49 protein-coding genes and 3 pseudogenes (2 of these 52 cut by a window edge) are annotated in these 57429 nt (G+C 59.3%); 24 read left to right on the top strand and 28 right to left on the bottom strand.

What is annotated here, in order from left to right; translation table 11 throughout:
- The 3 genes from ACXHXG_RS14475 to ACXHXG_RS14465 form a co-directional block, all read right to left on the bottom strand.
- On the bottom strand, positions 1-363 hold the start of the coding sequence (locus tag ACXHXG_RS14475) for a HAMP domain-containing methyl-accepting chemotaxis protein (protein ID WP_457899695.1). 1641 nt of this gene lie to the left of the window's left edge; 363 of the gene's 2004 nt are visible here — the first part of the coding sequence; it begins with the start codon at positions 361-363; the stop codon falls past the left edge of the window.
- A gap of 474 nt (positions 364-837) precedes the next feature.
- Positions 838-2265, bottom strand: coding sequence for a sensor domain-containing diguanylate cyclase (locus ACXHXG_RS14470; RefSeq protein WP_457899694.1), 1428 nt, complete (start codon positions 2263-2265; stop codon positions 838-840).
- Positions 2266-2328: 63 nt separating this feature from the next.
- Positions 2329-5994 (bottom strand): putative Ig domain-containing protein, encoded by a 3666-nt coding sequence (locus ACXHXG_RS14465; RefSeq protein WP_457899693.1) that lies wholly within the window; start codon positions 5992-5994, stop codon positions 2329-2331.
- 526 nt (positions 5995-6520) lie between these two features.
- Between ACXHXG_RS14465 and ACXHXG_RS14460 the strand changes: the two genes are divergently transcribed.
- Positions 6521-8617 (top strand): sensor histidine kinase, encoded by a 2097-nt coding sequence (locus ACXHXG_RS14460; protein ID WP_457899692.1) that lies wholly within the window; start codon positions 6521-6523, stop codon positions 8615-8617.
- A 118-nt stretch (positions 8618-8735) separates the two neighbouring features.
- Positions 8736-9473: a response regulator transcription factor gene (locus tag ACXHXG_RS14455; protein ID WP_457899691.1), complete on the top strand. Its 738-nt coding sequence runs from the start codon at positions 8736-8738 to the stop codon at positions 9471-9473.
- Positions 9474-10074: 601 nt separating this feature from the next.
- On the opposite strand, the gene ACXHXG_RS14450 is transcribed toward ACXHXG_RS14455, so the two are convergent.
- Positions 10075-10572 (bottom strand): nuclear transport factor 2 family protein, encoded by a 498-nt coding sequence (locus ACXHXG_RS14450; protein ID WP_457899690.1) that lies wholly within the window; start codon positions 10570-10572, stop codon positions 10075-10077.
- Positions 10573-10868: 296 nt separating this feature from the next.
- Here ACXHXG_RS14450 and ACXHXG_RS14445 point away from each other — a divergent pair.
- The 10 genes and pseudogenes from ACXHXG_RS14445 to gabT all read left to right on the top strand — a co-directional run.
- A pseudogene (locus tag ACXHXG_RS14445) lies at positions 10869-10970 on the top strand (IS110 family transposase); the annotation flags it as partial.
- Between the two features lie 359 nt (positions 10971-11329).
- Positions 11330-12643, top strand: a complete 1314-nt coding sequence (locus ACXHXG_RS14440) for an O-acetylhomoserine aminocarboxypropyltransferase/cysteine synthase family protein (RefSeq protein ID WP_457899689.1) — start codon at positions 11330-11332, stop codon at positions 12641-12643.
- A 554-nt stretch (positions 12644-13197) separates the two neighbouring features.
- Positions 13198-14382, top strand: a complete 1185-nt coding sequence (locus ACXHXG_RS14435) for a PAS domain-containing protein (protein ID WP_457899688.1) — start codon at positions 13198-13200, stop codon at positions 14380-14382.
- Complete coding sequence (locus tag ACXHXG_RS14430; RefSeq protein WP_457899687.1) at positions 14382-15785, top strand: sigma 54-interacting transcriptional regulator; 1404 nt, start codon at positions 14382-14384, stop codon at positions 15783-15785. Before ACXHXG_RS14435 ends, ACXHXG_RS14430 begins: the two co-directional genes overlap by 1 nt.
- Before the next feature lie 23 nt (positions 15786-15808).
- A complete protein-coding gene (locus ACXHXG_RS14425; RefSeq protein WP_457899686.1) occupies positions 15809-16867 on the top strand; it encodes an ABC transporter substrate-binding protein in 1059 nt (352 codons plus the stop codon).
- A gap of 69 nt (positions 16868-16936) precedes the next feature.
- A complete protein-coding gene (locus tag ACXHXG_RS14420) occupies positions 16937-18040 on the top strand; it encodes an ABC transporter ATP-binding protein (protein WP_457899685.1) in 1104 nt (367 codons plus the stop codon).
- A complete protein-coding gene (locus ACXHXG_RS14415) occupies positions 18037-18906 on the top strand; it encodes an ABC transporter permease (protein WP_457899684.1) in 870 nt (289 codons plus the stop codon). Before ACXHXG_RS14420 ends, ACXHXG_RS14415 begins: the two co-directional genes overlap by 4 nt.
- A 9-nt stretch (positions 18907-18915) precedes the next feature.
- Positions 18916-19710 carry an ABC transporter permease gene (locus tag ACXHXG_RS14410; RefSeq protein ID WP_457899683.1) on the top strand — a complete coding sequence of 265 codons (795 nt, stop codon included), beginning with the start codon at positions 18916-18918 and terminating at the stop codon, positions 19708-19710.
- Positions 19711-19725: 15 nt separating this feature from the next.
- Entirely contained in the window at positions 19726-21231 is a 1506-nt protein-coding gene (locus ACXHXG_RS14405; protein ID WP_457899682.1) for an aldehyde dehydrogenase, read from the top strand.
- Between the two features lie 102 nt (positions 21232-21333).
- On the top strand, positions 21334-22641 hold the full coding sequence (gene gabT / locus ACXHXG_RS14400) for a 4-aminobutyrate--2-oxoglutarate transaminase (protein WP_457899681.1): 1308 nt from the start codon (positions 21334-21336) through the stop codon (positions 22639-22641).
- A 59-nt stretch (positions 22642-22700) separates the two neighbouring features.
- Here the strand turns inward: gabT and ACXHXG_RS14395 are convergent.
- Positions 22701-22988: pseudogene (locus ACXHXG_RS14395) on the bottom strand (LysR substrate-binding domain-containing protein); the annotation flags it as partial.
- Between the two features lie 100 nt (positions 22989-23088).
- Between ACXHXG_RS14395 and ACXHXG_RS14390 the strand changes: the two are divergent.
- Positions 23089-23292 (top strand): hypothetical protein, encoded by a 204-nt coding sequence (locus tag ACXHXG_RS14390; protein ID WP_457899680.1) that lies wholly within the window; start codon positions 23089-23091, stop codon positions 23290-23292.
- A 60-nt stretch (positions 23293-23352) separates the two neighbouring features.
- Here the strand turns inward: ACXHXG_RS14390 and ACXHXG_RS14385 are convergent, their stop codons facing one another.
- The 4 genes from ACXHXG_RS14385 to madL all read right to left on the bottom strand — a co-directional run bounded on the left by ACXHXG_RS14385 (position 23353) and on the right by madL (position 27499).
- The gene (locus ACXHXG_RS14385; protein WP_285170104.1) at positions 23353-24021 is read right to left on the bottom strand and encodes a GntR family transcriptional regulator; all 669 of its coding nucleotides are present in this window, start codon (positions 24019-24021) and stop codon (positions 23353-23355) included.
- Positions 24022-24095: 74 nt separating this feature from the next.
- Positions 24096-26054, bottom strand: coding sequence for an acetate--CoA ligase (acs, locus tag ACXHXG_RS14380; RefSeq protein WP_260303245.1), 1959 nt, complete (start codon positions 26052-26054; stop codon positions 24096-24098).
- Positions 26055-26300: 246 nt separating this feature from the next.
- Positions 26301-27065 carry a malonate transporter subunit MadM gene (gene madM / locus ACXHXG_RS14375; RefSeq protein ID WP_285169755.1) on the bottom strand — a complete coding sequence of 255 codons (765 nt, stop codon included), beginning with the start codon at positions 27063-27065 and terminating at the stop codon, positions 26301-26303.
- A gap of 11 nt (positions 27066-27076) precedes the next feature.
- Positions 27077-27499 (bottom strand): malonate transporter subunit MadL, encoded by a 423-nt coding sequence (madL, locus tag ACXHXG_RS14370; RefSeq protein ID WP_457899679.1) that lies wholly within the window; start codon positions 27497-27499, stop codon positions 27077-27079.
- 175 nt (positions 27500-27674) lie between these two features.
- On the opposite strand from madL, the gene mdcA reads away from it, so the two are divergent.
- Genes mdcA through ACXHXG_RS14335 form a run of 7 tightly spaced genes read left to right on the top strand, consistent with a single transcriptional unit; the run spans position 27675 to position 33665 of the window.
- Positions 27675-29324 carry a malonate decarboxylase subunit alpha gene (gene mdcA / locus ACXHXG_RS14365; protein WP_457899678.1) on the top strand — a complete coding sequence of 550 codons (1650 nt, stop codon included), beginning with the start codon at positions 27675-27677 and terminating at the stop codon, positions 29322-29324.
- A 10-nt stretch (positions 29325-29334) separates the two neighbouring features.
- Complete coding sequence (gene mdcC / locus ACXHXG_RS14360; protein ID WP_457899677.1) at positions 29335-29646, top strand: malonate decarboxylase acyl carrier protein; 312 nt, start codon at positions 29335-29337, stop codon at positions 29644-29646.
- A complete protein-coding gene (locus ACXHXG_RS14355) occupies positions 29643-30554 on the top strand; it encodes a biotin-independent malonate decarboxylase subunit beta (RefSeq protein ID WP_457899676.1) in 912 nt (303 codons plus the stop codon). The genes mdcC and ACXHXG_RS14355 overlap by 4 nt, the downstream gene beginning before the upstream one ends.
- Positions 30541-31263 (top strand): biotin-independent malonate decarboxylase subunit gamma, encoded by a 723-nt coding sequence (locus ACXHXG_RS14350; protein ID WP_457899675.1) that lies wholly within the window; start codon positions 30541-30543, stop codon positions 31261-31263. The genes ACXHXG_RS14355 and ACXHXG_RS14350 overlap by 14 nt, the downstream gene beginning before the upstream one ends.
- Positions 31256-31897 (top strand): malonate decarboxylase holo-[acyl-carrier-protein] synthase, encoded by a 642-nt coding sequence (gene mdcG, locus ACXHXG_RS14345; RefSeq protein ID WP_457899674.1) that lies wholly within the window; start codon positions 31256-31258, stop codon positions 31895-31897. Before ACXHXG_RS14350 ends, mdcG begins: the two co-directional genes overlap by 8 nt.
- Positions 31894-32748 carry a triphosphoribosyl-dephospho-CoA synthase MdcB gene (gene mdcB, locus ACXHXG_RS14340; RefSeq protein ID WP_457899673.1) on the top strand — a complete coding sequence of 285 codons (855 nt, stop codon included), beginning with the start codon at positions 31894-31896 and terminating at the stop codon, positions 32746-32748. Before mdcG ends, mdcB begins: the two co-directional genes overlap by 4 nt.
- Positions 32697-33665 (top strand): ACP S-malonyltransferase, encoded by a 969-nt coding sequence (locus ACXHXG_RS14335; RefSeq protein WP_457899672.1) that lies wholly within the window; start codon positions 32697-32699, stop codon positions 33663-33665. The genes mdcB and ACXHXG_RS14335 overlap by 52 nt, the downstream gene beginning before the upstream one ends.
- A 126-nt stretch (positions 33666-33791) precedes the next feature.
- On the opposite strand, the gene ACXHXG_RS14330 is transcribed toward ACXHXG_RS14335, so the two are convergent.
- From ACXHXG_RS14330 to ACXHXG_RS14305, 6 genes are all read right to left on the bottom strand, one after another.
- Complete coding sequence (locus ACXHXG_RS14330; RefSeq protein WP_457899671.1) at positions 33792-35759, bottom strand: glycoside hydrolase family 3 protein; 1968 nt, start codon at positions 35757-35759, stop codon at positions 33792-33794.
- A gap of 96 nt (positions 35760-35855) precedes the next feature.
- On the bottom strand, positions 35856-36704 hold the full coding sequence (locus ACXHXG_RS14325; RefSeq protein ID WP_457899670.1) for a fumarylacetoacetate hydrolase family protein: 849 nt from the start codon (positions 36702-36704) through the stop codon (positions 35856-35858).
- Between the two features lie 44 nt (positions 36705-36748).
- Positions 36749-38059, bottom strand: a complete 1311-nt coding sequence (locus ACXHXG_RS14320) for an MFS transporter (RefSeq protein WP_260304443.1) — start codon at positions 38057-38059, stop codon at positions 36749-36751.
- A 52-nt stretch (positions 38060-38111) separates the two neighbouring features.
- Positions 38112-39695 carry a bifunctional 3-(3-hydroxy-phenyl)propionate/3-hydroxycinnamic acid hydroxylase gene (locus tag ACXHXG_RS14315; RefSeq protein ID WP_457899669.1) on the bottom strand — a complete coding sequence of 528 codons (1584 nt, stop codon included), beginning with the start codon at positions 39693-39695 and terminating at the stop codon, positions 38112-38114.
- Between the two features lie 26 nt (positions 39696-39721).
- Positions 39722-40615 (bottom strand): VOC family protein, encoded by an 894-nt coding sequence (locus ACXHXG_RS14310; RefSeq protein ID WP_457899668.1) that lies wholly within the window; start codon positions 40613-40615, stop codon positions 39722-39724.
- A 4-nt stretch (positions 40616-40619) separates the two neighbouring features.
- Positions 40620-41672, bottom strand: coding sequence for an amidohydrolase family protein (locus ACXHXG_RS14305; protein ID WP_457899667.1), 1053 nt, complete (start codon positions 41670-41672; stop codon positions 40620-40622).
- A gap of 124 nt (positions 41673-41796) precedes the next feature.
- Here ACXHXG_RS14305 and ACXHXG_RS14300 point away from each other — a divergent pair, with 124 nt between their 5' ends.
- Positions 41797-42522, top strand: coding sequence for a GntR family transcriptional regulator (locus ACXHXG_RS14300; RefSeq protein ID WP_104827762.1), 726 nt, complete (start codon positions 41797-41799; stop codon positions 42520-42522).
- 82 nt (positions 42523-42604) lie between these two features.
- Here the strand turns inward: ACXHXG_RS14300 and ACXHXG_RS14295 are convergent.
- A pseudogene (locus tag ACXHXG_RS14295) lies at positions 42605-42817 on the bottom strand (acetyl-CoA hydrolase/transferase C-terminal domain-containing protein); the annotation flags it as partial.
- Positions 42818-42976: 159 nt separating this feature from the next.
- Here ACXHXG_RS14295 and nuoH point away from each other — a divergent pair.
- The 3 genes from nuoH to ACXHXG_RS14280 are packed head-to-tail and all read left to right on the top strand — an operon-like array spanning position 42977 to position 45044.
- Entirely contained in the window at positions 42977-43963 is a 987-nt protein-coding gene (gene nuoH, locus ACXHXG_RS14290) for an NADH-quinone oxidoreductase subunit NuoH (protein WP_457899666.1), read from the top strand.
- A 30-nt stretch (positions 43964-43993) separates the two neighbouring features.
- Positions 43994-44560: an NADH-quinone oxidoreductase subunit I gene (locus ACXHXG_RS14285; protein ID WP_457899665.1), complete on the top strand. Its 567-nt coding sequence runs from the start codon at positions 43994-43996 to the stop codon at positions 44558-44560.
- A 43-nt stretch (positions 44561-44603) separates the two neighbouring features.
- Positions 44604-45044, top strand: coding sequence for a CBS domain-containing protein (locus ACXHXG_RS14280; protein ID WP_104827765.1), 441 nt, complete (start codon positions 44604-44606; stop codon positions 45042-45044).
- Positions 45045-45095: 51 nt separating this feature from the next.
- Here ACXHXG_RS14280 and nuoG read toward each other — a convergent pair whose 3' ends face one another.
- The 12 genes from nuoG to ACXHXG_RS14220 all read right to left on the bottom strand — a co-directional run.
- Complete coding sequence (nuoG, locus tag ACXHXG_RS14275) at positions 45096-47687, bottom strand: NADH-quinone oxidoreductase subunit NuoG (protein ID WP_457900007.1); 2592 nt, start codon at positions 47685-47687, stop codon at positions 45096-45098.
- 32 nt (positions 47688-47719) lie between these two features.
- On the bottom strand, positions 47720-48985 hold the full coding sequence (gene nuoF / locus ACXHXG_RS14270; RefSeq protein WP_457899664.1) for an NADH-quinone oxidoreductase subunit NuoF: 1266 nt from the start codon (positions 48983-48985) through the stop codon (positions 47720-47722).
- Between the two features lie 2 nt (positions 48986-48987).
- Positions 48988-49500: an NADH-quinone oxidoreductase subunit NuoE gene (nuoE, locus tag ACXHXG_RS14265; RefSeq protein WP_457899663.1), complete on the bottom strand. Its 513-nt coding sequence runs from the start codon at positions 49498-49500 to the stop codon at positions 48988-48990.
- A 16-nt stretch (positions 49501-49516) separates the two neighbouring features.
- Entirely contained in the window at positions 49517-50731 is a 1215-nt protein-coding gene (gene nuoD / locus ACXHXG_RS14260; protein WP_457899662.1) for an NADH dehydrogenase (quinone) subunit D, read from the bottom strand.
- 1 nt (position 50732) lies between these two features.
- Positions 50733-51296 carry an NADH-quinone oxidoreductase subunit C gene (locus ACXHXG_RS14255; protein ID WP_104827770.1) on the bottom strand — a complete coding sequence of 188 codons (564 nt, stop codon included), beginning with the start codon at positions 51294-51296 and terminating at the stop codon, positions 50733-50735.
- On the bottom strand, positions 51293-51796 hold the full coding sequence (locus ACXHXG_RS14250) for a NuoB/complex I 20 kDa subunit family protein (protein ID WP_104827771.1): 504 nt from the start codon (positions 51794-51796) through the stop codon (positions 51293-51295). Before ACXHXG_RS14250 ends, ACXHXG_RS14255 begins: the two co-directional genes overlap by 4 nt.
- Positions 51784-52149, bottom strand: coding sequence for an NADH-quinone oxidoreductase subunit A (locus ACXHXG_RS14245; protein WP_104827772.1), 366 nt, complete (start codon positions 52147-52149; stop codon positions 51784-51786). The genes ACXHXG_RS14250 and ACXHXG_RS14245 overlap by 13 nt, the downstream gene beginning before the upstream one ends.
- Positions 52150-52299: 150 nt before the next feature.
- On the bottom strand, positions 52300-53739 hold the full coding sequence (locus ACXHXG_RS14240) for an NADH-quinone oxidoreductase subunit N (RefSeq protein ID WP_457899661.1): 1440 nt from the start codon (positions 53737-53739) through the stop codon (positions 52300-52302).
- Entirely contained in the window at positions 53736-55211 is a 1476-nt protein-coding gene (locus ACXHXG_RS14235) for an NADH-quinone oxidoreductase subunit M (protein ID WP_457899660.1), read from the bottom strand. The genes ACXHXG_RS14240 and ACXHXG_RS14235 overlap by 4 nt, the downstream gene beginning before the upstream one ends.
- Positions 55212-55219: 8 nt before the next feature.
- On the bottom strand, positions 55220-56995 hold the full coding sequence (locus tag ACXHXG_RS14230) for a Na(+)/H(+) antiporter subunit D (RefSeq protein ID WP_457899659.1): 1776 nt from the start codon (positions 56993-56995) through the stop codon (positions 55220-55222).
- A complete protein-coding gene (locus ACXHXG_RS14225; protein ID WP_283052964.1) occupies positions 56988-57242 on the bottom strand; it encodes a hypothetical protein in 255 nt (84 codons plus the stop codon). Before ACXHXG_RS14225 ends, ACXHXG_RS14230 begins: the two co-directional genes overlap by 8 nt.
- Positions 57239-57429, bottom strand: partial view of a monovalent cation/H+ antiporter subunit D family protein gene (locus tag ACXHXG_RS14220; RefSeq protein WP_457899658.1) — the end only. The gene runs 1273 nt beyond the window's last position; the window shows 191 of its 1464 coding nt (coding positions 1274-1464); its start codon lies beyond the right edge, outside the window — the gene reads right to left on this strand; it ends in the stop codon at positions 57239-57241. Before ACXHXG_RS14220 ends, ACXHXG_RS14225 begins: the two co-directional genes overlap by 4 nt.

Here is a 57429-nt window from a genome sequence, read left to right as displayed (position 1 = left end):
AAGAGTATCCAGATCCGTTTTAAGCGCGTCCAAATCAGCCTTCCGATCAGGAATGTATTCAGCGGCTTGGCGAATGAGATTCATCGTTTCTTCGGACGTCTGCCGCAGTTCCTCTTGGGATTTGCGCATACTGGGCTCGTCCGGCTCCGCGATCAATCTGTAGACGAGATGAGCAATCGCATCGGAGTTACCAGCAATTTCTCCCAGCTTGAGTGTTCCAGTGACGTCGCGATCGATCACCGCGCTGTAAGTATCATCTATAGACCGAAGCTTCGTCGCCTCGTAGATGCTAACACTGGCGCCAATCGCGACCGTCACGATGGTTAGGGCCAGCAGTTTGGTGCCGATCTTCAAGGAGTTCATCGAATTCTGGAACATAAAAAGTGAGGCCTTTTCTGCTCAGCAAAACACAATCAAAGTGTTGCTGAGGTGGGGTCGGACGATCAATTTGTTCGCCCCCAATTTTCGGATGCCGCTTCAATTCATTCGAACGACAGGACCGATATTGCGTGTTCAATGACGCGATGTCGGTCTGAGATGACCTATTCGATTGCGGTAGTTAATGAATCTTTTCTTCCCTTGCTGCGATGCACAAAGACTGCGCCCTTGGGATAGTGAAGTCGCTAAACGGATTTGACCGGCGGCGTCTGCGTCGTCGCCCTTGAGCCAGCGCGCAAACAGGGGGCAGCAATATCGCAGCGAAGATAAGCGTTCGGACAATGCCATGAAATTTGGCTTCAATCGACAGATACATCACACGTGTCTCCGCCGACAGTTTGGACCGATTAATTAATCCGCCGTACGCAACGGCGTCGACACTCTAGTATCTGGTTAACTTCAATGCCTCATCGCCGCTTTAAGAGCATGCGTGTCGAATTGGAGCTGCCCCATGCTTGATCCCATGACGACGCTTCCACGTCCGGCTGATTTCGCGCAATAAAGTGCCGCATCCGCGCCTTTAAGGGCAGCCTCACAGCTGGTTTCGTTCGTCGCAACCTCACAAACCCCAAACGAAGCACCGATGGAAATCTCGCATCCTGGCAGTTGCATTTTGTTTGAAATAGAGACCGATAGGCGTCGGCAGATTTCTGCCGCTTCTGTTGCCGATAGGCCCGGTATCATAATAGCGAACTCATCGCCACCCAGCCGAAAAAGCCTGTCTTCTGCGCGGATGCCTGCTCGCAGCCTCTCAGCTACGACCTTCAGGAGTTCGTCACCCATGGCATGGCCGCGCGTATCGTTTACGGCCTTGAAGCCATCCAGATCGAGGCAGACGACCATCAACGGTCCTTTCTCAACCAAAGCCGTAAATTCCGGCTGCAGAAGCGAGCGGTTGGCAAGACCCGTCAGGAAGTCATGGGTCGCAGCATGCCGCATCTGCCGTTCTCTGCTGACCAGCATCTGCGCTGTCGTCCGGGTGATGCGGATCATGAAGACAGCGCCTGCCACAAGAACAATGCCGACAGCCAGAATTAGGGGCAGCGACTGCCAAAGGATGTCAGAAGCAGGCGTTGGCGGAAGCCAGGACAGAACCTCGACTTCGCCCTCTGTTCCCAGAGCGATTTCAGCGCGGGCGCGGTCGGGCGAAACGGCTGGCAGGGGACTGATCTGCGCGTCGTTGAGCAGCAAGCGCTTTCCGAAAAAATCCTGCAGGGTGCCGCCGATCGGCATGGCAGTGATGAGGATGGGTGCGCGATCGCCCTTCGGCTTGGATGTCCCAAAATCCGGCTGGAACAGGCTGGCCGAAAGGAGGACGGCTTCGTCCCCAATGACCTCAATCCGACTGATCGCGAGCGGTGACGGAATGCCAGCTTTTATCGGCTGATGCTCCCGAGAGCGGACATTTGCCAGAAGTTCGGAGGCATCCTTCACCATCGCCGCCGGACCACGCACGAAAAAGGGCATGTCCTTCACGGTATCGTCCGTCCGGGTGTAGATGATCGCGTCATGTGAATCCAGGACGGCCACAGAACGGGTCCTTGATGTGCCGATCAAAGAAGCGCCTATGTTTCTATCGGCCCACTCTGCGTCGAAGGAATTGTCCAGCTTTGCAATCGCCTCGTCCCAGATGGTCCAGGCTGTTAGAGAAAATTCGACGTCGGAAATCCACAACGAGATATTGCGCTCGACAAGCATCTCCTGGCTTCGCCGTGCCTCCGCGTCGATCCGCTTCACACCGTAGTAGGGAAAGGTGGCCATTCCAGCGATGAATAATGCTACGCCGACAATCGCTGGGCCGACCAGCCTAAAATGTAAGAAGCGCATCGCCGTGAACCGCCGTGCTGGTGGGAGGACTGAGGACCGTTCATCCTCAAAATGGTTTATTGGTTAGAACTTCTTTGCGGCGGCGACCTTTGCACCGACGGACTTCTGGCCGTCGCCCTCGATATTGAAGAGGAGGCTGGTGTCGAGAATCCAGAAATCGGCCGTTTGCAGCGTCAGACGAACCGTGACGGCACCGAAGGCGCCGGAGCCGTCAAGGCCTGAGAAGCCGCCAGTGAGCCCGAGCTTCGGCGTCAGCTTCGCTCCGCTCTCGAGCGCGAAAGACCGAGCGATTTCGGCACCCAGACTGACGCGAAACTGATTCTCATCGAACCCCTCAATGGTGATCGCATCGCCGGAGCTGTTCTTGACTGTGTAGTCGTCGACCTTTTCCGAGAAGTAGATCGCTCGTAGTTTGGGCGAGAGCGTCGTCGCTTCATTGAGATCCCATTGTCCCTCGATCGAAGTATCCGCCATCCAGCGCTTTGTCTTGAATGTGCCGTCCCAGAACTGGGTGTCGATGCTGTTGCTGGATCCGCCATAACGCAGGCTGCCGTTCCAGAATACGCCCTTGCCGAGTTCCAGCGAAGCATAGGGACCGGAAAGCCAGCCATTGCCCGTCAGCTCGGCGTCTTCATCGGTCGGGTCCGTCATGCGATCATAGTGGAATGAAAGCCCGACCAATGCCTTGTCGGCGAGCAGATAGTCCGCACCCAGACTGACCATGGCGAAATTGCCCCACTTGCTGGTGTCGTCGTTTTTGCTCTTATCGTCATGGGCAAGGAATGCGCCGTCGATCCAGACGTTGAAAGGAGCCGAGGCCGCATCCGCATCGCCGCCGACTGCCCGCATCTGCGACAAACTGGTAGAGAAGCCGAGCGTCATGCCCTGTTCGGACGGTGTCATGCGCGCGGTGACAGGATCGGTCGCCCTCTGCATCTGTCGACGTTGTAGTAGGCCCGGCACCTCGATCGTATTGGCGATCATGTTCTGCCTCGACTGCACAAAATCATGCACGAGATTACTGACATCCTCGGCAACCTTACCCGCGTCATAGCGGATATTGTAGGTGACGGTGCCGGTATTGGAGATGCCAAGTGCGCTTGTGAGCTTGTAGCCGACGCGGACCTGACCAGAATAGGCCGAGTTCGGCGTATAGTGCAGATACCAGCCAACCGGGGTCGTGACCGGCCCCGCTTGCGCCAGCTGACCCTGGATGATCGTCGCCGTACCGGCATTGGCAGGCTCGACGAAGGTCATGTCGGCCGAGCTGAACGGACCGCCAGTCGCATCGTTGTTCAGGTAGACGTCGCTGGGCGTCGACCCCTCGGGCACATCGACCACCTTGTCAGTGACCGTGACCGCGCGCGTCTTGACCTTCAGCGTGAAGGCTGCCGTTCCGATGGACCCGTTACCATCGCGAACCTGGATCGAGAAGCTGTAGTCGCCCTCCGTGCCGGTCGCCAGCGGCCCGGTGAGCTGGCCAGTCGAGATATTGAGTACTATGCCGTCCGGCAGGCTGCCTGAGGCTAGACTATAAATCTTCGTTCCGGTGCCGCCGGTTGATGAGATTTGATGGCTGTAGGCCTCGCCTGCCATGGCTTCGGTCAGCGCCCCGCCGGCCGGCGAGAAGACGAAGGTGGCGGACGGCGCTGCAATTGCGAGCGTATAGGCGGCCGACGTCATGGCGCTGTTGGCATCAGTGGCGGTTACGGAGAAGCCATAGTTGCCTGAGATCGTCGGCGTACCGGAGATCGCACCCGTGGAGTGGTTGAGCGTCAGCCCGGCCGGCAGCGTGCCAGTGAGGTCGTAGCTGTAAGGGTTGGCGCCTCCAGATACGGCGAGCGTCTGGCTGTAGGCCGCGCCGACAATGCCGGCAGTCAAGGCGCCGCTTGGCGGCGAGAAGCCAAGCGTCGGGGCGGTAACCGTCAGGCTGACGGCTGCAGATACCGAGGTGCCGGTAGCATTGGTAGCTGTATAGGTGAAGCCGTCCGCCCCGCTATAGCCGGATGCCGGCGTATAGGTGATCGCTGTACCCGAGGCACTTGCGGTGCCATGGCTTGGCGCAGTTGCGACGGTCACGGAAGTGGCCGTGCCACCGGTGATGGCAAGCGTGATCGGGTTGGCGGTGGAGTTGGCAGCGACTGATGCCGCTACATTGCCGGCGATCGGCGCCTCAACGTTGGTCGTCAGGGTATAGGCCCTGGAACCGGTGAACGGTCCCGAACCTGCCGAACTGTCGGTTGCGGTGATGGTGAGGTTGAAGGTGCCTGCGGCCGTCGCGGTACCGGAGAGGACACCGGTAGACGAGAGCGTCAGGCCGGCAGGCAGGGATCCTGCCGTGACCGCATAAGTATAGGGCGCAGTACCGCCCGAGGCCGTGATCGTCTGGCTATAGGCCGTCGCGATCGTGCCCGAGGGCAACGACGTCGGGCTGACCGAGACCGTCGGGACCGAGACCGTCACGCTGACGATGGCTGGCTCAGAAGAGCCGTCGGCATTGGCGGCGGTATAGGCGAAGCTGTCCGAGCCGGCATAGCCTGCCGTCGGCGTATAGGTGATTGAGGTACCTGTGGCGGTTGCGCTTCCATGTGTGGCCTGGGTCGAGACCGTGACCGAGGTCGCAGTCCCGCCCGTGAGCGCAAGTGTGACCGGATTGTTGGTCGAGTTAGTCGCAACCGTCGCCGTCGCATTGCCTGCGATCGGCGGATTGGCCGTCACAGTCAGGCTGTATGCCTGCGTACTACTGAACGGTCCAGTTCCCGTTGAACTGTCCGTCGCGCGCACCGTGAAATTGGACGCTCCTGCTGCCGCCGGCGTACCCGAGATAACGCCACTCGTCGAAAGCGTCAGACCGGAAGGCAATGCGCCGGACACTAGCGAATAGGTATAGGGGGCGGTGCCGCCGGACGCTGTGATGGTCTGACTGTAAGCCCTCCCCACCGTCCCTGAAGAAAGCGCGCCGGCAGAGGGCGAAAGAGCGAGCGTTGGGGCGCTGACGGTGATTGTCACGGTCGCTGGCGCAGAAGTGCCGCCTTGATTGGTGGCCGTGTATGTGAAGCTGTCGGAACCGGAATAGCCTGATATCGGCGTGTAGCTAATAGCCGTGCCAGATGCACTAGCCGTTCCATGCGCCGGATTCGATGCGACGGCAACCGAGCTTGCCGTGCCTGAGATCGACAGTGTCACCGCATTGTTAGAGCTGTTAGCGGAGACTGTGGTGGATGTGTTGCCAACGCTCGGAATGGTAGCTGAGCCAGTACATCTAATGGATACCGTGCCGATATGGGTTCCAGTTTGGACAATAAGGCTGAGGCCAGTGGAGGTTAGTTGACTTGAAGTAACCGCCACGGAGTGGAGACCGATCACCTTCAAGCTGCTGTAATAGTTATAGCCATATGCATTTGTAGGCGGGGAGTTCTGCACCAATACGTGATCAGTCGCGAAAGCCGGCAGACTGGCGCTGTCCTCGCCATCATCGGTATACGATACCGTGACCAATTCACCACTGCCAAATGCACTCGCAAGAAAACTATTGCTATAGGAGGTGGTATCAACCGAGCTGAGCGTCGTGCATGCGGCCGATAACGCATATGCAGTCGGAGCACCTATCGTCACCGCGAGGGCGGTGAATAGTAGTAGACGAAATCCGCTCAGATACGAAGGAATTGCCCGCAACCACGCCTGCCTATTCCCCGACGCTACCTGAAAGCCCTTTATAACGCCTGCCATGATCTGCCTTATGAATTGCAGGCGAATACCCCCGATGGCGGCCTGCATTGCAGCCATAGGTCTCAAACAAAATGTCGGATAGGACGCAACTGGAACGGTTTGGAACGGTTTGGAACGGAAAGCGTGCCTGCCGAGCAACACCCCTCTTGCAAACGACAATCGCCTCGTTCGCCTGCGCCTGCTGAGCCCGGCTGCCCGATGCAATTTATCTCGTCGGCGCTAAAAGTGAATCATTGGGGATACGGGTGTAAGGTCGCATCCCTGAGGAGAAATTCAGATGGCGCGAGGCACCTTCGTTCCGTTTGTTGGCGCAATCGCGAAAATACGCTGGGGCCGTCGGTAACTTCAGTGGCAAGTGATTGACCGACTTGGAAGGAATAGAATCGCCTCAGCGATCACGACCAAGCTTGACAACGTCACCGTGGGAAGCCACGGGCAAACGGCTGTGTCTAGGATTAAGGTGAGTTGAAGAATTGGTCACCCGTCCCTTGGTTGCGGGTATTTTAGCCTCTGGCGGGTATAGCGTATGTCGATATTTAAGCGCTTTTCGTTTGTGGTAATCGCTCTGCTTTTCAGCGCTGCGGTGATCCGCGCCGAAGAAAGAGGGCCTAAGATGTTGGTTCGAGAGGTGCCACTCGGTCTATCCGGGTCCCTGCCTCTCGATGGCTTCATCGAAGTTGCACTTGTCAAGGATGAGGCCGTGACCCTGCAGGATATGCTTGCGAAACAGCCACTATTCTCGCCAATTGCCGGGCACGACATCAATCTTGGCTTTGTCCGAACGTCCGCGTGGATGAGATTCGCGCTCGCTCTTCCTCCCCAAGCCAGTCAACCGCGGAAGCTCGTCTTGTCGATTATGCCCAACTTCACGGATGAACTCGAAGCCTATGTGGGCGTGCAGACGGGCGCTGCAAACGCAGCGAATTTTGATCGCTACGAAATGGGTGATCATTCTCCGCGTTCGCAGGCAAACCTCGATACGTCGGCGAATATCCTGCCTCTGGAACTGTTACCTGGGCAAACGACGCTCGTTTATCTCCGCGCGCGAAATCAAGATGCCAGCCTCAATGTGTCTGCGGAATTGTTGTCTCCGGACTTCTATCAACATCGGTCGATCACCCAAAACATCCTAAGAGGCATGTGGTTCGGTGGCATGGGCGTATTGCTCGTGATCCAACTATTCTTTTTCTATTTCGATCGTCACAGGCTGTATCTCGTAATCGCGGCGGACATTTTGGCCGTTAGCTCGACGTACTTCGGGAGCCTTGGCTTGGCGCGGCTGCTTTTTTTCAACGAAGGCGGATTTGGCAATGACTATCTGACCAGCACGTCATCATGGTTCGGCCTGACTGCTGGCGCTTTATCGATTGCAGCGGTTCTTGAACTTCGGCGGCGCTACCCCAGAGTTAATCTCTTCTTCCGTTTCGCAGCACTTGTCGGCATTGTTGGTGTGATTTGCGTATTTTCGGGCGTAAACCGCTACTTCGTGCTTGTAGCGGGGCCGGTGATCTTGGTTCTCACCACATCCGCTATGATCGTTGCGCTGTTGGATTTCATCCGCTCGCGTGATGCACAGAATAGTCTGAATCTCGCGGCTTTTGTCTTGCTCTGGGCCGGTCTGATCGCCACCAATAGCCAGCGCTATGGTGTCTTTTCCCTGCCAACTTGGGTTGCCGGATCTTATGCCGCCGCGAGTATCATGCATCTGACCTTGCTTACAGGCTCGCTGGCCGTGCGACTGAGAAATGCAGAGGCCTCAGCCAGAAAGGCGGATCATCGTGCTCTTGAGGCGGCAAATGCCGCCGAGCTGCAGGCCAATCTCCTTGTGCTGGAAAGAACGCGCGAGCTGGAAGAAGCCAAGCGTGTAGCGGAAAATGCATTGCGCGCCGAACTGCATGCACAGGAACAACAAGTCCAGTTCATGGAAGTCATTTCCCACCAATATCGAACACCTCTCGGCGTTATCCGAACCAATCTGCAGAGTATCGGCCTTACGTTGCCGAAGAACGACAAATCAAATCGAGAAAGACTGGATCGTGCGCACAACGGAATCGCGCGGTTGGTGGAGGTGCTTGAGGTTAACCTGACGCGAAGCAAGCTTCAGGGAGCTTCATACCGGCCGTCGTTTAGCGACATCACCATCTCTGATGTCGTCAGTGGTGCCATCACGAGTGCGCGTGATCTGCTCCATGGGGCAAATTTGAATGTTGCCGTGGTAAAGGAAGTTGAACAGACACGAATTCGCGCAGATAGCGAAATGCTTCGGCTCGCCATCGTGAATCTGCTTGAAAATGCATTCAAGTTCTCAATCCCCATTGGATCGACATCGGTATGGTTGGACGTGTTTCGCGAGATGGATGAAGTCCATTTGCGGATCCGAGACCAAGGCATCGGAATTAAGGGAGAGCAGGTCGAAAATCTCATTGAAAACACCGTCCGAGGCGCCAACGCCTCTCACATCGAAGGGACCGGAGTAGGTTTGTCCCTTGTCAAAAGAGCCACCGATGCACATGGGGGGCGCTTCGTGCTCTCAGGGCGCGCCGAGGGGGGCACCGAGGCCATCATTGCTTTGCCCATTCGGAGTGAACATTTTAACGGGGAGAGAGTGGAAATCGGCGACTGAGTGACTGCATTCAAGGATCAGCCCGGTTTTCCCATCATTTGTCCATCCTGTGATCGAGACTTTGGCGAGCAAGGTGCTTTAGGATAAACGAGCGCATGTTATTTCTTAAGTTGATTCAATGATTCAAAAGCTTTCGGCAAATAGCAACGTTCAAGCGCGTGTTAGGGTCATCCTCGTTGAAGATGATTTCGATCTTCGGCAGGGATTGACCGATTTTCTTCGCCTCAACTCTTTGGCTGTGACATCCGTCGGAAATGGAGCCGAATTCAATCGGGCACTGGGAACTGAGACATTCGATATTGCTGTCATTGATCTCAACTTGCCCGACACAAGTGGCTTCGAAATCGCGCGGTTCCTAACGAGAACGACAAATATAGGGATCATTATTTTGACTGCCCGGACGCTGCGGGACGATAAGGTACGAGGCTATGCCGAGGGAGCAAATCTATATCTGACGAAGCCAGTTGACGGTGAGGAGCTTGTCTTTGCGATCAGGAATCTCGCCGCTCGGCTTAAGCAAGCTGGCGAAATTTCAAAGGCCTCCGTTCAACCGACGACGAGTTGGATTGTGGATCGCGTAGCGCAAAGCCTCATCTCTCCGCCAGGGGCTGCGGTTAAACTATCTGGACGCGAAGCCAAATTTCTTGTGAGACTGGCCGAAGAGAAGGGGCGAACTGTCTCGCGCGCTGAACTTTTCCGGGCAATGGGATATCAAGAGTGGACCGCGCAGACACGGGGTCTCGACGCCGTGCTGCGGCGATTGCGAGTAAAGGTGAGAGACGCGGGTATGGATTTGCCAGTACACGCAGTTCATGCGGCAGGGTTTCACTTTGCTGGCGAGATAATTGTGAAATAGAAATTATAGAACCTTTCCTATAGTGAAGCTTTGCCGTACCCGCCTCCGAGATTCAGACGACAAATCATTCGTCTCGGGTGAAAAATCCGTCGGGAGGAAAACTCGTCAACATCCGAGAGCGGTGACTTAGGACCATCCCTGCTGGCAGTGGAGCTGTCTTGTTTACGAGTTCGGATAATCTTCTTCACCGACCAACCTTGGACATGGAAGGCTCGTCGAACGCGGGCAATGGTGTCCACTCTCTTCAACTCCCCATTCCATCCGCTGCCAAAAGCCGGATGGTCGGATGAAACCGTAAAGGGGTCAAAATTGGATAAGTATCACCCCACTGGAGGGGTCAACATTCCATGCTTAATCACACCTCTCGCTGTGCGAGGGTGCAAACACTGCCGTATAGGCTCGCAACCGATTGGCTATCTCCTCATACTGATCCTATGCTGGAGGGGCGATGTGCCGATTTCGAAGAGTAGCGATAGCTTGCGAGAAACCTCAGGCTACCGAGAAGCCAAAGCGCTTGACCAAAACGCGCCGAATAGAGAAGCCGCAAAGAGCGCCTACGTTTGACCCGCCATCCGGCCGGGGGCGCTCGTTGGCTTTCATACTAGAACTTGGGCGATGAATCCCAATGTTCGTCCGCCTTGCCATCCACGATACGCCAGGTGTCGTACCATGTCTGCGTATAGGTCTTGGATGCGTCGTGCGGGTCTTTCTCCGTGTGAATAGTCGCGACTGTCACAAGATCACCTTCGGCGCTCACGAACACGACCGGCAGGCCAATTTTATCCGGAATTGGCTTCTGCGGGAGCTTCAGGATTTTCGTGAAGAAATAGACGACGCCGTCCCGGCCGGATTTGGCGTTGGGATTGTGCTGGATATATCGCTCGCTCAGATATTTGTCCGCAAGTTCCCAATGATTTGCTTCAATCAGGTCGCGTACGATATGGTAGACGATCTGCTTGTTTGCGTTCAGAATCGGGTCTTTGCTCGTAAACAGCGCCTCCTTGTCGCTTGCCGGGACAACTGCCTCCTGCGAATGCGCAATTCCGGAAAAGCAGAGCAAGGTCGCCGCGACAAGCAGCAGGCTCTTTTTCAAAAACATCTATGTCTCCTTTCAAAGCTCGTCACATTATTCGCCTGGGTCGACGGAGAGGGCGGAACGGCAAGATAAGATTTCAAGAATGCAAGGCAAGTAGGCATCTATTTGTAACCAGGGCAGATTTTTCTTCCGCTGAATTCGTATCCTGCTTGCGTCCTTTGCCTGCGCATCCGCGCCGAATTTCCGCGGCATCAAAGGGCTGCCGGAGAATCGATGGTCAGAAAGTCGATGAATATGCGGACCTTGGCGGACAGATATTTCGCGCTTCTGGCGGAGTAAGTGTCCTTCCCAAAGGTTCTGATGCCAAGCGCGTCGTCTTCAAGACAGGCCCGCTGTCGACGTGGTTCTACCATGTGCTGACGACCGAGTGGGTGCCCGCGATCTGCTTCGAGGCGCGGCACATCTCGCTCTTCAAGGGGGATCGGCTGGTCAATTTCGGCCAGATGGCGGCCGCCTCGTTCGCCGGAATCGTACCGGTCCGTCTGGTGGCTCTTTTCCTGCAGCGCCATCGCGTGGCCGGTCGCGCCCATGGCGGCCTCAAATGATCACCAGAGACGGTTCAAGCGGGAGAACCCTGCGGAAAGAGAAGGATTTTTCTTCCGAGCTGTCACCCTCAGAACCTTTATTGTCCATAAAATTTGTTATCTACTCTATCGTCAGGGTCATGGGATCGGGGTCACCGCATGGGTCGACCGCGAATCCCAAATCCGCTGCGGATCGCGAAACATCCCGACGGCAGCCATAGCGAGGAGTAAGGACAATGACGAAGAGCACTAATAACGAAACGCTTGCTCTGCATGCCGGCTGGCGTGCCGATCCGACGACGGGAGCTGTCCAGCCCCCGATCTACCAGACAACCTCCTTCCAGTTCCAAAACGCCGACCACGCTTCGCGCCTGTTTGCGCTGGAGGAACTCGGACCCATCTATACCCGCATCGGCAACCCGACCAACGACGTTCTCGAACAGCGGCTCGCGGCGCTGGAAGGTGGCGCCGCGGCTCTCGTACTCGCCTCCGGCCAGGCGGCCTCCGCTTTTGCCGTACAGAACCTGGCAAAGGCCGGCGACAACATTGTGAGCTCCACCGACCTCTATGGCGGCACCTGGAACCTCTTCGCCAACACGCTGAAGGACCAGGGCATCGAAGTCCGCTTCGTCGACCCGCAGGATCCGGAAGCCTTTGCTCGCGCCACCGACGGCCGGACGCGCGCCTACTATGCCGAGACGCTGCCCAATCCGAAGCTGCAGGTCTTCCCGATAGCCGAGGTCGCCGCCATCGGCCGCAAGCTGGGCATCCCGCTGATTGTCGACAACACGGCGGCTCCCCTGCTCGCCCGTCCCTTCGACCATGGCGCGGCCGTAGTGGTCTATTCGACGACGAAGTACATCGGTGGGCACGGCAGCTCGATCGGTGGCGCTATCATCGACGGTGGCAATTTCGACTGGGAAGCAGCCGGCAGCCGGCAGCCCGCGCTGAACACACCAGACCCGAGCTATCATGGCGCCGTCTGGGTCGAGGCCACCAAGCCGCTCGGACCGGTCGCCTACATCGTCAAGGCGCGCACGACGCTGCTACGTGACCTGGGGTCGGCGCTGTCGCCCTTCAACGCCTTTCTGACACTGCAGGGGATCGAGACCCTGCCGCTCAGGATCGAGCGCCATAGCAGCAATGCCCAGAAAGTTGCAGAATACCTCTCGAAGCGCTCGGAAGTCAGCCGTGTCATCTATCCGGGCCTGCAGAGCGGCACTGCTCGTGATCGGGCAGACACGTATCTGCGCGGCGGCTATGGCGGCCTGGTCGGCTTCGAGCTGGCGGCCGGCCGTGAGGCAGGTCGGCGCTTTATCGACGCACTCGAACTGCACTACCACGTCGCCAATATCGGGGACGCCCGAAGCCTCGCGATCCACCCGGCCTCGACAACCCATTCGCAGCTGACGGCAGAAGACCAGTTGAAGACGGGTGTCACCCCTGGTTATGTCCGCCTCTCGGTCGGCATCGAGCACATCGATGACATCCTTGCAGATCTCGATCGCGGTCTTGCGGCATCACAAGGCTTCAAGGCTGCCGCGGAATAAAAACACTGTTGCCAAGACGATACGGCGCTTCCCGAGCGTGGCGCCGTACGTCAGTTTTGAGCGCTCGGCATGTCGATCTGCCGGTATCCCGAACTCGACCATCAGCGACAGGGGCAATGCTTTCGCACAACAGGTCGTCGCCCATGTAGTCTGAATCTAGATGCAGACCAGCATTCGCTTCTTTGTGCATCGTGCCCATTCAGCTCTTTTGTCCGATTTGCGGACTCCACCCGAACAAGACAGTTGGCGATGCAGCAAAGAAGGACGGCCACGCTCGAGGTGATGGTTCATCCGGCGGCACATTTACTGTTTGGCACACGCGGATATACGCGGCGCAAGTTCTTCGTGCTCGCAGACATCGGCGATAACCTTGCCTCCCGGCTTAAATGTGGAATCGCTGCAAAATGGCAGCACTTTGCTGCGATTGTGCGCATTATTTCCCTGAAAAGTTAGAATTTTTGCGGCCGATCCATTAGCTCATTGCAATTGCCACCGTCTCTGGCTGGATTGCTGCGTTTTCGCTGTCAGTCCACCAGCAAATTTGGAGTGACCGCATGAATGAGACCGAAGACGTGAACCAACGAATGAACATTGCTTTCGATATGGATAGTCTTCTGATCGATTGGATCGATATTGAAGGCCGTATCCGCCGCATCAGCGATCGGGAGGTCAAGGAGTTGGCCCTCGACCCGCGAACGGTGATCGGTATGCCGCTCGAGAGTGTCTATAGCGCCGTATCCGCTTCGCTTATTCGCGCTGTCGTCCGCGGAGAGCGGACCGCCGATCAAAGCTTTCCAGTGTGGATGAACTCCGGTCCATATGGCGAGATAGCGATGGTGGCGAGCGTCTTCGCGGATGGCCAGAACGGTCTTGCGATCCTCAAGCAGCCGCTGACACCGCCGACCCTCGGTATCGGTGCGGAGCTGGTCGAGCGGGTGGAAATCCTGTCCCAGATGATCGGAGCTGCAACAGATGCGTGCTGGTGCATCGAGTTTCTCGAGCCGGTCGACACGTCGCTGGCCGAAGAGGAAATAGTCGAGCAGATCTTCCGCAACCGGAGTCGCTGGCGAGCCTGTAACGAAGCGATGTCTCGCCTCTATCGGGTACCGGAGGATCAGGATTTCAACACGCAGCCTGTTTCCCGTTACTTCCCGGCGACTGAGATCAATCGACAGATGGTGCGGGACCTCGTCCGGTCCAACTACCGCCTCGACCGAGCGCAAGCCGTGGACAGGCGGCACGACAACAGCGAGATGCTGGTCGAGAATGACTTCCGTGCGGCCGTCAAGGATGGCTTTCTGATCCGGCTCTGGGGCACGACGCGCGATATCGGGATGCACAGAAAGCGCGAGCAGCAGCTTTACGATCGTGCTGAGACCATGCTCGACATCCTGAGCGCCACACCCGACCCCATCCTCGTCATATCGGACGACGGTTTGCTGCAGGCAGCAAACCCCGCCGCCGAGATTGCGTGGGGCCGTCCGGTCGATCAGATGCTCGGCCGACCGCTCCAGCATTTCGTAGAGACGAAGAATGCCCTGGAAAAACTGCTTCAGACAGCGATCGAGGAAGAGCCCGGGGAAACTGAATGCGATCTCATCATCATCTCGGCCAGCGACAGCAAGGACAGTTGGCGCTTCAGAGCCGCGCCCATTGAGGGAGAGACGTGCCGATATGTGCTGACGGCACGGAAAAAACCGAGAAGAAAGTCGCGCCTCGTTGTTCAGGAGCTGCTGTGATGAAGTTCTATGCCAACGACATCACCGCGTCCGCACCGCGGGGGCTCCGTCCCGGCTTCATCGACGATCCGCAATTCCGTAGTCTGCTCGAGGCCCTCCCCGATGGAGTCGCCTTTCTGGAAATCGACGGCACGATCAAGCTCGTCAACAGCAAGTTGGAGCTCATCCTCAACCTCGCGCGAGCGGACCTCGTCGGAACCGAGCTGGCGAAGCATGCCAAGACGGCCGGCCCCATTGTCCAGAAGCTGGCGGTAGCTCTTCATCAACTCAAACGGACCGAAATCTCGGGCGTACTCAACTCCCAGCGGAACGTATTCGCGTCGCTGAGTATCCTGCGCAACCCGGAGGGTGGCGCTTACGGCGCGCTGATCACCATGCGTGAATCGAGCCGGCAATACCGGACAAGCGAAGGCCTCGAGCGGTTTCGTTTCGAGGCGGAAACAGGAGAACTCGCAAGACCGTCCTACCATATGACGCCACGGCTCCAGAGTCTGGCTCGCAAGGCCGAGGTTGCTTTGGAACGCGGCAGCGCAATCCTGCTGACGGGGGAAACAGGAACGGGCAAGACCGAGTTCGCCACGCGTGTGGGCGGTTCGGGCGAAGCGGGAGCTGGGCCATTCGTCCATGTTAACTGCGGCTTGCTGTCGGACGAGCAGTTCGATGCAGAGATGTTCGGCATCGAACCAGGGTCGCCGCTCGATAAATCCACGCGCGGGAAGCTCGGCTTCATCGAAGCGGCGGACGGTGGGATCCTGTTTTTGGATCAGATCACCGATCTGTCCGTCACCGCTCAAATGAAACTCGTATCCTTTCTGGAGACCCAGACTTTTAGCAGGTTGGGATCGATGCAGCGGCGTCGCGCGCGCCTGCGCTTCATCTCGTCCACAAACCTCGACCTGCAGAAATGCATCGTCAACGGGTCTTTCCGGCAAGACCTCTTTTATCGCATCGCAGTCGTAACGATCCCCCTCCCGCCACTGCGGGAGCAGCCCGACCTTGTGAGGGTTGTCGCAGACCAGATGCTTCATCGGATCAATCTCGGACGGAAGCCCCAGATTCGGCTGTCGCCGGAATTTACCGATCTCCTTTTGGCGCATGCCTATCCGGGGAACCTGCGGGAACTGTCTAATATTCTGGAGCATGCCGCTGCCTCGGCCGAGGAGATCGCGCTTGCCGAGCACTTCATCGCGCCGGCGTCGGCCTCTGCCGTCGTGGAGCCCGAGCGCCTGGAGCGGCTGGACTCCGCCGCGCTCGCACGTGCCAGTTTGAAAGATCTGGTCCAGGAGTTCGAGACCTGGATCCTGGAAAAATCCATCGCAGAGAATGGAAGCAAACGAAGCGCCGCCAAGGCGCTCGGAATCGACATCGCCACGCTCGTCCGCAAGACAAAGCGCAACCAATAAACACGATACAGGGGAACTATATCATGAGTTTTGTTAGAAGATTCGCCATCGCCGCATTGGCGACGATTTCCGCTCTACCACCCATTGCCTCGGCCAATGCAGCCGAACTCAACATTCTCACCTGGGAGGGCTATGCCGCTGACGGTTTCGTTCCGAAATTCGAGGCGGCATCCGGCTGCAAGGTCACGGCCTCCTACGTCGGCTCCAACGACGACTTTGCCGCTAAACTGGCTGCTGGGGGCGGTGTCTATGACATCATCACGCCTTCCCTGGACACCGTTCCAATGATGTACCAGGCTGGCTTCGTGGATCCGATCGACACTGGCAAGGTCCAGGGCTTCAGTGGCATCTACCCGCAATTCTCGAAATCGAGCGCGGTCGTGGCCGATGGCAAGACCTGGGCCGTCCCCCTGATCTGGGGCTCCGTCTCTCTCATCTACCGGCCGGACAAGCTCTCTTCCACACCCGACTCCATCGGTATCCTGTTTGATCCCGCAAGCAAGGGAAAGATCTCCCTGTGGGACGATAAGTCGGCGATTTACTGGACGGCACGTTATCTCGGCTATGACAACGTCTTCGACCTCTCGGACGAGCAGTTGGAGGCCGTCAAGGCAAAGCTGATCGAGCAGAAGCCATTCATTCGCAAATATTGGGCGTCAGCTGGCGAACTGACTGAACTGATGGCCAACGAGGAAGTCTATGTCTCCAATGCCTGGACCGGCCTGACGAGCAAGGACGTCAATGCCTTGAACAAGGGTTTCAAGGTCGTTGAATTCACGCCGAAGGAAAAAGCCGAGGGCTGGATGGATTCCATGATGGTCGTCAAAGGCTCTCCGAACACCGAATGCGCCTATAAATTCATATCCTTCATGCAGTCCGCGGATGGCCAGTGCGGCATTGCCCAATCGACGGGCTACTTCCCGGTCAATCCGAAGGCCGTGGAAAGCTGCATGAATGAAGAGATGAAGAAGGAACGCCAAGTCAACAACATCGAGTTCGTCAAGAGCTTGGTGATGTGGCAGCAGCCGAAGCGTCTGGACAAGTACCTCGAGGTCTGGAACGCGGTCAAGGCTGCGCCCTGAACGACACCATGGTTCGGAGGATGCGACATGCATCCTCCATTTCCTATTTCTCTCAATTTCGGAGAACGCATGAGCTCGCGCGCTATCGTGACGCTGAACGGCGTGACAAAGACCTATGGCCATTTCACGGCCCTACATGAAACGGACCTCGAAGTAGGTGAAGGCGAGTTCGTCACCCTTCTCGGACCATCAGGATGCGGAAAAACCACGACTCTGAGACTGATCGGCGGCTTCGAATATGCAAATTCGGGCATCGTCTCCATTGCTGGACAGGACGTCACCGCAGCTCCACCTTTCCGGCGTCCCGTCAACACCGTCTTCCAGGACTATGCGCTTTTTCCTCACATGACAGTCGCACAAAACATAGCCTACGGCCTGTCCGTCAAGGGTGCCGCGGTCGCATCGGGAGAACGGAAAAAACGTGTCGAGGAGGCCCTTGCGATGGTCGGCCTGGAGACGATGGGAAACCGGGTGCCCGCCGCCCTTTCCGGTGGCCAGCGCCAGCGTGTCGCCATGGCCCGCGCGATCGTGCGTCGGCCGCGTGTCCTGCTGCTCGATGAGCCCCTGTCGGCGCTCGACGTAAAGCTGCGGGAAGGTATGCAGGTCGAACTCAAACGGCTTCATCGTGAACTTGGTATCACTTTCCTGATGGTGACCCACGACCAAGCCGAGGCATTGGCGCTATCCGATCGCATCGTCGTGATGAACCAGGGAAAGATCGTCCAGATCGGGGCGCCCACCGAACTCTACGACAATCCCTCGACACCCTATGTCGCCGACTTCATCGGCGCCTCGAACCTGGTACCGGCGCGATATGAAGCTCGGGATGGAGATTGTGACATGCTTCGTCTCAGTAATGGAACGCTCCTGAGGCGGACCGGTAAGCACCATGATTCGGCAGTCAAAGGCACGATCACCGCCGGCATCCGGCCGGAAAGAATAAGGCTGGACGTTTTTGATGGCGCCAACACCATGGAGGCTCGGATCGTCGAGACGCTCTTCCATGGAGATCGGATGCGTCTGGAACTGGCTTTGGCCGGCGATGCCGCGAGAATCTTCGCGGATATCCCGCGTGTCGCGGGGACGAGCCGGCAGCTTGAGCCCGGAGCGGTCATTAGCCTGCACGTGGATCCCGCAGACGTGATGCTGTTTGCTCCGGAGCCGAGCGCATGATCGTCAGCCGTCGCAACCTGGCAGCGTTCGCAGCCCTTTTTTCCATTCCGCTAGGCTGGACACTGATCTTCCTGATCATTCCTTATGCGGTCATGATCGCCGTCAGTTTCTGGACGCGGCAGTTCCCGCTCTTCATTCCAGACTTCCAGTGGGGCAACTTCGCCCAATTGTTCAACGATCCCCAATACAGCACGGTCATCCTGCGCACCCTGAAGATTGCCCTGCTTGTCACGTTCGGGGCGGTTCTGCTCGGTTATCCCCTCGCTTACTTCCTGGCCCTCACGGTCAAATCCCAGAAGTGGCGGAACCTTCTCTACATGTCCGTCATCGTCCCGCTCTGGGTGTCGTATCTTTTGCGCGCTTACACCTGGAAGATCATCCTTGGAACGAACGGAGCGCTCAACTCCCTGCTCGTTTCCTTGGGGCTTATCGATCAGCCCTTGTCGCTGTTTCTATATAACCAGACCGCAATGGTGATCACCCTAGTCTACATCTTTGTTCCGTTCATGGTGATGCCCCTTTTCACCGTGCTCGACAATATCCCGAAGGCATTGATCGAAGCTTCGGAGGATCTTGGCGTCGGTCCCTTCATGACCTTCTGGAAGGTGATCTTTCCGTTGTCACTGGGCGGGCTCACGGCCGGCGCGACGATGACGTTCTGCTTGTCTTTCGGAGATTTCGTTGCGCCTGTGCTCGTCGGCGGGCCCGACGGCACCATGGTCGCCAATCTCCTGCAGAGCCAGTTCGGCGCCGCGCTCAACTGGCCACTGGGTTCTGCTCTCGCAACGCTCGTGCTGATCCTCGTGCTCGCCGTTCTCACCGTCTCCAGCCGGTTCGACCGCACCGGTCACATCGACATGAATTAGGAGGACGAGATGATGGCTTCTCTTCAATGGTGGCAGCGGGGAATGGTGAGTTTGAGCCTGCTGGTGCTGGTTTTTCTATATGTTCCGATTATCATCCTCGTGTTGTTCTCGTTCAACGACAGCGCCGTGACATCCTTCCCGCTTTCGGGGTTTACATTGCGCTGGTACTACCAATTCCTCGCAAATGGCCAGATGCTGGCAGCACTTGCCAACAGCTTGATCGTGGCAACCTTCGCCACAATCCTGAGTGCGGCGGTTGGCGTTGCCGCGGCTTTGGCGCTCGATCGCTACAGTTTCCCGGGCAAGGGCCTCTTTCGCAATGCGATGCTGCTGCCGCTCAGCCTGCCCGGGATCGTGACAGGCATCGCGATGCTGAATTTCTACAAGCAGATAGGCATTCCGCAAAGCCTGACTGCTGTGGTCATTGGCCACGCCACAGCGCTGCTTGGCGTCGTCGTCTCGCAAGTAATGGCCCGTCTCGCCAAGCTCAATCGGCGTCTGCTTGAGGCTTCGGCTGATCTTGGGGCAACGCCTTTCGAGACATTCTACCGGGTCGTTCTTCCCAATATCCGCACTTCGATCTTCGGATCGGCGCTGCTCTGCTTCACGCTGTCTTTCGATGAAATTCCCGTCACCTACTTCCTCACCGGTCGCGAGGTGACCCTTCCCATCTACATCTACTCGACTCTCAGGCGTGGCATCACTCCGGAGATCAATGCCGTCGGCAGTGTGATCGTCGCCGTTTCATTCGTCCTTGTCGTCCTTTCCGTGACGATGCTCAGGAACCAATCCAAATCAAGCTAACCAAGGAGGATCATCATGGATGCATCGACTTACACGCGGGATTTCTGGCACGCAAAAGCCAAAGCTCTCAAATTCAGAACGCAGCACTTCATCGACGGAACCTATGTTCCCTCGGCCGATGGCCGCACTTTCAAAAGCACTAACCCGGCCACAGGAGAAGTGTTGGCTGAGGTTGCCCGCGGGGGCCAGGCGGAGGTCGACCTGGCGGTCGCCGTCGCGCGTAAGACGTTCAAATCGGGCTCCTGGTCCCGCATGGACCCGCGCGACCGGATGGCCGTGCTGGAGCGGTTCTCCGCTCTTGTGCAGGAGAACGCGGAAGAATTCGCCCTGCTCGACAGTCTCGACATGGGTAAGCCGGTCATGGACATGATCAACATCGACATCCCCGGTTCGGTCACGTTGCTCAAGTTTTTCTCTGAAACGATCGACAAGATCGAAGGCGCCGTGACCAACACTTCGGCCAATGCCCTCCACTACATTCTCCGGCAGCCACTCGGCGTCGTCGGCCTCATTGTGCCGTGGAACTACCCGCTGATGATGGCCGCCTGGAAGCTCGGTCCCGCCCTCGCGACAGGAAATTCCGTTGTCCTAAAGCCGGCGGAGCAATCGCCGCTTTCGGCAAACCTGCTGGCCGAACTGTTCATTGAAGCAGGCGGTCCGGCCGGCGTGCTCAATGTCGTCCATGGCCTCGGCGAGGAGGTCGGCAAGGCACTGGGCCTGCACAATGACATCGACAAGATCGGCTTTACCGGTTCGACCGAAGTGGGCAAGCTTTTGATGATCTATGCTGGCCAGTCCAACATGAAGAGGGTCTCTACGGAATGCGGAGGAAAGACGCCGCAGATCGTGCTTGGCGACTATGACGATCTCGACACCGCGGTCACCTATGCCGTCAATGGCATCTATGGAAACCAGGGCGAAGTCTGCAACGCCGGTTCCCGTATTCTGGTCGACAAGAGCATCCACGATGATTTCGTAGAACGCTTTTCGGCGCGTACGAAGCAGAACTTCGTGCTTGGCGATCCGCTCGATCCTTCCACGACCATCGGGCCGCTCGTGACTTCGTCGCATCAACAGCGTGTCTTGAACTATATCGACATCGGTCGCAAGGAAGGTGCTGCCCTCAGATTTGGTGGAGGCACGTTAGCGTCATCGCCAGCCGGTGCCTTCGTCGAGCCGACTCTCTTTACCGGTGTCAACAACTCCATGCAGATCGCTCGGGAAGAGGTCTTCGGACCTGTCGCGACGATTATCCCCGTCGACGGGATCGATGACGCGGTCGAAATCGCCAATGACACGATCTATGGACTGGCGGCCTCGATCTGGACACGCGATATCGGGAAGGCTCATCGTTTCGCCCGCGACGTGGAGGCCGGCGTGGTGTGGGTCAACTGCTTCGACCACGGCGACATGACTTCGATCTGGGGCGGCTACAAGCAGACGGGCAACGGCCGCGATAAATGCCTGGAGGCGCTTACCCAATACAGCCAGACGAAATCGGTCTGGGTTCATCTCGGCTAACCACAGCTCAGCACATGTATGTCTGGGCAGCTGCACCTGCCCAGACAGCAAAAGGCATGCGGGAGAGCCCGCGCACCCGATCAACGATATGGATTTTCAAGAATGACCGCCTCAGCAGACCTGCACTCGCGTCAAAAGGCCGCCGTCGCTGGCGGCGTCGGAACACGCGCCATCTTCGCCCAAAGAGCCCTAAATGCGGAGCTCTGGGACGTGGACAGTAAACGCTTCATCGATTTCGCGGCCGGTATTGCCGTCAACAATACAGGCCATCGCCATCCCGCCGTCATGAAGGCCGTCGCTCGACAGGCGGAACAGTTCACGCATACCTGCTTTCATGTCGCTCCCTATGAAGGATACATCAAGCTTGCGGAGCGGTTGAATGCGATTGCGCCGACAGGCGCGGAAAATCGCACAATGTTGGTGACCACTGGGGCAGAAGCGGTCGAGAACGCCATCAAGATCGCCCGCGCCTATACGAAACGACCCGGTATTGTCGCATTCTCCGGCGCTTTCCATGGTCGCACCATGCTCGGTATGGCGCTGACCGGTAAGGTCATGCCCTATAAGAAGAATTTCGGACCTTTCCCAGCGGAAATCTACCATGCGCCGTTCCCGAACCCGTACCTCGGCATTTCCACGGAGGAGACGATCGCAAGCCTTGAGCGGTTGTTCGCAGCCGATATCGATCCCGAGCGTATCGCGGCCTTTATTGTCGAACCTGTTCAGGGCGAAGGCGGCTTCAATATTGCTCCGAATGAATTCCTTGTCCGCTTGCGCGAGATCGCAGACAGGCATGGCATAGTGCTGATCGCCGATGAAGTGCAGGCCGGTATGGCGAGAACGGGCAAGATGTTCGGTTTCGAACACTCCGGCGTAAAACCGGATCTCGTGACTATGGCAAAAGGCCTCGCCGGCGGCTTCCCGTTGTCGGCCGTTACCGGCAAGGGTGAGATCATGAACGCCGCCCACGCGGGAGGGCTTGGCGGGACCTATGCGGGAAATCCGCTGAGTGTCGCGGCCGCCAATGCGGTCCTCGATGTCATTGACGACGAGCAGCTTTGTGAACGCGCGACCGAAATCGGCCGTCGCATCACCGACCGCTTGACGTCTCTTGCATCTCGACAGGGGATGGAACGGATTGGCGATGTGCGCGGTCTTGGCGCCATGGTCGCCTTCGAACTCGTCGAGGATCGCCAGACGAAAACAGCAGCACCCGCGATCACCAACCGTATCGTCGCGGAAGCTGAAGCGCGCGGGCTCATCCTGCTCTCGTGCGGAACCCGCCTGAACGTGATCCGTCTGCTGCCACCCCTGACGATCGAATGGGATACCCTTTTGGAGGGTTTGGACATCTTGGAGGCCTCGATCGAGGCAGCATTCTCTGCGTCACGGGGCACGGTGGCAGCGTAAGGCTCGAGACCTGGATGCCGGCAAATAACCGGTATCCTACCCCGTCTCGCTCCGGAGATTCAGGAAGTTCCCGACAGGGTTTCTGTAGCAAGCCAGGCGCGGAAAGCTTCCAGCGGCGGGTAGTTGGCGCGTGATTGCGGCCAAACCAGCCAGTAGGATCCGGAACCTGGCATCGATCTCTTCAGGACCGGTGCCAGGCGCCCTTCGATTATTTCAGTGTCGGCGAGATAGTCCGGAAGAACAGCCACGCCGAGCCCGGAGATCGCTGCCTGCGTCATCGTTGCGAACTGGTCGAAAAGCATCCCCGTCACGCTCGCCGGTTCTGCTCCCTGGGCGGCAAACCAGATCCTCAGGCCCCTTTGACGCCCGCCTTGGTCTTGAGCACGTTCTGCTGTTGAAGGGGATGTCACGCCCGGCGTGAGCGTGATTTTCTGGATGGCTCGTGCCATGTCGTTTCTCCGTGGCGGGCTGGCCGGAGCGCAACCCGCCGCGAACGCCCCTTCCCTGTCCGCAGCCTCCACCATTTCCGGCTGGCGTCCGCCTCGTCACAAGCCACAGATTACCGGCATGATGGAAATCGGATGCAAAGCACGGGTCATCGCCCGCCCAATAACGGGACAGCGCGAGGAGATCGAAGGCATGTTCGAGTGATGCCTTCTGGAACGGTGGAAATTGAACCGCTCGCCCCTACGATCTCAATAGCTATTGTCTCTATTCGGCTTCCTCGCCAATTTCCATATAGCGTGCCAATGCCAGGGCGGCATTCAGCATGTGCTCGCGCATGATCAAAGCTGCTTCGGTCGCATCACCGCGCATCATTGCACGCAGGATCGCTTCATGTTCAAGGAATGACGCTTCCAATCGCTTCGGTTGACGCAACTGGGTTCTGCGGAATGGCAGGAGCCTTGCACGAAGCCGTATCAACTCATCAAACAGAAACTCATTATGCGCGCCGCGATACAACGTTTCGTGGAAAGATAAATTGAGTTTGTCATATTGTTCAAAGTCGTCGGCCTTCGCTGCAAGCTCGGAAGCCTCGTGAATTTCACGAAGCGCCGCGCGTTCCATGCCTGTTATCCGATGAGTTGCCAGACGGACGCACATGCATTCCATCTCTGCAGTCACTTCGAACATCTCCATGAGCCGCGGCAAGGTCAGCGGCAGGACCGTTGCACCGCGTCGGGGGCGGATCTCAACCAAGCCGATCGCCTCCAGCTGACGTAGAGCCTCCCTTACCGGCGTACGAGAAGCGCCAAAGCGGCTACTCAGCGTTGCCTCGTCCAAACTCGTGCCAGGCCTTATGGCGCCGGAGGAAATCTCATCCATCAGCACTAATTTAATGCGCTGACCGATCGATCCGGCTTCGTCAATTTCAGTCATTTCAAACCTTGCTTCCGATTTGGCGGTTCGGTTTTACACCATCCAATTCGAAAGATAGCAATCAATATAAAGCATCAAGCCGCATCCGCCCTGTTCTGCCGGTTGGCGATCAGATCATCGACAACAGCGGGATCGGCCAGCGTTGAGGTATCGCCGAGTGCGCCGAAATCGTCCTCGGCGATCTTGCGCAGGATGCGGCGCATGATCTTGCCGGAGCGGGTTTTCGGCAGGCCCGGGGCGAACTGGATCTTGTCGGGCGAGGCGATCGGGCCGATTTGGGCACGAACATGTTTGACCAACTCCTGCCGCAACGCATCCGAACCCTCCTGACCCGCCATCAGCGTCACGTAGCAATAGATGCCCTGACCCTTGATCGCATGCGGATAGCCGACAACGGCGGCCTCCGAGACATGCTGGTGCGAGACGAGGGCCGATTCGACCTCGGCCGTGCCGAGGCGGTGGCCGGAGACGTTCAGCACATCGTCGACGCGGCCGGTGATCCAATAATAGCCGTCCTCGTCGCGCCGGCAGCCGTCGCCGGTAAAATATTTGCCCTTGTAGGTGGAGAAATAGGTCTGGATGAAGCGTTCGTGGTCGCCGTAGACCGTGCGCATCTGGCCGGGCCAGCTATCGGCGATGACGAGATTGCCGTCGGCCGCCCCTTCCAGCAGATTGCCCTCATTGTCCACCAATTGCGGCTGGACGCCGAAGAACGGGGTCGTCGCCGAACCCGGCTTCAGGTCGGTCGCACCCGGCAATGGCGTGATCATGTGGCCGCCGGTCTCCGTCTGCCACCATGTATCGACGATCGGGCAGCGGCCATCGCCGACGACGTTGTAATACCATTCCCAGACTTCCGGATTGATCGGCTCGCCGACCGTGCCGAGCAGGCGCAGGCTGGAGCGCGAGGAGCGCTTGACGAACTGATCGCCGGCACCCATCAGCGAGCGGATCGCCGTCGGCGCCGTATAGAAGATATTGACCTTGTGCTTGTCGATGACCTCCCAGAAGCGGCCCTGATCCGGGAAATTCGGCACGCCTTCGAACATCAGCGACGTCGCGCCGTTCGCCAGCGGTCCGTAGACGATATAGGAATGGCCGGTCACCCAGCCGACATCGGCCGTGCACCAGTAGATGTCGCCGGGATGATAATCGAAGACATATTCATGCGTCATCGCCGCATAGACAAGATAGCCGCCCGTCGTGTGCAGCACGCCCTTCGGCTTGCCGGTCGAACCCGACGTATAGAGGATGAACAGCGGGTCTTCCGCCTTCATCTTCGCCGGCGGGCAGTCCGGTTTCACCTTGGCGACCTCTTCGTGATACCAGAGGTCGCGACCCGGCGCCCAACCGGTCTTGCCGCCGGTGCGGCGCACGACCAGCACCTTTTCCACGGTGACATAATGCCGGCCGGCAATGTGGATCGCCGTATCGGTATTGTCCTTGAGCGGCACCGGCTTGCCGCCGCGCAGACCCTCGTCGCAGGTAATGACGAAGGTCGACTGGCAATCGATGATACGGCCGGCCAGCGCCTCCGGGGAGAAACCGCCGAAGACGACGGAGTGCACCGCGCCAATACGGGCGCAGGCAAGCATCGCATAGGCGGCCTCGGGGATCATCGGCATGTAGATGGTGACGCGATCGCCCTTCTTGACGCCCTGCTTCTTCAGGACATTCGCCAGTCGGCAGACATGCTCGTAGAGCTCGTTATAGGTGATCTTCTTGTCGATATAGGGATTGTCGCCCTCCCAGATGAAGGCCACGTCATCGCCGTGCTTCTTCAGGTGGCGGTCGATGCAATTGTAGGAGACGTTGGTCAGTCCGTCTTCGAACCATTTGATTGAGACCTTGCCCGTGAAAGACGTGTTCTTGACCTTGGTGTAGGGCTTGAACCAGTCGATGCGTTCGCCGTGCTTGCCCCAGAACCTGTCGGGATCCTCGACGCTTTGCTTGTACCATTTCTGATATTTCGCCGCGTCGATCAAAGCGCGCGCTTGAACCGGCTTCGTCACCGGATGAATCTTTTCCGACATCATTTCCTCCTCCCGTGAGCTCGCTGGGGGATCCCGCAGCGGCCTTATCAAGCCTCTAAAATATTCGACATAGGCACCCTCTCAGCATCTTTGTCGCCCAATTCGTGGATGAGGTTCATGGTTCGGCTTCATCGAGCGATTGCGTCCCAAAGTCGTGGTTTAGGTCACCAAACGCACCCATGTCGCCTCGATCTCCCTCAAATCCCTTTCATTGAGCCGCATGCCGGCCGGCATGTTCACGCCACTTCAGCCTCCCACAATCGCCCGTACGGCAAGATAAAGGATCGAAGGTGCGACGAGGCAGCCCAGCCCCGTATGAAACGTCGCCGTCAATGCGCCATAGGGAACAAGACGGCGATCGGTCGCCGCCAAGCCGCCCGACACGCCGCTGACGGTTCCCATCAGGCCACCGAACACCATGGCGCTACGGGGATTGTCGAGACCGATCGCCCTGGCGACGATCGGGGTTCCGACCATGACAAGGACCGCCTTGAAAACACCGGTCGCGATGGACAACGCGATCACCGCTGAGCTTGCGCCCAGAGCGGCACCCGTCACAGGTCCCACAATGTAAGTAACGGCACCGGCACCGATCGTCGTTATGGATACGGCATCCGTGTAACCGAAAGCGACGGCGAGCAACGAGCCGACGATGAACGGGAGCAGCGTGCCGAGGCCAAGGGCCAGTGCACCGACGGCACCAGCCTTTCGCGCCTGCGCAACGTCCACTTCAAAGGCCGTGGCGACGATGGCGAAATCGCGCAGCATGGCTCCGCCCATCAGGCCGATGCCGCTGAGGATGGGAATATCCACAACGCCTTTTTCGCCTCCGGTCCACAGACCAGCGGCAAAGGCGGCAGCGAGCCCCAGAACGATTGCAATGGCTGAGCCGTGGACGCGGCCGAACAGGATATGTTTAGAAATGGCGTTCGACAGCCACATGACCAATCCAACGATCGCAAACGCGGTGAGCAGACTGTTGGCGGTCAAGCCGTGTTTCAAGATCTCCATGAAAGCCTCCCTCAGGCCGCGTTGCCGGAGGTGGCAAGCTCACCCCTGGCCCTCGCTTCGATTTCATCCATCGTTTCGCCTCTCTCGCCGAGACGGCTCATCAGCGCGACGGTCGCGAAGCAAACGAAAACCGTCACGATCCCGGCAATCAGCACCAGCGGACCGCTACGCGCAGCCACCAACACGTTCTGTTGAGCCGCCATGGCAACGACGATCGGAATATAGAGAGCGCCCCAGAACTCGACGCCGAGTTTGAGCGGCAGCGTCAACAGACCCCGCCTGCTCAGCCATAACCGCGTGGCGATGAGCAGGATCATGGCTATGCCGACGCCGCCGACATTCGCCTTTACGCCAAGCGCCATCCCCAGGAGGTCACCGAGGATACTCCCCAAGAGGGTACAAAGGGCAAGCATTGCGACACCGGAGATCACCATGGATGATCCTCCCCACATGCGTGCCCGAAGAAATACAAGATCGACATTTGTTCTCCTCCCATGAATACAAAGATGCCATATATCGAAATTAAAATACACATTATTGCATTCTTGGCAATTGTATATATATTGAACGCACAAAAACGCTCTCTTGCGCATACAAAGGGCAATCGAAATGCGAGATTGGAACACAAAGGGCCGTGAAAGGCTGGCACGTCTAGAAGCCGGCCAGCGCTTCTCTGCCGGCAAGCTTGTCGACCCGCAGCACCTCGTAGCTTTCCTGGAAGCGATCCTGAGACCCGGGGATCGAGTTTGCCTTGAGGGCGACAATCAGAAGCAGGCCGACCTGTTGGCCAAGGCGCTGTCTAAGGTCGATGTCGACAACGTACACGACCTGCATATGGTGCAGTCGGGCGTGGTCTTGCCGGAGCATCTCGACATTTTCGAAAGTGGCGTCGCCCGGAGGCTTGATTTTTCTTATTCCGGCCCGCAGTCGGCCCGCATCGCGCGCATGATGTTCGGCGGCCAGATCGAACTGGGTGCCGTTCACACCTATCTGGAACTCTTCGCCCGTTACTTTATCGACCTGACGCCGCAGGTGGCCCTCATCGCCGCGGTCAGCGCAGACAAGGCCGGAAATCTCTATACCGGGCCGAATACGGAAGACACGCCAACGGTCGTCGAGGCGACGAGCTTCGGCAAGGGACTGGTCGTCGCCCAGGTGGGCGAGATCGTCGATCGTGTGCCGCGCGTCGACATTCCTGCCGACCAGGTCCATTTCGTGGTGGACGCCAAGCGCCCGTTCTATGTGGAGCCACTGTTCACACGCGATCCCGCGGCCATTACCGAAACACAAATCCTGACGGCAATGCTCGCCATCAAGGGACTATATGCGCCCTATGGCGTGCGTCGCCTCAATCATGGCATCGGCTTTAATACCGCGGCCATCGAACTGCTGCTGCCGACATACGGCGAACGGCTGGGATTGAAGGGCAAGGTCTGCACGCACTGGGCGCTGAACCCTCACCCCACTCTGATCCCTGCCATCGAAGCAGGATGGGTGGAGCAGATTCATTGCTTCGGGTCCGAAGTGGGCATGGAAAACTATATGCAGGCCCGCCCTGACATTTTTTTCACGGGACCCGACGGCTCCTTGCGCTCCAACCGTGCCTTCTGCCAGACTGCCGGACTTTATGCCTGCGACATGTTCATCGGCTCGACCTTGCAGATCGACCTTTCCGGCAACAGTTCGACCGTGACTGGCAGCAGGGTCGCAGGTTTCGGCGGCGCCCCCAATATGGGATCGGACGCCCGAGGTCGGCGTCATCCGAGCGAAGCCTGGTTGCGTGCCGGCAGGGAAGCCGACCCCGCCGCAGCCACCCCTGCCCTGCGTCGAGGACGTAAACTGGTTGTTCAGATTGGCGAGACCTTTGGCGACGGCATGGTGCCGATGTTCGTCGAGCGTTTGGCCGCGTTGGATTTGGCCGACAAGCTGCAACTCGATCTGGCTCCTGTGATGGTTTACGGCGACGACGTCACTCACATTGTAACGGAAGAGGGGATCGCCAATCTGCTGTTGTGCCGTGACAAGGACGAACGGGAGCAGGCGATCCGCGGCGTGGCCGGCTACACCGAAGTCGGTCGCGCCCGGGACCGCAAGATGGTGGAGCATCTGCGTCAGCGCAAAGTCATCCAGTGTCCCGAAGACCTTGGAATAGATCCATTGGATGCCGATCGCAGTCTGCTGGCTGCCCATTCCATCAAAGATCTGATGCTTGCCTCCGGCGGCCTCTACAGGCCGCCCACCCGGTTCCGCAATTGGTAAGGCCGATACCATGGAAAATCTGCTCTATGAATTGAAATCGACACAGACCGGCGGAACCCGCGCCGTCGCTCTGGTGGGCGTCGTCGCTTCGGGTAACCTCGAAGTATTGCTTGAACGGCAGGAGGCGCCCGACCGGTGCGTCATCGAGATCGCGACGCCGGCTCATGGTTTCGCCGAGTTGTGGGCGGCGGTCACCGAAGATTTCGCGGCGCGCTCGGCCGCCGGCGGTCTGCGCATCACGATCAATGATGGCGGCGCGCGGCCTGACATGGTGGCGCTGCGCCTGGCCCAGGGCGTGCGGCTGATGGAGAAGCCAGAATGAACGATCCTCGCACGCCACGCCGAAGCTGGTACGAAGAATCTGCCCGTGGCCGGTTGAGGCATCTGCTCGATGCCAATAGTTTTACCGAGTTCCTGGGTCCGGAGCAGAGGGAGACGAGCCCGCACCTTGCGCTCTTTGGTTTGCCTCGGCAGTTCGACGACGGCATCATCGTCGGTGCCGGCCGCATCGACAGTTGCCCCGTGCTGGTGGCCGCCCAGGAAGGGCGCTTCATGGGCGGCGCCATTGGCGAAGTTCACGGCGCCAAGCTGACAGGCCTACTGCATGCGGCGGCCAAGATGCGGCGGGATCTCGTCATTCTCTTCGACACGGGTGGCGTGCGCCTGCAGGAGGCCAATGCCGGCGAGCTGGCGATCTCCGAGATCATGCGCGCCGTGCTGGAGGCGCGATCCGGGGGCGTGCGTGTCATCGGTCTTCTTGGCGGCAGGGCGGGCTGCTATGGCGGCGGCAGCCTGATTGCCGGCTGCTGCTCGGCGCTCGTCATCTCCGAGCAGGGGCGTTTATCCGTTTCCGGGCCGGAGGTTATCGAGACGAACAAAGGCGTGGAAGAATTCGACTCCCGCGATCGAGCTTTGGTCTGGCGGACCATGGGAGGCAAGCATCGCTACCTGATTGGCGGGGTTGATGTCTTCGTCGAAGACGATATCCCCGCTTTCCGGGTTGGTGCAATTGCCGCGCTACAACGGCCAGCCATCTTGGACCAAGCGGTGCTCGAAGCGGAACAGACGCGGCTCGAATATCGATTGCGCCGTTTTGGTGATGCCCGTGATGCCACCGAGATATGGGCCCGGCTGCATATTGAACATCCCGCCGAAATACCGGAGCGGGATATCGAGACTTTCCTCACCACAGCCAATATCCATCGGGAGAGTGCCGATGCAGCTCGCTGATATTCTTTCTTCACTCTTTCCGGCCGGCTACGAGATAACGCAGGCGGATGGGCTTGTTACCGGCTGGGGCCGGTTGGACCAACAAAACCGGATCGATCTGATCGGTGTTGCCGACAAGACCTATCCCGGCGTCGATGAGGCGCTAGCCGTGGCCGCGCATGTCCTTTCCGTCGCCCGGCGGTCGGACAGGTCGCCCCTGCTGTTCCTGGTCGACTCCGGCAGCCAACGGATGAGCCGGCGTGATGAACTCCTTGGTCTCAGCGAGGCGTTGGCGCACTTGGCGAAGGCATTATGGCAGGCAGAGCGTGCCGGACATCGCACGGTCGGCCTGCTCTACGGTGGCAGCGCTGCCGGCGCCTTCATTGCCACCGCGCTGGCCTGCGGATCGCTGGTGGCCCTACCCACCGCCTGGCCCGAAGTCATGGATCTGCCATCCATGGCGCGAGTGACCAAGCTCCCGCTCGCTACGCTGAAGGAAAAGGCCGAGACAACCCCCGTCTTCGCGCCCGGCCTCGATAATCTTCTTGCAACCGGCGCCATAGCAGAGGTTTGGGATCCAGCGGCTTCTTTGAACGCGCAACTCGTAGCACTTCTTGCCAAGCCTGCTTCAAGTGATCTGCGCGCTAGATTGGGCGCCGATCGAGGCGGCCGGCCGAAGGCCGCCATGATTGCGGCCGAAGTGGAACGGCTGGCTTTGCTCCATGATTGATGTCGCTGCCCTCCGCCGCCACGATCTTGCCTATGTGCGCTCCGAGGCATGGCCCGGCCTGCTGCAAGGCCGAGTCGAGGCGGAAATGGAGCCCGATCTGCTGGCATGGGCAACATTGGGGCGACCGACGATTTTCCGTCGTCGAATCTGCAGCGATCCAACAGATATCATACCCTTGGGGCTGCCACTTCCACCGGGCATGGGGCGCAAACGGCTTGCGCTCGCCTGCCCACCGACTGCTGTGATACGGACAGCGCCTCCTCCTCTGCTGAGGGATGTGCTGCCCGCGGCACCGGCACGATGGCGCCCGACCATTGGCGCGCTGTTGGAGGCAAATGCCTCGTGTCGCTGTTTCGGGAGTTTGGCTTGGCAATACCTGACCGGCCTTTCCTATCTGAGCAATACTTCCGATCTCGATCTTTTGGTCGAGTGTCGATCGAGCACAGATGCGATGCGAGCGACGACTTTGCTGAACCATGTTGCCGAACGCGCGCCGATGCATATCGACGCGGAATTGATCACGCCTTGCGGCACGGCCGTGCAATGGCGGGAATGGCTGTCGGGAAACCCGGAGCTACTGGTTAAATCCCATACCGGATCGGCCCTGATGGCGCGGGAGGCGCTCTTTGCATGACGTTTCCATTGCTGGCTGAACGACGCTCTGTCGCCATCGAGCATTGCGATCCCGAGCTGATCGGACAGTATGCCGCACGAGCGCTGGTTCTGGAGGTGGAAACTTGGCCCAAGCCCGGCTTGGTCAGCCACATCGACAACGGCGCCCACGCCGACATGGACGCTGATCTCCTGCGCCTGAGCGCTCGGACGCTGGAACCATTCTTCATCGCGCTTGCCGAGGCGGGCGCCATGGATGCGAGCATGGATCGTCTGCGCCAAGTCGGTATAGAGGCGGAAAGCGCAATGCGGAGTGCGACCGGAGGGGTCAATACCCATCGCGGCGCCATCTTCGGTCTTGGCCTGCTGGCGGCTGCAGCCGGCTTGGCGGCAACGTGCGATTGGCAGGCACCGCTCGGTGCCCTGATCAAGCTGCGTTGGGGACAGGATATCATCGGCAAGGCGCCGGAGCATGACAGTCATGGTAGCGTCGTGGCACGACGCTACCATGTCGGCGGCGCCCGGGCCGAGGCTGCCGCCGGCATGCCGTCCGTCTACGATATTGCCCGCCCGGCGCTTGCCGAAGGACGGCGTCTGGCCATGGGTGACGAGGAAGCGGCAAGGGTCCATGCGTGCATGGCCCTGATCGCGGTGGTCGACGACAGCAATTTGCTTTATCGTGCCGGCCCTGAAGGGCTGAATTTCGCCCGCGACAAGGCCCGCGCCTTCCTGGCGGATGGCGGGGTCGGACGAGCGAACTGGCGATGGCATGCCAAAGCCATTCATGAGGCATTCGTCGCGCGCAATCTCAGCCCGGGTGGGTGTGCCGATCTGCTTGCCATGGCGCTGTTTACCGAGGTGTTGGAATTGTGACCCTCGCGCTGTTCTGTTCGGGCCAAGGCCATCAGAACCGGGAGATGTTCCGACTGCTTGCAGCGGAACCCGATGCGCAGCCCATATTCGAGGCCGCAACCGCCGTGCTCGGGACCGACCCAATGGACTTCTGCCGAACTGCCCCCGAAGCCGCCTTACATGCAAACCGCGAGGGCCAGATCCTGTGTGTGACGCGTGCGCTTGCGATTGTTCGCGCCCTTTTCCCGACCGGCGCGCCCAGCGAAACGATGGTGGCCGGCTACAGCGTCGGCGAAATGGCGGCTTGGGGGGTGGCCGGCATCTGGTCGCCCATGGATACCTTGAAGCTCGTCGATCAGCGGGCACGGGTAATGGACGCTGTGGGCGGGTCGGATGACGGGCTTGGTTATGTGCGCGGTTTGCCACAGGTGGCGGTGGAACATCTAGCCAACCGGTTCGGCTGCGCAATCGCCATTGTAAACCCGGATCTCCTGTTCATCGTTGGCGGTGACAGACGATCAATCGATGCGCTCTGCGCAGCGGCGCTGCAGGAAGGTGCCGCGCGTGCCGCCCCGATGATGGTACATGTCGCCTCTCATACACCACGGCTCGCCGGTGCGGTCGCACAGTTTGACAACGCTCTTGCCTCGGCGGTCATGAACCGCCCGATCCTCCGCCTCATGACCGCCAGTGGTGCCACCCTTGTTACCGATCCGCATCGCGCTCGAAAAGGTCTGGCACGGCAACTGGCCGAGAGGATCGATTGGGCAGGCATGGTTGAAGCCGTGGCCGAACGTGGCGTGACCGCGATCCTCGAACTGGGGCCTGGCCGTGCTCTGGCGGAAATGGCAGCCGTTGCCCTGCCTTCAGTCATGGTGCGCGCAGTGGATGACTTCCACAGTCTTGCAGGTGTTAGGGCCTGGCTGGCTGCTCGCTGAAATCAAGACCTCTGCCTCAATTCCTCGAAGCGACCGCGGCACAGATACCTCTCTCGTAGTGACGGTGGAAACGGATGCAGACGACCCTTGGGACCGATTTCATTCAGACAAGTGGACGGCCCTATGTCAGTACTGCATGCTGAAACCGATCGGATACAGCGGATTGGCCGTGTCGTGCGGAACGTCGGATTTCTGCGCCAACACCTCGGCCATGGATGAGGGAAGTTCGAACGGCAGCTTGCCTTGCGCCTTCTGCTTACCCTCGATCACATCGAACAGGGCTTCGTCGCTGGCACCGAAATTGGCGAGGATAGAACCGGCCCGATCACGGAGGCCGGTGAGGATTGCCGGCCGCGCCAGATAGATCGTGACGATTGTCGGAACCTCCTTGGCGGCGCTTTTGAAGGCCTCGAAATCAGCATTGCCGTCCTTGAAATCAAGATCGCCCTCTTGGTGACGGGAGCCGAAGAAATAGTTCATATGCGGCTGTTGATAGGGTGCATTCAGCCGCACCAGCGCAAAATCAGCTTCGCGGGCCGTAGCAACGACCGTAAAGCCGCGGGCCGCCGCCACTTTCGGATCGACCCCATAAAGGAACACCTTCTTGCCGCTCAGGACCGGCAGAAGTTTCGCTTTGTTGTCGAGCAACACCATTGCCTTGGCCTGCGCGGCAGTCGCTTCCGCTGCGAATGTCGGATTGCCGACGATCGAGCGTGCCTTCTCCGGATCGACATAGGGATTCTCGAACAGGCCCTGCTCGAATTTCTGGATCAGGATCCGGGTCGCGGATTGATCGATGCGCTCTTCGTTGATCTTCTTATCCTTCACCGCTTCCACGAGAAGGTCCGAGGAAGTCACGCCGCCGAACTGATCGACGCCGGCATTGACGGCCTTTGCGAACCGGTCAACACGGCTCATGTCCTCCACACCCCAGGGCATGCCGAAGGTTTCCTCGTTCAGAGTTGGCTTTACCCCCGGCTTCTCACCTTCCAGGCAGGTGCCCTTGCAATCGTTGGTGATAAGCCAATCGCTGAGGATGACGCCGTCGAAACCGTATTTCCCGCGCAGCAGGTCGGTGAGAAGCTGCTTGCTGTATCCGGCTCCGACCGGTTCCAGCGGCTTGCCGTCAAGGTTGACGACCTCGAGGATCGAATAGGTGGGCATCACGCCTGCGACCTTGGCTTTGAACGCTCCTTCGAAGGGGATCAGATGCTCGGCGAAATTATTGCCGGGAAAAACGGAACGGCGGCCATAGGCGTTGTGACTGTCGTAACCGTCCTTTGCAGCACCATAACCGACCCAGTGCTTAGCAACGGCGACGACGCTATCGCGGTTGATGCCGGTCTCGCCGTTCTGAAAACCGGCGACATAGGCTTCCGCCATGGTTTTGGCGAGCTGCGCATCCTCGCCGAAGGTGCCGTTGACGCGCGGCCAGCGGGGTTCGCTTGCGAGGTCGATCTGGGGAGAGAGCGCCTCCTGGATACCCACGGCGCGATATTCCTGGCGGGCGATGTCGCCGAACCGCCGCACGAGCGCCGCATCGCCGATGGCCGCGAAACCAAGAGTCTCAGGCCACTTCGAGAAGCGGCCGGCAGAAACGCTCGCACCGAGCACGAATTGGAAATGATTGCGAGGATCAGTACTGATCGTCGCCGGAACGCCGAGGCGGCCGGATTCCGCGATCTCCTGCAGCTTGTTGTTCTCTCCGGCGAGAACAGCAGGATCGCCGGACAATCGGGTGATGAAGGTGACCACCTTGCGCTTGTCGATCATCTCCGTGGCGCGGTCGAGATCATATTGGGAACCGACACCCATGCCGGCTCCGGGACCGACGGAAGGCGCCGTGCCGTGCATCATCAAGCCCGCCTTCTCCTCGATCGTCATGCGCCCGACGAGATCGGTAGCGCGCTCAGCGGCCGGCAGCCGCCAATCCTCATAAGGGTCGAGTTTGCCGTTGCTATCGAGATCCTTGAACGACAGCCCGTCCACGTTCAGCGTTTTGGCGATGCGGGCGGAAAGCGCCGGCTGCTCCTGCGACAAAGCCGTCGAAGCGAACAGTGATCCGAGCGCGCACATGGCAATGAAATATTTCATGGCATCCTTCCCAAAAGCATCCTAATCGATCCCACTAAGTTGAAGGAGCGCAGACTGCGCCGCCTCATTGCGCAATCACATACCCGTAAGCGATAGCTAACGTAGTTCATCGACAATCGGATTGCGCAGAATGCCAAGTCTGTCGACTTCAACCTCCACCACGTCTCCGGGCTTCATCCACAGCGGTGGCTGGCGCTTGGCGCCAACGCCGCCCGGCGTACCGCTGACAATGACGTCGCCTGGCTCCAGCCGAGTGAAACCGGAGCAATATTCAATCTGCCGGGCGATATCGAAAATCATCTGACCAAATGTCGCGTCCTGAACCACCTCGCTGTTCAGACGGGTCTGAATGCGGAGATCAGGCAGCGGGCCAAGCTCGTCCGGCGTCATCATCCACGGCCCGAAAGCGCCGGTGTCGGGAAAGTTCTTGCCCGGGGTGAACTGGTGCGTATGACGCTGGAAGTCGCGCACGCTGCCATCGTTGTAGCAGGCATAGCCGGCGACATAGCCCATGGCCTCATCCCGCGTAATGTAACGGCCGGACTTGCCGATAATGACTGCCAGCTCGCCTTCGAAATCGAGTTCCGTCGAGACCTTGGGACGCACGATCGGGCCGAGATGGCCTATCTGGCTATTGGCATAGCGAGCAAAGATCGTCGGATTTTCCACCTCCGCACGTCCCGTCTCCTTGCGATGCATTTCATAGTTCAAGCCGACGCAGAGGATCTTGTCGGGATTGGGAATGACCGGCAGCCATTCGATTTGGCTAAGCGGCGTGGCAGGGGCGGAAGCGGCTGCCTCGGCAACGCCGGCAAGACCGGCGGCCACAGCCGATTTGAGATCGGCATAGCGCGACGCGAGAGCCACGCCGGTATCGAGGAAGCGATCGCCCTCCACGACGCCCCAGGTCGTGCGGCCGGCGATCTTGACGGTGGACAGTCTCATGGTTCTTGCTCCTGTAGTGGGATCAGACTTGGCGGCGGGCGCTTTCACACCCGCTGCATTTGATCGGTGAAGCGCGTCATCTTGCCGAAGCGCTCAATGGTGCGATCCGGAAAGATCAGCGCGAAGGCGGAAATTGCGCCGATGATGAGGATTGCGGCCGTAAACAGCATGGCATTTGCATAGCCGGCCGCCAGATGATCGGGTCCGGCCGCCTGCACGATCATGCCGGTGACGGCGTTGGACGCGAGCGCAGAGACAGCGTTTGCCGAATAGATCACAACGATCAGCCGGCCGCGCTGGACGGCGGGCGCGACGCTTCCGAGTGTGATTGGGCCGTAGATGGTCGTCAGGCTCGGAGCGGCAAAGGCAATCGCGATCAGCGCCAGTTGCAGCGGGCCGCTGACATGAACCGAGGCGATCAGCGCCAGGCCGCTGACGAGCAATGCATAGCCCGAGGCGCTGCCGAGGGCGGTACGCTTGCTCACACCCTTCTGAAGCATCCGCTGCGCGATCCATGATCCGATGAGCAAAAGCGGCGACTGGAAGATATAGACAGCCGAGATGATCGAACCGGTCTCAGTCTGCGAATAGCCGAGACCCTGCTGCAGGAAGGGCGGCAGCCATGTGGCCGACATGCCGACGATCCAGTAAGACATGGTCGACATGATGATGACGCCGATCACGGTCGGGTCGAGCCAGAGCTTGCGAGCCGGAATCGGGGACTCTTCGCCAACAACGCGAGCTTTTTCATTCTCGGCGACCGCATGTGGTCCCTCACCGCCGATGAGCAGCCAGGCAATGATCCAGGCGACGCCGATCAGGCCGCAAAAGAGGAAGCCCGAACGCCAGCCGTAATTGACGATTACATAGGTCAGGATCGGACCGCCGGCGAGCAGGCCGACGCTGATGCCCTGCAGCACGACGGCACTCGGCACGCTGCGCTTTTGCGGGCTGAACCAGTTGTGGCAGGCATGCAATGCCGTCGGCAGCCCAGGTCCTTCTCCAAGGCCGAGCAGGATGCGGCAGGCGACAAGAACCGTCACCGAACTGGTGAAGTAGATCGGGATCTGCGCGATCGACCAGATTGCCGCAAGAATGACAAGGATCCATTTGACAGGAACGCGGCCGATCACGAAGAGGCCGACGAGGACGCCGGATATCGAGAACAAGAGAAAGAAGCTGCTGCCGATCAGGCCGAACTGCTGCGGCGAAATGCCAAGATCCTTCATGATCGACACAGCCGACAGTCCGAAAACCAGCTTGTCGAAGAAGTTCAGCGTTTGGAACAGAAAGAGAAGGATAAGGACGGCAAAAGGTCGCCAATTGCTGGCGGTATCGGCGGTTGACTTGGTCATATGTTCCTCCCAGAACCCCACAAAAAACTGCAATTCCTGACGGGCGCATCTGTCAGGCGAGACGAGTACGCAGATCGGCGATCTGCTGGCGAAGCGCCTCGACGTTGCTGGCGGCGCCAAAAACATAATGATCAGGGCGCACCAGCGCGGCGACCGCGCCATGGCGGTCGAACCAGGCCGAAAGCACGCCGTCCTTTTCACGAAGCGCCGACGGATCGACTGCATCATCGTTTTGACGCGCAACGGCTTTCACAACGATCCCGTCGATCGCTTCGGCCAGGGCTTCTCCTTCCGCGACATCGATCCGGCGACCGTCGAGAACCAGCCGCCATTCCGGTCCGGTGAAGGTATCCATCAGGCGCGCAGAAGCGCCTTCGACGATTGCCGGCTGCGGGAAAAGCAATCCCCGTGCCGGCGTGCCTTCCATGGCGATCAGGCCATCCTCGATCGGCGGTACGATTTCCTGGCGGGTAATGGTCAGTGGCCGACCGCCGCCCTCTGCGAGAATGCGTGCGTCCCGCGCCGCGGCAGCCGCCGGGTCGCGTTCACAGATCGTCTGGCCGATCGCCTTGATCTTGCCGGTCAGCGCCCGCACATGCCGCTTGCGCTCGACCGTGTAAGTGTCCAGCAGCTTTTCGGAAGATTGCCCCTTCAGGATGCGATCAAGCCGCCAGACGAGATTGGAGACGTCGCGCAGGCCCTGGCACATGCCTTGGCCGATGAAGGGCGGCTGCTGGTGCGCGGCATCACCGGCAATCATTACCCTGCCCCGTCGCCATTCGTCGGCGACCAGCGCATGAAAGCGATAGGCGGCGGCCCGCCAAAGCTCACCCTCGTCCGGCGTCAACCAGGGCGACAACAGCCGCCAGACATTCTCCGGCTTTTCCATCTCGCGTGGGTCTTCGCCTGGCAGAAGCATGATTTCCCACCGGCGGTGGTTCTTCGGCCCCATGATGTAGCTGGTCGGACGCGCCGGATTGCAGAACTGGGCCGAAGTCTGCGGCAGGTTACCAAGTGCAGCCTCATGCACCTGCACATCGACGACGAGCCACGGCTCGTCGAAAACGAGATCTTCGAGCCTCATTCCGGACAATTCTCGCACGCGGCTCCAGGCACCATCGCAGCCGATCACGTATTTTGCGGCGATCGTCTGATATTCGCCGGAGGCATTCTTAAGCGTTGCGACGACCTCATCAGACCGCGGCTCAAGAGCGACCATTTCCGTACCAAGCTCGATCGTCACGCAGTTGAAGCTCTCTGCATGACGTCTCAAGACGGCCTCGACCGGAGGCTGGGTAAACACCATGCTGGGGGTATAGCCGAGCGGATAGGGCTCGGGCACCATATCGATACGGCGAATGAGCTGCCCTTCAGCGCCAAAGTGCTGGGATGCCGTGAATGGTGCGATATGGGGAAGCACTTCGTCGGCAATGCCCATATTGTCGAAATGGCGCAAAATTTCATGATCGAGCGCGATGGCGCGCGGCTTGTCGTAAATACCGGTCAGCCGATCGACGACGAGCGTGGAATGGCCCCGTGCGCCAAGCATGCCGGCAGCCACAGCTCCAGCCGGGCCGAACCCGACCACCAGCACGTCATAATGATTTGAAATATCGTTGTCGTTCTTCACAGGCATGCCTCTGCAAGTGTCTACTGGGCGCATCAGGCGCCGGAAAATCCGATGGAAATCTGCGCCTTCTTGCAGGCGTCGCTCTTTGGAGGCGCAATGCCCCAGTGGTCAGTCCGACCGGGCGGCCAGACCCATTCCTCCGGACCTCGGGCTCGGTAGCTGTCATCGACCTGCAGGACTTCCGCGGTGTATTCGATCACCACGCCCTGCGGATCGACAAAATAGGCGAAGACGTTGTCGCCCGGCCCATGCCGGCCGACGCCCCAGCCGATCGGATAGCCGTGATCGACGACGCGGCCCGAGCCTCGCATGACGGATTCGAGATCGGGCATCAGGAAGGCGACATGATTCAGCCCATTTACCGGTGCTTCAGCCAGCACGACCGCATGATGGTCGTCGTTGCAACGCAGGAAGGCCATAAGCTTCGATCGGTCGGTCAGGCGGAAACCAAGAACATCGCGGTAGAATTCCGAAAGCGCCTCGATCTGAGCGCTGTTGATATTCACATGGGCAAGCCGCCCGGGCCGATTGGGGACCACATGCCCTTGCTTGCGGTGGTCACCGTACACAAATTCCAGAACCGAACCTTGTGGCTCGCGGATGACGAAACGCTCGCCGCCAGAGGGCGCATCGGCGGGCCCGATTTCGCGCAGGACTGCGCAGCCTGCAGTAACTGTTTTTGCGAAGAGCGATCTCAATTCTTCGGGCGTACTCACGCGAAAGCTGATCTTGCGCAATTCCGAGCGGTCGCTTTGCTTCAATTCAAGCACATGAAAATCATCGCCCGTTGCCGCTAGGAAAACCTTGTTCCCCACCCCGGCAACGACATCCAGCCCCCACACGCGGGTGTAGAAATCGACCGACGCCGCAAGATCGGGCGTACCCAGTTCCACGCTGCGCAGAGCAATAATAGGAAATTCGGTCATAGGATCAAACCTCATCCAGAGCCAGAAAGGCTTGCGCATTCCCAAATGTCAGGCGCTCGCGCAAACCTGTATCTGCGAACGCTTCCTCGATGCGAGTAACAGGCTCGTTCTCACGGAAATTAAAGGGATAGTCGGTGCCGAGCAGCACGCGCTCCTCGCCGAAAATAGAAACCAAGCGGCGCAGCATGTCCGCATCGAAGACCAGCGAGTCCACGTAGAGCCGCCGTGCCTGCTCCGCGGGCCTCTCCGGCATGGTCTCATTGAGGGCCGGGAAAGCCGAATAACCTTGCTCCAGCCGCGGCAGCAACGAAGCGAACGTCCCACCGCCATGACTGAAGGCGATCCGCAGTTTCGGGAATTTCCGAAGCAGCCCGCCGGTAATCACGGATGCTGCTGCCAATCCGACATCCGTCGGGTAGCCGAGCACCTGCTGAAGCGGAGCCGGCCCAAACAGCCTGTCCATACCGGTCGGACGCACCGCATGTACGAACACGGCGGCGCCAAGCTTCTCGGCTTCCGCAAAGAACGGATGAAAACGCGGATCGCCGATCGTGACACCATTGACGTTGCTGCCGATCTCAACACCGCGAAAGCCGAGTTCGCCGACGATGCGATGCAATTCGAGGATGGCAAGATCGATATCCTGAAGGGGAACACCCCCAAGCCCGACGAAGCGCCCCTCGCCTTCGGTAACAATCGCGGCGATCGAATCATTGACGTGTCGGACCAGGTCGCAGGCAGTGCTCGTTTCGATCCAGTAGCCGAAGAGTTCCGGCATGGGCGAAAGTGCCTGAATCCGAACGCCGGTCCTGTCCATCTCCTCCAGCCGTCTTTCGGCAACCCAGCACGCATCGCTGACCGTGCGGTATGGCTTGTCATCGATGACGACAGTTGCATGACACGCGTCCGCGGCCACTATCGATGGCCAGCCGCGAACTGTCACACCGTTGGCCAGAGCTGGAAAACGTGCAGGTACCACATGGCAATGGATATCGATGCCACGGCAGGTGCAGCCACTCGAAAAGGCGCCCGGCGCTCCCTTTTCCGCTCCGCTCATTGGATCCTCCCTCATCAGCACCCCTCATAATGTACAAACTTTTCTGCGTAAAGCAAAAATTTATAAATTTCGCACGGACGCTTCATCGTGTATATAAAAAGCGATTTGCAAGCCAGAGAGCGCCATGAACGTCAACCTGCTGAAGAAAGGGGCTGAAAGCCCCGCGACATTGGCAACCAGCATCTATGAGCGGCTAAAGGCCGACATCCTCTCAACGCGACTGGAGCCCGGACGGAAGCTGCAATTGCGCTTTCTGATCGAGCATTACGATGCCGGCCAGACGCCACTGCGCGAGGCACTGAACCGCCTGACGACTGAGGATCTCGTCATTGGAAAGGAACAGCGCGGCTTCTTCGTGAAACCGATCAGTCTGGATGAATTACACGAACTGACGAAAACGCGTTGCTGGGTGGAGGGGCTGGCGCTGCGCGAATCCATGGCGAACGCAACGCCCGAGTGGGAGGAGGCGCTTCTGGTGGCGCATCACCGGCTGGAGCGCACTCCGCGCTCGCTCAATCCGGACCATTTTGAAGACAATCCGGAATGGGAAAGATTCCATCGCGCCTTTCATGCGCTTCTCATTGGCGGCTGCGGATCGAAGCCTCTGATCGGCTTTTGCGAACAGCTTGCTGACCGGCTTTACCGCTATCGAGCCCTTTCAATTCGCAAGGCCTTTCGGGTCCGCAAGGTCAGTGACGAGCATGCTCGTATCCTGAAAGCCGTGCTCGATCGAGATACCGCTGAAGCTGAGCGGCTATTGCAGCAACATTATGAGAAGACGGCAGAGATCATCCGCGTTGATCTTGAAGCCGAAACGGTCAGCCCTGACCCGCGAGGCAGAGTAGCCTGATCCCGTCATGAAAGAGCTCGGCAGGTAACGGGATAACAAAACCGGGCTCTTGAAGGGTACCCGAACCGACGGCCTTCTCGTCTCAATGCTGGCTGTCAAAGCTTCGTGAATTCAACACGGTATCAGCATAAAATCCTGCCCCATGGGCTGCCCGGGCCAGCGTAATCAGTGCCCTTGCTCGCTCGGCCACGGACTTGCCCTTGAGGTTCGTCCATCCATATTCCGTGACGACGATATGCATGTCGTTGCGCGATGTAGTCACCGGCCCGGTCAGTGCCGGAACAATGCGCGAGAGCGGGCCAGGTTTTTGCCGTCATAGGCGCCATCGGTGGACGGCAATTGTGTGAGGTGCTTCGCCGTTGTATTCTGTAGGGTGACAAGTGCGTAGCGTGCTCGATTGATAGCCGAGCCGAAGTCCGATCGCGTTTCAACCCGTGAATAAGTAGCCGCGGATATGGAACTTATTGTCGCCCTTGGCCTGATCATCTTCAAGGTCGCGTTTCTGATTGCGATCCTTTTACTGCTGCCCTTGCCGCTGACCTGGTTGGAACGCAAGATTGCCGGGCACATGCAGCAGCGAATGGGCCCGATGCGCGTGGGGTGGCACGGGCTGCTCCAGCCGATGGCGGATGGGATCAAGCTCTTCACCAAAGAGGACCATATCCCTGCCGAGGCCGATCGCTTCCTGTTCAAACTGGCGCCAATACTGGCACTTGTCCCACCCTTTGTGGTGTTCGTCGCGATCCCGTTCGGCGAAACCGTCTCGATTCTTGGCACCAAGATCACGCTCTACGTCTCCAACATGAATGTGGCGATCCTGTTCGTCTTCGCGGTGATCGGGATCGAGGTCTATGGCGTCATCTTCGGCGGCTGGGCCGCCAACAGCAAATATGCTGTCCTCGGCAGTCTCAGGACGTGCGCGCAGATGATCAGCTATGAGATCCCGATGGGGTTCTCGGTCATCGGCGTGGTGATGCTGGCGCAATCCATGAGTCTGCTTGAGATCGTGCGAGCGCAAGCCGATGTCTGGAACATCGTCTATCAACCGATCGGTTTCTTCGTGTTCTTCGTCGCCGGCCTGGCCGAAGCGCAGCGCATTCCCTTCGATTTGGCGGAAGCGGAAGGCGATCTAGGGGCCGGGTTCCATACCGAATACAGCGGCATCCGCTTTGCGTTCTTCATGGTCAGCGAATATGCCATCGTCTTGCTGGTGTCCGTCCTGGTGGTGATCCTATTCTTAGGCGGCTGGAACGGCATATTACTCCCCTTGCCGCCACTCCTCTGGTTTCTGCTCAAGGTCGCGTTCGTCGTCTATTTGTTTATGTGGTTCCGCTTCACTTTCCCCCGTTATCGCTATGATCAACTGATGGCGATCGGATGGAAAGTCTTGCTTCCTCTGTCGATCGCGAACATAATCATAAGTGGTATCGCTTTCTTTTAGGGGCCACGGCGGCTCCGCAGCGAGGCGACAATGTCGCGCGCACAGGACAGACTTGGAACATGGATCGGCTGGGCATTCTTCGCCGATCTGGCGGGCGGCTTGGCTTTGACCCTCGGCTACATGTTCTCCAGGTCCGTAACCATGCAATATCCGGACAAGGAAAAATGGTTGCCCTACTCGCGTTATCGCGGGCACCACTTCCTGACGCGCGACGACGAGGGTGAGATCAAATGCGTGGCCTGCGAACTCTGCGCCCGGATTTGTCCCTGCGACTGCATCGAAGTCGTCCCTTACGAGGATGCGAAGGGCAATCGGCACCCGGCAAAATTCGAGATCGACACGGCCCGGTGCCTGTTTTGCGGGCTTTGCGAGGATGCCTGCCCCGCGGACGCGATCGCGCTTGGCCAGCAGTACGAATTCTCGAGTTTTTCCTCCCGTGACCTGGTGATCGGGCGCGAGGATCTGCTCGGCAAGCCGGGCAAGGCGACAACCGGCGGCGGCGTGGTCGCTGCGCGCCTGAACGCCGGACAGGACGTTCGGGTCGAGACGAACGAGCCGCAGGGTTACAACTGGTGGCGAAATATCCGGCGAACATGAGCGCGCCCGCGGGCAAGCCGGAGCGCGCAGACAGGAGGCTCAGATGCTTGTTTGCCAAATCTTGAAAACTAAATCGCCCGAGCTCATCTCGATCAGGCCAGATCGGCCGATGTTGGAGGTCCTGCGATTGTTTAGGGAAAACAATATCGGCTTCGTGGTCGTCGGTCGCAAACCGGGGGAATGCCTGGGTACGCTGTCGGAGCGGGACTGCTGCAATGCGGTAGCTGAATACGGAACCGAGGCTCCGATGATGCGGGTCGCCGACATCATGAACCGCAGGGTGGCGACCTGTTCGACACAGGATTTGCTGCCCTTTGTGATGGCGCTTATGACCAAACGGCGCACGCGCCATGTGTTGGTCATGGAGGGCGGCAGCCCTGTCGGGGTGGTGAGCATCGGCGACGTGGTCAAGCACCGGCTTGACGAATCGCTCCGCAACGAGCAGGCACTGCATGATTATATTGCCGGAACCGGTTATCACTGATGATGCCGGCCTGATATAGAGACGCGGGACCCAGGCTGGCAGTAGGAGCCCTCAGCGCAAGCTATTGGATTTTGCGTCTCCGTCGGCGACCGTGGGAATCTCGAAGGCCGGGTGCGCCTTTCGAACATCGACGGGGCATGGATATTCGCCCCGCCGCATCAATGCGTTGAGGCGCAGAGCTCTGTAATTTTCGGGAATGAATACGAGCCCTTCGGGAAAGCGCCTGTTGACCTTGAGCTTCGCCGTCAACTCGCCCCGCGCGGATCGCACGGTGACCTGATCGAGATCCGAAAGGCCGAGTTGAAGGGCATCCTGCGCGCTCATCTCGACATAAGGGTCATCTGCGACCGTATTCAGGATTTCCGAGCGCTCGGAAACATATCCGTTGTGGAATAGGCAGTCGCCAGTGATGAGCATGAGCCGGTCGGCTGCTTTCGGTGCAGGTGGCGACGCGAAGAACTCGCCCGCCAGTGTTGCGGGGACTGCCTTGGTGAATGCGCCATCGGCGCCAAGCCCCGCCTGTGTCAGCCCCTGATAGGCGGGAACCAATTGGGTAATCTCGGCAAAAATTTCGCCTTGTATCGATGGCCGCAAAGCTTGGTTGCGAAGCGCCGCGACGAAGTCGAAGATCGCCAGATTGCCTCGCGCCTCGAAGGCGGGTTCGCGAAATTTGCGGACCGTTTGAGTCCGGCCTTCATTATTGGTGAAGGTGCCGGTTTCTTCCCCGTAACCTGCCGCGGGTAGGACGACCTCGGCAAGACCCGCGGTATCCGTAAGGAAAGTGTCCTGCACGATCAGCAGATCGGCGGCGCCAAGCGCCCGGGTCACGAAATCCCTGTCGGGATAGGCGATCAGAGGATCGGCTCCGGCGATGTAAAGTGCGCCCATCTCCCCACCGATGCAGAGCTCCAACATGGCGTCGAGACCCGCGCCGGATTCAGACGGGATTTCGGTACCCCAGCTCCGTGCGAGTGTGGCTCGCGCCGCGTCATCATGGATCGCCTGCAACCCCGGCAGAGCCGCCGGCAAAACCCCCATATCCCAGGCGCCCATCTGGTTGGCGCGGTCGAAGAGGAACTGCATTGCAGGGTTCTTGCCGAGCAGGCGGAGAACCCGCAGCAGGTTGTTGAGCTGTTTCAACGTCGCCCGCGCTTCGGGTGATCTCAGCAGCTCAATGCTGACGAGCACGCTGACGCTGCCGCCGTTATTGAGGGCTTCGACGAGGTGATCCGGCCGGTCATTGCCGGTACTCGCCGCCGATCTACCAATTTTTGCGCTGATGTCGGCCAAAGCGTCACGCTGCAAAGTCTGGTCGGCCGCTGCCAAGAGCCCGGCGACCACCGCCGCGAGGCTCGTCGGTTCTCCGCCTGGAGGAACGCGAACGACCACCCGGGCATCGGCGTCCAAACGGGATGGGCGCGCCGAAAGCATGAGCAATCCGGTATGGCGTCGCCGCGCGCCATCCCGCAGCAGGTATTCGGTAACCGGGTTCTCTTCGGTGACGTTGCCGCCAACGATCAGCACGCAGTCATTGCCGATCATTTCCTCGAGCGGTGCGCGGCTGTAGAAGCTTGCCGCCAACGGGCCGAGTATATCGAAGGGCGTGGACCAGCGCGTCGAACAGTCAATGTTGTTGGTCCGGAACACCGTCCGCATCAGCTTCTGGAACTGATACAGCACTTCATTCGGCAAACGCGGCGATGCCAGCCCGCCGGCAGCCTTACTCTCGACGTCCGACAACCGCCGGCGCAGATAGTCCCCTGCTTCGTCCCAGGAAACCGGGACCAGGGCGCCATCGCGACGGATCATCGGCCGCTTGATCCGGTCTGTGCTCGAGACGAAATCCAGACCGAAGCGTCCTCGCACGCAGAGCGTTTCGCGGTTGAGCCCCTGATCCCACTTCGAGCGCACCCGCATGAACTCGCCCTTGCGCGTGCCCACCGTTAGCTGGCAACCGGTACCGCAATGCGGGCAGACAGTATCCGTTTCAACCAGATCCCAGGGCCGCGCCTTATAGCGATAGGGGAAGCTCATCAGCGCGCCGACCGGACAGACCTCGATGCAATTGCCGCACTGATCACAACTCGCGAGGCTACCCTCGAAACCGGTGACGGCGGTATCCATGCCTTTTTCGACGGTTCCGAGCGCGACCGCGCCGACGACCTCCTCACACATCCGGACGCAGCGCTGGCACTGGATGCAGCGGTTGACGTTCATGATGATCACGGGGCTGAGACGGATGTCCTTGGAGTGGAACACACGCTTTTCATCGCGGAATCCACTTTCACGGGGCCCGTAGGCCATCACCATGTTCTGAAGCTCGCATTCGCCGCCCTTGTCGCAAATCGGGCAATCAAGAGGATGGTTGGCGAGCAGCATGTCGAGCATCGAAGAGCGCGTTTCCTCAATGAGCGGCGTAGTCGTCCGCACCACCATGCCGTCGGTGACCGCGGTGGCGCAGGACGGCTGCAGCCGCCGCAGCCCCTCGATCTCCACCAGACACATGCGGCAGGAGGCCAGCGCCGGCAGGCGCTTCAGATAGCAGAAGGTCGGTATATCGATGCCCAAACGCTGGGCGGCCTGCAGCACGGTCGAGCCGGCCTCAACTTCCAGCGTTTGTGTGTCGATCGTAATGCTAACCATGGCTTCCTCGCGCGTCTTACCCAACGCCCTGCTCAGTGAAACGGACACCTCCGCTCCTCGATATGGGCGACGAATTCAGGCTCGAAATGCTGCAGCGCCGCCCTCAGCCCCATGGCCGCGCCGTCGCCGAGAGCACAGAACGTATTGCCGAAAATGCCCTTGCAGAGCGCCTTTAACTGTTCCAGGTCGCCCGGTGCGCCCTCTCCGGCCTCAAGCCGGCGCAGCACCTTCACGACCCAGTTCAGCCCCTCACGGCAAGGGGTACACTTGCCGCAGGACTCATGGTGGAAGAACTCGATGATCCTGGTGGCGACCTTGACCACGCAGGTCGAGTCGTCGATCACGATCACCCCGGCCGAACCGAGCATCGAGCCGACAGCCGCCAGCGAGTCAAAGTCCATTCCAACGTCCAGACCCCTTTCCGGGATCAGCGGCGCAGAAACGCCGCCAGGGATCACCGCCTTAATCTTGCGCCCGGGCAGCGCGCCACCGGCGTGCTCCTCGACCAGTTCGCGAAGCGGGATGCCCATCGGCAACTCGAAGAGGCCGGGTTTGCGCACCTGTCCGCTGAGGCAATAGAGCTTCGGGCCGGGGCTCTTCTCCGGGCCGATGCTGCGGAACCAATCAGGCCCTCGCATAACAATGTGCGGCACGCAAACCAGCGTCTCGACATTGTTGATAACGGTCGGGCTGGCATAGAGCCCGGCCACAGCCGGAAATGGCGGTTTCAATCGCGGCTGAGCCCGCTTGCCCTCGAGCGACTCGAGCATCGCAGTCTCCTCGCCGCAGATATAAGCGCCTGCGCCGCAGTGAATGTGTACTGTGAAATTGAAGTCCGACCCCAGAATGCCCCTTCCGAGATAATGCTTTTCATGAGCCTCGGCGATCGCCTGCTCCAGGCGCCGTATCGCCGTTACATATTCTCCGCGAACATAAACATAGGCGGTCTCGGCTCCAATTGCGTAAGCGCTAATTGCCAGCCCCTCGATGAGCTGATGCGGGTCACGCTCCATGATGATCCGGTCCTTGAAGGTACCCGGTTCGCCTTCATCGGCGTTGCAGCACAGATATTTCGGCTTATCGGCCCGCTTCGGCACGAAGCTCCATTTCATGCCCGTAGGGAATCCGGCACCGCCGCGACCACGCAGGTTGGACTTCTTGATGAGTTCGACGATCTCATCGGGCGCGTACTCGCGCAGCACCTTTGCCAGCGCCTGGTAGCCGCCGCCAGCCTCGTAGGTCGAGAGCAAATGACCGTCGGGCATTCCAACATTTTTGAGTAGAACCTGCTCGAACATGGCTACGCTCCCGGCGGTCGCACAGACGCGCGCTCAATGCTCGCGGCCCGCTCCGCTGTCACCCGGAAGCAGTTCAAGAGTGCATCGATCCGCGCGATGTCGAGATTTCCGTGATAGTCGTCGCCGACCTGCATCATCGGAGCCATCTCGCAAGCGCCAAGGCATTCGACGGTCGAGAGCGTGAACAGTCCGTCAGGGGTGGTGTCGCCCTTTTTTATCCCCAGCACCGTTTCCAGATACTGCAGCAGGCTCTCGGATCCGCATAGCATGCAGGAAACATTGTCGCAGAGCTGCAGGTAGAACATCCCCACCGGCTCGGTATGGAAGTGGGTGTAGAAGGTCGCCAGTTCGTAGACCCAGATCCGCTCTACCCCGAGAATGTCTGCAACCTCTTCCAACACAGAGCCTGGCAGGTGGCCATGTTCCCTCTGGGCAATCAGAAGCGCGGGCATGATCGCTGAGCGCCGGTCGGGATACCGCACTGCCGCCTCTTCGATCTTTTCGCGCATGGTCATTGCGTCCAAATCCCTGCTACTTGTCCACCTCCGCCATCACGGGGTCGAGGCTGCCCAGCACGGCGATCATGTCCGCCAGGTAACGAGCGTTGGTGACCCCGAAAAGTGCCTGAAGGTTGACGAAGGAGGGTGCCCTCACCTTCATGCGGAACGGCTTTGGCGATCCGTCGCTGATGATGTAGAAGCCGAGTTCGCCCTTCGGCGCTTCGATCGCCGAATAGACCTCGCCCTTCGGCACTTTGAAGCCGTAGGCAGACAGGTCGAAATGCTGGATGAGCGCCTCCATCGAACAGTGCACGCGATCCTTATCCATCGGGAAGGCGATGGTCGGCATGTCGATCTGGAACGGCCCCTCGGGCATCTGCTGTATGCATTGTTCGATAATCCGGATGCTTTCGCGCATCTCATCGACCCGACACCTCCAGCGGGCATAACAATCGCCCTCGCTGCGGGTGATGACATTGAAATCGAGCCGGTCATAAATTTCATAGGGTTCGTCGCGCCGGATGTCCCAGTCGACTCCGGAAGCGCGCAGGTTCGGGCCACTCAAGCCGAGATCGATAGCGTCCTCGGCGGAGATCACGCCGACTCCTTCGGTGCGCTTGAGGAACACCCTATTTTTCTCGAGCAACCGCTCATAGTCGCGGATACGGTTCGGGAAGATGTCGCAGAACTCCCTGATCTTGGGCAGGAAGCCGTCAGGCAGGTCCTCGCGCAACCCGCCGACCCTGCAGAAGGAGGTGTGCATGCGTGCACCGGTAATCATTTCCATCAGGTCCATGATCATTTCGCGCTCGCGCATGGCGTAAAGGAGCGCGGTCATGGCGCCGAGGTCCATCGGCAACGCGCCAGTGATCAGGAGATGACCGGATATCCGCGCCAGCTCGGCCATCATCACGCGGACATACTGCGCCCTGAACGGTGCTTCTATGCCGAGGAGTTTCTCCACCGCCAGTGCAAAGGCCAGATTGTTCGAGGGCGGGCAGAGATAGTCGAGCCGATCCGTCAGCGGGAAAATCTGGGTATAGGTGAAGCTCTCCGCCAGCTTTTCGGTCCCGCGATGGAGGTAGCCGATATGCGGGTCTACGCGCTCGACGCACTCGCCATCCAGCTCAAGGACGAGTCTGAGAACCCCATGAGTGCTGGGGTGCTGCGGGCCGAGATTGAGAAGCACTTCCCTGGTATTGAGCGCTTCGCCCTCTGGCCTGCTGAGCTCGGTGACTTCGGTCATCTCAACTTTCCGGCGTAGAACGGACCCCCTGTGGAATGTCCCTGGTGGCGAGGTCCGGCTGCGTTGGCGGCGGGCCTTCGGCACCAAAGGGATTCAGCTTGTCCTTGTATCCGCGCAGGGGAAAATCCTTGCGCTGGGGAAACCCCGCGAAGCCCTCCCACATGTAGATCCGGCGCAGGTCGGGATGCCCCTCGAACCTGATGCCATACATGTCCCAGGCCTCGCGCTCATGCCAGTTGGCCGTGCGCCAGACGCCTGTGACCGAGGGAAGCTGCGGTGGGTCGCCAAGCCGGCATTTGATGCGAACTCGCCACCTGTTGGATAGCGAATAGAGGTGGTAAACCGCTTCGAACCGCGGCGTTTCGGGATAATGATCGACTCCGCAGATGTCCGAAAGAAAATTGAACTGCAGCGCCGGATGTTCTTTCAGGAATCGGCAGAACTCGACGATCGCGGCAGGTGGGACAGCAAAGGCATGAATGCCGTGGGCGACGCCGAGATCCTCGATTGCTTCTCCGAAACGCTCCATGATCAGGGCGGGATTGAGAGGCTGCTTCACGCTCATGACGTTGCAACCCGGTCCAGGGGCGTTCCGGCCAGCGCGCGGGACCTCTTGATCTTCTCCTGAAGCAGGAGGAAGCCATGCATCAGCGCCTCCGGCCGCGGTGGACAGCCGGGCACATGCACGTCGACGGGCACGAAGGTTTCCGACCCCTGCACCACGGCGTAGGTGTTGTAGACCCCGCCTGAAATAGCGCAGGTACCCATTGCGATCACCCAGCGCGGTTCCGGCATCTGGTCATAAAGCCGCCGCACGACGGGCGCGAATTTCCGGGTCACAGTACCCGCGATGATCATCACATCGGACTGTCGAGGCGAAGGACGGAACACCACGCCGAAGCGGTCAAGATCATAGCGAGCGCAACCCGCCGAAATCATCTCGATGGCGCAGCAGGCAATTCCGAAAGTCTCGGGCCACAGCGCCGACCTTCGACTCCAGCTAATAATGCTGTCGGCCGTTGTGAAAAGCACGCTGTCGCGGATCGCATTGTTTACGCCTCCCATTCCAGCGCTCCCTTCAGCCAGGCGTAGGCGAAGCCCACAAGAAGCAGCAACATGAAGACGAACATCTCGACATAGCCGACCAGCCCGATCTCTTTCAGGACGACAGCCCAGGGAAAGAGGAACATTGCTTCGACATCGAAGACGACCAGCAGGATTGCAAGAATAAAAAACGGCACCCTGAAACGGCCACCGGCCGCCTCCCCCGCCGCGTCCATCCCACATTCATAGGGCATGTTCTTCGCGGGATAGGGATTGGATGGGCGCAGTAGCGAGGAGACGAAAAGCGTCAGCCCCGCCACCAGAACGACTCCGGCGACCATGAAAAGAACCGGCAAGAATTCCATTGCAGTCATAGCACACTGCACCGGTTACCCACTTGGAGGCTTTCCTCGGCAAACCGACCTCGTTTGGACCGGTAAGCGTCGCTCCGGAAAGCGGCTTGGGCAATCCTTTCTTGAATTGTCAGTTTATTCCGTCGGGCGGGTCATTGCAAATCCAATTGATCAACCGCCAAACACCGAATGCTGGGCAAGCCTCAGAAACCACGATGGAAATAGGCCGATACCGATTGTACCGGCGGCGGTGAAGGCGAGCGTGGCGCGCACCAATGGCGTCAGCGCCGGGGCGAAGGCCCTCCCTGGCTCGCGCATATAGATCACCATGACGATGCGGATGTAGAAGTAGGCGGCAACGGCGCTCAGCAGCACTGCGATCACCGCCAGCATGACGAAACCTCGCTCGACGAGCGCGACCAGCACGTAGAACTTGGCGAAGAACCCGGCCGTGGGCGGAATGCCGGCCAGCGAGAAGAGATAGAGCAGCATCAGAAGTGCCAGCCCCGGATGCGACTTGGCCAACCCCGCATAGTCTTCGATGACTTCGCCCGAAAAATCGCCATTCCGCATCATGATGACGGTGCCGAAGATGCCGAGATTCATGAAAGAATAAATCAATAGGTAGAGCATCACGCTGGCGATGCCGTCCGGGCCGCCTGCCGCCACGCCAAAAATCGCGAACCCGGCATGGGCGATGCTGGAATAGGCCAGGAGGCGCTTGAAATTATCCTGCACCAGCGCCACGAAACTGCCGAGCGCCATCGTCGCCACCGCAATGACCGCAACGATGATCCAAACATTCGAGGCTGCAACGAGCGGATTGAGGAACACGCGCAGGATCACCGCGAACCCCGCAGCCTTGGGGCCAACCGACATGAAAGCCGTGATCGTCGTCGGCGCGCCTTCGTAAACGTCCGGCACCCACATATGGAACGGGACCGCGCCGACTTTGAAGACCAGCCCCGCGACGATGAAAACCACCGCCAGCAGTAATCCGGGGTCAAGCGGATTACCGGTCACTGCCGCAGCCATCCCGTCTAGCTGCGTCGTGCCGGTGAGCCCATAGACAAGGGAAACGCCGAAAAGGAAAATCCCGGTCGAGACCGAGCCGAGGATCACATATTTAAGCGCCGCTTCGTTCGACCGACGCTGCTGGCGCAGGAACCCGGTCAGCACATAGGTGCAAAGCACCATCAGTTCGAGCCCCACATAGATCGACAGGAGATCGGTCGCCGAGGCCATGATCATCATTCCCGAAAGCGCGAAGAGCAGCAGGACATAGTATTCGCTGCTGCCGATCCCTTCGATATCGGCATATTTTCGTGAAAGGAGGAATGTCAGGATAGTGGCTAGGTAGAACACGAACTTGAAAAAGACCGCGAAGCGGTCGGCGATGAACATGCCTGCATAGGCCGGCCGCACCTCGCTTGCCAGCATGAGTGTCGCCAGGGCGGCGATCAGCACGACCGTGACGGAAGCCCAGACAAGGAAATATTCCTGCTCCTTTGGCACAAACTGTCCCAGGATCAGCAGGACGCAGGCTCCGGTGACCACCACGATCTCGGGTATGCTCGCTAGGATCGACTGGAAAAGCGCGGCGTCGGTCATTGGCCATTCCCCTCACCGTGTACGTGCGCCAGCAGATGCTTTACCGACACGTCTATGATGTTGAGAAAAGGTTTCGGGTAGAGCCCGACCCAAAGAACGAAGACGGCGAGCGGCAAGATCGCAGCCACTTCGCGGGCATTCACATCGCGTATCTTGAACCGAAGGCCGACGCTGGACGGACCGAGCGCGACTTTCCCATACATGCCAAGCAGATAGGCCGCACCCAGCAATGCACCCAAAACGGCGGCCGCGCCGGCCGCCAGGTTGGTCGCAAACCCGCCCGACAGCACCAGCAGCTCGCCCACGAACGAATTCGTTCCCGGCAGCGCCATTGACGACAGGGTGAACAGCGCGAGAAACGCGGTGTAAACGGGCGCCACCTTCATCAGCCCGCCATAATCCGCGATGCTGCGGGTATGTGTCCGCTCGTAGATCAGGCCGACGAACAGGAACAACGCACCGGTCGTTACGCCATGATTGAACATTTGCAGAATGCCGCCCTCGAGCCCACGAAGGTTCAGCGAAAAAATTCCCAGCGTCACGAAGCCCATGTGGCTGATGCTGGAATAGGCCACCAGCTTCTTCAGATCGTCCTGCGCCAGCGCAAGCAACCCGCCATAGACGATCGCAAGCGCCGAAAGCCCAAGCATCAGCGGCCCATAATACACCGACGCCTGCGGCAGCATCGGCAGCGAGAACCGCAGGAATCCATAGGCGCCCATCTTCAAGAGCACGCCGGCAAGGATGATGCTGCCCGCCGTCGGCGCCTGCACATGAGCGTCCGGCAGCCAAGTATGAACCGGGACCATCGGCACTTTGACCGCGAAGGCGATCAGGAAGGCGAAGAATATCCACGACTGGAGCCGGAACGGCAAATCCTGTGCTGTTAGCGCAAGGATGTCGAAGGTCTTGCCGCCCTGGAGATAGAGCACGATGACACCGATCAGGAACAGAAGGCTGCCCGCCAGCGTGTAGAGGAAGAATTTGAACGCTGCATAGATCCGGCCGTCGCCGCCCCAGACGCCGATGATCAAATACATCGGGATCAGCATGGCCTCCCAGAAGACGTAGAACAAGAAGAGGTCGAGCGCGCAGAACACCCCCAGCATAAGAGCCTGCATGACCAGGAGACTGGCCATGAACCCCTTAACCTTGCGGTCGATCGCGACCCACGAGGCGAGTACGCAGATTGAGCCCAACAGCGCAGTCAGGAACACGAAGAGCGCGCTGATTCCGTCGATACCAAGCGCATAGCTGATCCCGATTGCGGGCACCCACAGGCGCGTCTCGGTGAACTGCATCGCGTGGCTGGTGGTGTCAAAGTTCGCAAGCATGACGATGCAGAGAGCAAGGTCGAGAATGGTGACGGTAAGCGCCGTCCAGCGCGCCGCTTCATCGCCGCGCAGAAACATCAGAACCGCAGCACCCGCGGCGGGCGTGAATACGATCAGGCTAAGAAGCGGGAAACCCATCGCACCCCCTACCGCCACACCACGGCGAAGACGACGGTAGCTGCGATCACACCGACGATCATCGCCAGCGCGTAATGGGTGACGACCCCGGTCTGGAGCCGCCGCAGCGCCCCGCCGCCACGCAGAATCGAGTGAGCAACGCCGTTCACGGCGGCGTCCACCCCGGTGAGATCGATCTGCAGTCCCGATCGCGCCGCTCCATGCAGGAAGGGCAGCGCTGCGGTCTCGGACACGTCGCTCACCGCCTTCTCGTAGCGCGCCACCGGTTTTTCGGCGAGCCACATGAAGAGCCGCGCGCCCTTGCGATAGAACCAATCGGTATCGATGCTGATCGTGTTCTCGGGATTGAGCGCCTTGAGGAACAGCACGAATCCCAGGGCGGTGAACATCAGCAGGCCAAGGCTCTCAGTAACGTGGAGGCCGGTGTAGGGTTCGAAGTCGACCGGATAAGGCAGCAGCGCATAAAGCGGCTGGGGGAACACTCCGATCCCAATGCAAAGCACCGCCGCCATGGCCATCGCAACCAGCATGTTGCGTGGCGGTTCCCGCGCCTCGATTTTCCGATCCGTGCCGAAAAACATGTAATACGGCAGTTTGAGCCCGGTGTGCAGGAACGTTCCAGACGACGCCATCGTCAGCGCCAGCACCACCAGCGCCCGATGATCCGCTCCAGCGGCGGCTATCACCATCGATTTGGTCACAAAACCCGAGAAGAACGGAAATGCCGAGATCGCGAAAGCGCCGACCATGTAGAGTGCCACGGTAAGCGGCATGCTCTTGTAGAGGCCGCCAAGCTCGGTGAGCTTGCGCCGCCCGGTAACATAGATCACTGCGCCGGCTCCCATGAAGAGCAGGGCCTTGTAGAGGATATGCGCGAAGGCGTGGCTGGTGGCCCCATTCACGGCCATCTCCGTCCCGATGCCGATGCCCGCCACCATGTAGCCCACCTGGCTGACGATGTGATAGGCCAGAAGCCGGCGGCAGTCATTCTCCAGCACTGCGTAGATGACACCGTAAAGCGCCATTGCCGTGCCGAGCCAAACAAGAAGCTCGGTGCCTGGAAACGCCCGCGCCAGGACATAGACGGCGGTCTTGGTGGTGAAGGCGCTCATGAACACCGCCCCGGTGACGGTCGCTTCCGGATAGGCATCGGTCAGCCAGGCATTGAGTGGCGGCACCGCTGCGTTAAGGATGAAACCGACGAGGATCAGATAGGCGCCCACGCCCATTCCACCGTCGATCGCCCCCCGCTCCATCGGACCAAAGAGCAGCGAGCCGGTGGCGAGGCCATGGAGGATGATGCCGCCGAGCAGAACGACACCGCCGGTGATATGAACCATGAGATACCGGAACCCTGCCCGGATCGCCGGCCCGCCGCGCTGCGCGAAGACCAGGTAGGCGGAAGCGAATGCCATGGCCTCCCAGAACATGTAGAGGGTCAGGTAATCACCGGCGAACACCACGCCGAGCGCCCCGCCAACATAGATGAAGGCCGCCACGTGCTGACCAGCATCCGTCAGGTGCAGCGCATAGACCATGCCGATCAGCGCCATGATGGTGAAGACGGTGGCGAAGACGATGCTCAGCTTGTCGACCTTCGCGATCAGGATTTCCTGCCCGATGAACCGCATCTCGCCATAGCTACCCGGCTGCATCGCCAGCACGGCGAGGATCGCAAGCGCCGGGATTACGAGCAAATAGGCCTTGCGGATCGACCCGCTGAGGAACGGGATCGGTAGAGCGCCGAGAATGAAGAGCAGAGCCGGATGGATGAAGTCAGTCATAATAATCCTCGCGCCGCATCAGCCCGGCCCGATGGCCGAGAAACTTGGAAACGAAGATGATCAGTATGCAGGAGCCAAAGCCGTAGACGGCGGACCAGCCAGGCAGGTGGTCCCACAGATATTCGGCGTGTTCGTGAGAGACCAGAAAGTCAGCCGCGACGATCAGAATGAGCACGAGATAGAATAGCCGGCGCCGGCGCCTCGCATATTCCTCGTCACCAAAGAAGTCGATGACACGCTTGATCATTTGACCACTCCGTCCGCCAGTGTGAGGAAATAGCCGGGAAAGATGCCCATCAGCACCGACAGGATGGCGGTCGCGACGAGCGGGATCGTGACCATAGGGATTTCACGGATCGTCGCCGGGTTTTCCTCCGCCTCCGCCCCGAAAAAGGCGGCATAGCTGACTGGCAGGAAGTAGGCGGCATTCAGGA

The organism is Rhizobium sp. LEGMi-198b (assembly GCF_054114205.1).
The sequence above is the reverse complement of the archived record's forward strand: the minus strand, read 5'-3'. Positions and strand labels throughout refer to the sequence as shown.

What these genes read in the sequence shown, in the direction of transcription:
- ACXHXG_RS14470 (WP_457899694.1), bottom strand. Translation starts at nt 2,265, where the DNA reads ATGCGCTTCTTACATTTTAGGCTGGTCGGCCCAGCGATTGTCGGCGTA.
- ACXHXG_RS14465 (WP_457899693.1), bottom strand. Translation starts at nt 5,994, where the DNA reads ATGGCAGGCGTTATAAAGGGCTTTCAGGTAGCGTCGGGGAATAGGCAG.
- ACXHXG_RS14460 (WP_457899692.1), top strand. Translation starts at nt 6,521, where the DNA reads ATGTCGATATTTAAGCGCTTTTCGTTTGTGGTAATCGCTCTGCTTTTC.
- ACXHXG_RS14455 (WP_457899691.1), top strand. Translation starts at nt 8,736, where the DNA reads ATGATTCAAAAGCTTTCGGCAAATAGCAACGTTCAAGCGCGTGTTAGG.
- ACXHXG_RS14450 (WP_457899690.1), bottom strand. Translation starts at nt 10,572, where the DNA reads ATGTTTTTGAAAAAGAGCCTGCTGCTTGTCGCGGCGACCTTGCTCTGC.
- ACXHXG_RS14440 (WP_457899689.1), top strand. Translation starts at nt 11,330, where the DNA reads ATGACGAAGAGCACTAATAACGAAACGCTTGCTCTGCATGCCGGCTGG.
- ACXHXG_RS14435 (WP_457899688.1), top strand. Translation starts at nt 13,198, where the DNA reads ATGAATGAGACCGAAGACGTGAACCAACGAATGAACATTGCTTTCGAT.
- ACXHXG_RS14430 (WP_457899687.1), top strand. Translation starts at nt 14,382, where the DNA reads ATGAAGTTCTATGCCAACGACATCACCGCGTCCGCACCGCGGGGGCTC.
- ACXHXG_RS14425 (WP_457899686.1), top strand. Translation starts at nt 15,809, where the DNA reads ATGAGTTTTGTTAGAAGATTCGCCATCGCCGCATTGGCGACGATTTCC.
- ACXHXG_RS14420 (WP_457899685.1), top strand. Translation starts at nt 16,937, where the DNA reads ATGAGCTCGCGCGCTATCGTGACGCTGAACGGCGTGACAAAGACCTAT.
- ACXHXG_RS14415 (WP_457899684.1), top strand. Translation starts at nt 18,037, where the DNA reads ATGATCGTCAGCCGTCGCAACCTGGCAGCGTTCGCAGCCCTTTTTTCC.
- ACXHXG_RS14410 (WP_457899683.1), top strand. Translation starts at nt 18,916, where the DNA reads ATGATGGCTTCTCTTCAATGGTGGCAGCGGGGAATGGTGAGTTTGAGC.
- ACXHXG_RS14405 (WP_457899682.1), top strand. Translation starts at nt 19,726, where the DNA reads ATGGATGCATCGACTTACACGCGGGATTTCTGGCACGCAAAAGCCAAA.
- gabT (WP_457899681.1), top strand. Translation starts at nt 21,334, where the DNA reads ATGACCGCCTCAGCAGACCTGCACTCGCGTCAAAAGGCCGCCGTCGCT.
- ACXHXG_RS14390 (WP_457899680.1), top strand. Translation starts at nt 23,089, where the DNA reads ATGTCGTTTCTCCGTGGCGGGCTGGCCGGAGCGCAACCCGCCGCGAAC.
- ACXHXG_RS14385 (WP_285170104.1), bottom strand. Translation starts at nt 24,021, where the DNA reads ATGACTGAAATTGACGAAGCCGGATCGATCGGTCAGCGCATTAAATTA.
- acs (WP_260303245.1), bottom strand. Translation starts at nt 26,054, where the DNA reads ATGTCGGAAAAGATTCATCCGGTGACGAAGCCGGTTCAAGCGCGCGCT.
- madM (WP_285169755.1), bottom strand. Translation starts at nt 27,065, where the DNA reads ATGGAGATCTTGAAACACGGCTTGACCGCCAACAGTCTGCTCACCGCG.
- madL (WP_457899679.1), bottom strand. Translation starts at nt 27,499, where the DNA reads ATGGTGATCTCCGGTGTCGCAATGCTTGCCCTTTGTACCCTCTTGGGG.
- mdcA (WP_457899678.1), top strand. Translation starts at nt 27,675, where the DNA reads ATGCGAGATTGGAACACAAAGGGCCGTGAAAGGCTGGCACGTCTAGAA.
- mdcC (WP_457899677.1), top strand. Translation starts at nt 29,335, where the DNA reads ATGGAAAATCTGCTCTATGAATTGAAATCGACACAGACCGGCGGAACC.
- ACXHXG_RS14355 (WP_457899676.1), top strand. Translation starts at nt 29,643, where the DNA reads ATGAACGATCCTCGCACGCCACGCCGAAGCTGGTACGAAGAATCTGCC.
- ACXHXG_RS14350 (WP_457899675.1), top strand. Translation starts at nt 30,541, where the DNA reads ATGCAGCTCGCTGATATTCTTTCTTCACTCTTTCCGGCCGGCTACGAG.
- mdcG (WP_457899674.1), top strand. Translation starts at nt 31,256, where the DNA reads ATGATTGATGTCGCTGCCCTCCGCCGCCACGATCTTGCCTATGTGCGC.
- mdcB (WP_457899673.1), top strand. Translation starts at nt 31,894, where the DNA reads ATGACGTTTCCATTGCTGGCTGAACGACGCTCTGTCGCCATCGAGCAT.
- ACXHXG_RS14330 (WP_457899671.1), bottom strand. Translation starts at nt 35,759, where the DNA reads ATGAAATATTTCATTGCCATGTGCGCGCTCGGATCACTGTTCGCTTCG.
- ACXHXG_RS14325 (WP_457899670.1), bottom strand. Translation starts at nt 36,704, where the DNA reads ATGAGACTGTCCACCGTCAAGATCGCCGGCCGCACGACCTGGGGCGTC.
- ACXHXG_RS14320 (WP_260304443.1), bottom strand. Translation starts at nt 38,059, where the DNA reads ATGACCAAGTCAACCGCCGATACCGCCAGCAATTGGCGACCTTTTGCC.
- ACXHXG_RS14315 (WP_457899669.1), bottom strand. Translation starts at nt 39,695, where the DNA reads ATGCCTGTGAAGAACGACAACGATATTTCAAATCATTATGACGTGCTG.
- ACXHXG_RS14310 (WP_457899668.1), bottom strand. Translation starts at nt 40,615, where the DNA reads ATGACCGAATTTCCTATTATTGCTCTGCGCAGCGTGGAACTGGGTACG.
- ACXHXG_RS14305 (WP_457899667.1), bottom strand. Translation starts at nt 41,672, where the DNA reads ATGAGCGGAGCGGAAAAGGGAGCGCCGGGCGCCTTTTCGAGTGGCTGC.
- ACXHXG_RS14300 (WP_104827762.1), top strand. Translation starts at nt 41,797, where the DNA reads ATGAACGTCAACCTGCTGAAGAAAGGGGCTGAAAGCCCCGCGACATTG.
- nuoH (WP_457899666.1), top strand. Translation starts at nt 42,977, where the DNA reads ATGGAACTTATTGTCGCCCTTGGCCTGATCATCTTCAAGGTCGCGTTT.
- ACXHXG_RS14285 (WP_457899665.1), top strand. Translation starts at nt 43,994, where the DNA reads ATGTCGCGCGCACAGGACAGACTTGGAACATGGATCGGCTGGGCATTC.
- ACXHXG_RS14280 (WP_104827765.1), top strand. Translation starts at nt 44,604, where the DNA reads ATGCTTGTTTGCCAAATCTTGAAAACTAAATCGCCCGAGCTCATCTCG.
- nuoG (WP_457900007.1), bottom strand. Translation starts at nt 47,687, where the DNA reads ATGGTTAGCATTACGATCGACACACAAACGCTGGAAGTTGAGGCCGGC.
- nuoF (WP_457899664.1), bottom strand. Translation starts at nt 48,985, where the DNA reads ATGTTCGAGCAGGTTCTACTCAAAAATGTTGGAATGCCCGACGGTCAT.
- nuoE (WP_457899663.1), bottom strand. Translation starts at nt 49,500, where the DNA reads ATGACCATGCGCGAAAAGATCGAAGAGGCGGCAGTGCGGTATCCCGAC.
- nuoD (WP_457899662.1), bottom strand. Translation starts at nt 50,731, where the DNA reads ATGACCGAAGTCACCGAGCTCAGCAGGCCAGAGGGCGAAGCGCTCAAT.
- ACXHXG_RS14255 (WP_104827770.1), bottom strand. Translation starts at nt 51,296, where the DNA reads ATGAGCGTGAAGCAGCCTCTCAATCCCGCCCTGATCATGGAGCGTTTC.
- ACXHXG_RS14250 (WP_104827771.1), bottom strand. Translation starts at nt 51,796, where the DNA reads ATGGGAGGCGTAAACAATGCGATCCGCGACAGCGTGCTTTTCACAACG.
- ACXHXG_RS14245 (WP_104827772.1), bottom strand. Translation starts at nt 52,149, where the DNA reads ATGACTGCAATGGAATTCTTGCCGGTTCTTTTCATGGTCGCCGGAGTC.
- ACXHXG_RS14240 (WP_457899661.1), bottom strand. Translation starts at nt 53,739, where the DNA reads ATGACCGACGCCGCGCTTTTCCAGTCGATCCTAGCGAGCATACCCGAG.
- ACXHXG_RS14235 (WP_457899660.1), bottom strand. Translation starts at nt 55,211, where the DNA reads ATGGGTTTCCCGCTTCTTAGCCTGATCGTATTCACGCCCGCCGCGGGT.
- ACXHXG_RS14230 (WP_457899659.1), bottom strand. Translation starts at nt 56,995, where the DNA reads ATGACTGACTTCATCCATCCGGCTCTGCTCTTCATTCTCGGCGCTCTA.
- ACXHXG_RS14225 (WP_283052964.1), bottom strand. Translation starts at nt 57,242, where the DNA reads ATGATCAAGCGTGTCATCGACTTCTTTGGTGACGAGGAATATGCGAGG.